Raw genomic sequence first — 57,437 nt, forward strand, 5'->3', positions numbered from 1 at the left:
GCTTCGAGTTCTTGTTGTTCAAATTTCATAAAGGCGAAATACTGCAAGGCATTAATCAACGAATTACGTTCTTGTAGTTTTGCAAAGATTTGACACGAACGAAGAATATAGGATTGCGCTCCTGCTTTATCTCCTTGACGAAAACAAGCTTCCCCAATAAGCACACTGAGCTCCCCCTCGCCCTTCGGGTAACCATAAAGATCACAAAGCTCCATCGCATACCCATAGGTTGCCTGAGCCTCTTTCCAGCGTTCTGCGGCTGAATAGACCTGACCTAAATCACTGTGTAGCATGGCTAGCCTAAGTTGGGGAGAGGTTGAGGGATAGACCTGAATCGCTCGTTTATACCAAACGATTGCGGTCTCGAGATTATTAGTCTCAACTGCAACGCTAGCCAATCCTGCATACGCTTCAGACATTCCCTTTAAGTTAGAAGCTTCTTCACAGATCCGTAAGGCCTCGCGGAATCCACGCTCTGCGGCTTCCGTTTTTCCTTGTTTGACTTGTGCAGTTGCTAATAGGCGTAGAGTAAAAGCCTTAATCACCGGGGCATCAAGTTGATTGGCTACGCGTAGACTCCTCCTAAAAAAGTCCTCTGCTCGTATATATTCTGCTTGTCCTAGATTAGCAGTTCCTTTCTCCATTAAAGTTCGCCAAATTTCCAAAGCATTTTCATTCATAGCATCCCCTCCGTGTCATATCCATCATATGCAGGAAGGGGTTTTTTGGCGCGAAAACAAGCTTGTACACGATTTAATACATAATCTAGACAGTTAAGTCGAAATATGCTAATCTGTTGTTGTAAGGAGGTGTTGGTGTTGAACACGTATCGACCTGCTCCATCTTCAAATTGGCTAACTGCGGTTAAAATCATCCTTTTGATTATTGCACTCTATCTTTCGGCGGTCATTTTAGGCCGTGTCTTCACCTGGATTTTTGCGATTGCTTTTATCTTAATTAAGATTGCCGTCATTTTTGTTACAAGCATCCTAGTCCTTCACTTCTTTATTAAACTTTTGTTTGGTTATGATCTACTGAGGTTAATTTTCGGTACACGCTTTAGTCGTTTCTAATACGATATACAATCTGACTCTAGTAATGATTTCCACTAAAATTTTACTAAGAGCTATAGCAATAGTTTTGTTCTCCTACACTGATAACCCTTATTAAAAAGGGCCCAAAATTGTAATAATTTTGGGCCCTTTTTGGGTTTATTTAATTTGGGTGAGACACGGGGACGGTTCTGTCGTCTTAGCTTTTTTAATATTTGTACAAACTTATTCCTCATGTTCAGGATGACTATTGAATATCCTTTAGGCGAGGGGGGATATTCATGCGTTTTGTTGTTTTTAAGAGACCATCCTGGCGTAATGTTATGCTATGGGCTATCTTACTCTTTGTCGTCATGGCTTACCGTGATAATGTCGCTTCTGTCTTCAGTAACAAACTCAAACCTATTTATTCTGCACAAGTGACTACTCAAGAAATTGGTCTTACCTTCGATATAAGCTGGGGTGAAACCACAGCAGAACCGATTCTGAACACCTTAAAAGAAAAAGGAATTCACGCTACTTTCTTCTTATCAAGTCCATGGGCTTCCAAGCACGAAGCCCTTGTAAAGCGAATCGTCGCTGAGGGGCATGAAATCGGTTCCCATGGTAATCGTCATGTCGACTTAAATACCTTGAGCCCAGGCGAGCTTGAACGTGAAATTCTCACTTCTCAGGAAGTCTTAGAGAAGATTTCGGGTCAAAAGATTTCTTTACTTAGGCCTCCCAACGGAGCCTATGATAATAAGGTGATCAGTGTATCCCAACGTCTCGGCTATAGGGTTATTCAATGGAGTGTTGATTCACTCGATTGGAAGCGCCCGGGGCCGGATGCTGTAATCAATAACGTATTAAATGGGATCCGCAATGGTCATGGAGCTAAGCCAGGAGATATCATACTCTTCCACGCTTCCGATTCCGCACCAGACACAATTAAAGCCCTCCCGATTGTTATCGATCGACTCAAAGCTAGGAATACGTCCTTGGTTCCTGTCGGACAATTATTGAAGAGTGCAACAGAGACTTGGCCTCCAGAAAGCAACTTGAATACGCTAGAAAAGGGAGAGCTAGCTCCTCATAAGTAAGCTCATCTCGTTTAAGCTTACCCATCACGACTGTTTCTTCGCTTGATTCAAAGCATTTTCCGCTTGAACACGCTCCTTAGCTTGGGCCAGTGCCTTTTCAGCATCTCGACGGATGGGGTTAGGCAAGCCACGATTCAAGGCGTTCTGAAAGTTCTTCTCCGCTTCCTTGAAATTCCCTTGCTCATAAAGTTCTGTCCCTGATAAATAATTCAAATAAGCTTCTCCGTCCTTCAAAGTCCCTAATTCTTCTATAGTCTCTTGGTAAATCTGGCGCTCCCCGACCGTAAGGGCAAGGAGCGCTTTTTTTATGAGCAATACTTGTAAACGGTTCGAATCCCCTGAAATCTCTTCAAGCTGAAGACTTAAATCCTTTGCTCTTCCCCACTGACCGCTTGCTAAGGCAAGATCGTACTCTGTTTCGACGACAAGAGGATAATCTGAAGATAATTCATTCGCTCTTTTCCAAGCCTCCTGTGCCCTATCCAGATCTCCAAGGGACATTTCTATTCTCGCTAAACTAATATACTTCAGAACCTTCTCCTCTTTATTCAGTTCGGAGTCCGTCGCAGTCCGAATCTTATCACTTGCTTTTTGGTCATTACCCTCTTTAACCAGAAGTAGACCCTCTGCCAAAGCACGTAGGGACGAAGACTGGAGTGTTTGTATATCCTGTTGAGCTTTGTTCTCCTGATCCATCAGCAGATGGGCCTGAAATAACCAAAATCGATGTTTATCATCCTCAAATTGAGCAAGTTCACCTTCTAAGTCTTCATACTCTCTCTGATTCAGCTTCAGCCAGATTTCCCCATCCCTAATCATGGGAACTTTCTTAAGCCAAGATGCATTGTCACCTATCCAAGCGAGTTCTCCCTTAACTCCTTCGATATCGTAACGGTCAAGTGAACTCCGAACTTCTTTTACATGTCCTATAACGGGAAAATTAATGATTAAACCTATGCAAAAAATGAGTGCAAACCCAACCCCAACGATTCTCTGGACTCTTACTCTCCGTTTTCTTACCGCGGAGGAAGGTCTTTTTTTCTTCGACATCAATCTTTCTCACTCTATTCTAACTTTCTTATGGCTACTAGAAGGCTTAATGCCCTTTCCAAGATGAAAATCCCTCTCCAACTACTTCGGGAACATCTGAGATGGCTAAGAACGCCCTTGGATCCTTCGTATGAATAATCTCCTTCACTTGGGAAATCTCCGTTCGATTGATTACACAATAGACAACCAGTTTATTCTCTCTCGAATAAGCCCCGACTGCATTAAAGAGAGTTACACCTCGATCAAGCTTGTCCATAATGGCTTGGGCTATAGCTTTCGGTTCAGAAGTCACTACAAGTACGCTCTTTGAGTGATTCAACCCTTCCTGGACTAAATCAATCACTTTTGTAGCGATGAACATATAGATCATGGCATACATCGCCATTTCTGGGCGCAGAAGAATGGCGGTTACGATAAAAATAATAGCGTCAATCCCCATAAGAATTTGGCCTACGCTAAAAGAAGTCGTTCTACTGAAAAAGACAGCGAGAATATCTGTACCACCCAAAGACCCCCTGCTACGAAAGATAATACCCATACCAATCCCAGATACAACTCCGCCAAAGATTGCAGCAAGCAGGGCATCGTTCGTTAAGCTCGGTGCAATGCTGCTTAAACTTAAAGCGATAGAAAAGGCACTAACCCCAAGCACACTGTATACGAGAAACGTACGTCCTACCATTTTCCAACCAATCACGAACAAGGGGAGATTCAATAATAAAACAGTCCAACTGATTGGCCAATTTAATAGATAATGAAGAATAATCGCTATCCCTGTAATGCCACCATCCGCTATCTTGTTCGGGATAATAAGCGTGTTAATACTTATGGCAACAATAATAGCTCCCAAAACAATCCCAATGATTCGTTTTAGATGGACCCAAGGCACCTTTGATATCATCTGCTTCAACTTCAAAAGAATCCCATCCATTCTGAAGGTCGACTCGAACCCTCGTGACTCGCCTCAAAAAATCGCATAAATCCCTTTTGATTATACTCCGTTCATCTTCTTCTTGACAACTTTAAAGTAGATCATAAAAGGGGTTAGTCCACAAGCATTGAATACTTTTCCTTTACTCTATCCACAAATTTCCTGAATATTCGTTACGTTTACGGGCAAATTAGTATTAGTGATTCGCGAATCAAGACTCAGAATCAAAAGCATCAGAATCAAATGTGCCTCAGTACTTAAACAAAAGACAACATTAGGAGGTAACTTATCATGGCGAAGTACAATTTACCAGTCGACAAAAACACGATTGCTTCCGAATTAGGTGTTCAACTTGGTGCAGAACGTACAGCTCGTCAAAATGGTTCTGTTGGTGGGGAAATGGTTCGTCGGACATTTGCAAGCTTCGGAAAAAGTTAATAGCATCAAACATACAGAAAAAGACCGGTTTAAAAACTGGTCTTTTTCTTTGGTCCTGTTGTCGTAAAAACAAAAACGCTACGATCTTGCAGCGTCTACATTCGTTATGGTGCGCCCGGCAGGATTTGAACCTGCGACCTGCGGCCTCGGAAACCGTCACTCTATCCCCTGAGCTACGAGCGCTTGAAATCAATTTGCTCTATTACTTTACTAAAACCTCTAGTGTTTGTCAAGCATAAAGACTTTAAATATCGTTGTTTTAGATATGCTGAGGTTTAATTAGAATGTTCTAACGTCAGCTTATAGGTCTATTTCACGCGAAAGTAATCTCTTACAGCCTGGTAAATCTCCTCATGAATTTCTTCGATGGACTTTAGCTTTTGTTCACTGGAAACACACGAGATATTAACCCAATTCTCACGAATCCGTACACGTTGTGCGTTTTCGTAGGATTGTCTTAAAAATTCCAGATTCGTTTCATGGATATCCTGCTCAGAAACTGAGGATTTACCCACCCTCGTAGCAATAAAACTAATGCTATACTCTGGTGGCATATTAAGGTAAAGGATTAAATCCGGCTGGGGCAGCCCCATCAGTCGATACTCAAAATCTTTTAACCAATCCAGGTAGCTCTCCCAATCGAGTGTTTCTTTAATTTTAACCGCTTGGTGAATCATGTTCGACGTTGTATAGCGATCCGCAAGGACAATTCCACCTTGACGGTAAAAGTCTTCCCAGAGCTCCTTGAACGAAGCAAAGCGATCAACCGCATAAAAAGTAGAAGCTGCATAAGGATTCACAGCATTGGGGTCCTTTCCAAACTCTCCACCGAGGTACATCTTCACAAGTGCCGAAGAAGGGCTCGAGTAATTTGGAAACTCTACTTTCTTTGCCTGAAATCCTTCTTGCGTCAGTCGATTCCAGAGTTTCTTCGTTTGTGTCGCTTTGCCGCTTCCATCTCCGCCCTCTATTATAATGAGTTTTCCCATGCTCACATTTCCTTCTTCCTGCTTAGCTTTGCTCATAAATATTTCACTATCTTTTCTGCAGCGTCCTGATTCTCGTCCAATTTTCGTGTCTTACCAAAACATTCTAACATATCCACCATATTTTACGGAAGATAACTGATTTAGATTTACGAAAGTTATCTGTTTTAGAAAAGAAAAAAAGCTAGCGTGCTTAGACGCTAGCTTTATGCTTATACAATATGACAGGCAACCAAGTGCCCATTTCCCATATCTCTTAACTGAGGCTCTACCTCGGCACACTCTGGCTTAGCATAACGGCAGCGTGTCCGGAGGCGACAACCGCTTGGAGGATTAATCGGACTTGGGACATCCCCCTCCAAGATGATGCGCTGCCGGGTTTCCTCGATGACTGGATCCGGAATAGGAATAGCTGATAGCAGCGCCTGGGTATAGGGATGGAGTGGGGTCTTATACAGCTCATTGCTCTCAGATAACTCCACAATCTTCCCTAGATACATGACCGCAATGCGACTACTAATATGCTTAACCATGGCCAAGTCATGGGCGATGAATAAATACGTCAATCCTAAATCCCTTTGCAAGTCTTCAAGAAGATTGACGACTTGAGCCTGAATCGAAACGTCAAGTGCAGAAATAGGTTCGTCTGCGATGACAAAATCAGGCTCAACAGCAAGAGCACGGGCAATCCCGATACGCTGTCTCTGTCCCCCAGAAAATTCGTGCGCGAAACGATTAGCATGTTCCTTACTCAATCCGACAAGATTCAGAAGCTCATAGATACGTTCCTGACGGGCTTTACCCGTTGCAAGCTTATGAATGTCAATCGCTTCCCCGATGACATCTCCACAAGTCATCCTAGGGTTGATGGAAGCATAGGGATCCTGGAAGATCATCTGCATTTGGCGACGCACATGCAGCATTTCCTTTTTATCCTTCTTAAAGATATTCTCTCCTTTAAAAAGGACCTCACCAGCAGTCGCTTCATAGAGACGGAGAATCGTGCGACCTGCCGTCGACTTACCACAACCGGACTCCCCAACGAAGCCAACGGTCTCCCCCTTAAAAATATCAAGACTGATATCATCCACTGCCTTAAGGACTTGATTTCCACCAACATGGAAATGTTTCTTAAGGTTTTTGACTTCTACTAATTTTTCTTTCGATGCCACTATGCTTTCCTCCTCACGGGTGCCTCGACTTTAGGAGCATCAGGATGCATTAGCCAGCACGCTGCATGATGTCCTTCACTCACCTGTTCCATAGAGGGCATATGCTCTACACACGCTTTCATTGCATAATCACAACGTGGAGCAAAGGGACATCCTACCGGTGGTTTAAACAAATCCGGGGGTTGTCCAAAAATAGGAATGAGCCGTTCCTTGTCATCATCATCGAGCCTCGGAACAGATTTCAACAATCCCCACGTGTAAGGATGCTTCGGAGCATAGAATATATCCTTAACGCTCCCTGACTCCACAATCTTTCCACCGTACATAACAATGACACGTTCAGCAAGGTCTGCTACTACGCCCAAATCATGTGTAATAAGAATAATCGCGGTATCCAGTTTCGTCTTAAGGTCCCGCATCAAATCAATAATCTGAGCTTGAATCGTCACATCGAGCGCCGTTGTTGGTTCGTCAGCGATTAACAACTTGGGATTCGCAGCTAACGCAATGGCGATCATGGCCCGTTGACGCATACCGCCACTAAATTCGTGAGGGTACTGAGCGTAACGATCTCCCGGATTAGGAATTCCTACAAGGGTTAACAGCTCAATGGCACGCGCCTTCGCCCGCTCATTGGACATTTTAAGGTGTTTGATTAGGCCCTCCGTTATTTGGCGGCCGATGGTCATCGTTGGATTTAAGGAAGTCATCGGATCTTGGAAGATCGTACCGATATCCCTACCACGAATAGTTTCCATTTCTCTTTCAGTTGCTTTCGTAAGATCCTTTCCCTCGAAAAGGACACGACCCGATTTAATCTTGCCCGGTGGGACAGGAATTAAACGCGTAATAGACTGAGCGGTAACCGATTTCCCACACCCAGATTCTCCAACAATTGCTAGCGCTTCTCCCTTATTCAGAAAGAAATTCACTCCGCGCACTGACTGGACTTCTCCTGCATAGGTAAAGAAGGAAACTTGTAAATCTTCTACTTTGAGTAATTCAGACATCTCTTGTCCCACCTCCTATTTCCGCATTCTTGGATCAAGAGCATCACGTAAGCCATCACCAAGGAAGTTAAATGCAAGCATCGTCAGACAGATAAAGAACGCCGGGAAAAATATTAACCAAGGATAGGAGCGGAACGCACCAATCCCGTCATTTGCAAGCACTCCCCAGCTTGCCATGGGAACACTAACCCCAAGGCCTAAGAAGCTCAAGAAGGATTCTGAGAAGATGGCTTCAGGAACAGCAAGCGTTACTTCTACAATAATCGGGCCCAGGGAATTTGGGATGAGATGGCGAGTTAAAATACGCCAGTTACTCGCTCCAAGAGCTCTTGCAGCCATGACGTATTCTTGGTTTTTCAACTGAAGAACCTGACCACGGACAATCCGAGCCATTCTTAACCAATAAACGGCACCAAGAGCAATAAAGATCGTCTTTAGACCACCATCGTTGAAATAGAGGGTTAGTAAGATAACATAGAGTAGAAATGGTATTCCCCAGAGGATCTCAACGATTCTCATCATAATAGTGTCAACTTTTCCGCCAACCAAGCCAGAGATTCCACCGTAGAAAACACCAATAACGAAAGTAATAATCGCAGTTCCAACACCAATGGAAAGCGAGATTCGAGCCCCATACCAAATTCGAGTAAATAAGTCTCTTCCTAAGGCATCTGATCCAAACCAATACTCACTCCCGGGTGCCATATAGGTTTTATCGAGGTGATTTTCTCTAAAATCAAAGCCACTCAGATAAGGGCCAAACATCGCCATCAGGATTAAGAACCCTATGATATACAATCCAGTCATCGCTAATTTATGCTGTTTTAAACGTCTCCAGGCATCTTGCCAGTAGGTCAAACTTGGACGGACAATCGCTTCCGCCTGTTTCAAGTCTTTATCAACTGGCGTGAACATCTCACTAGATAAACTCACTTTACTCCCCTCCACTCGCTAATTTAATTCGTGGGTCAATCACTGCATATAAAATATCCACTATAAGATTCATGATTAGCAAAAAGAGGCTGTAAAAGATGGTAACGCCTAGAATGACGGTATAGTCACGGTTAGTGATACTCATTACGAACCATTTTCCTAGACCAGGAATAGCAAAAATCTGTTCAACTACAAAACTTCCAGTAAATACCCCCGCGATCATGGGCCCGAGGTAAGTTACGACTGGCATCAATGCATTCCGCATTGCATGACGATATACGATAACACGCTGATTCAAGCCTTTTGACTTCGCAGTTTTAATATAATCTTGATTTAAGACATCAATCATACTCGCTCTGGTAAAACGGGCGATCGTCGCCATCGGTAAAAGGGATAGAGCAAAGGCCGGCATAATAATTTGCTTCCAAGATCCCCACATGGCCACGGGTAAAATCTTGAATTTGACCCCTAAGAAATACATCAAAAGAGGTGCCATTACAAAGCTTGGGACAGAAATACCAATGGTCGCAAAAATCATCGCGGTATAGTCCTGCCAACGGCTCTGCTTCAGAGCAGCAATGATACCGAGAAGTAAACCCAGAGCCAAAGCAGTAATTACTGCAATAGCACCTAAAGTCGCTGAGACCGGAAATCCCTGCTTAATGATATCGTTGACCGTTTGTGATTCATAGCGAAAAGAGGGTCCAAAATCTCCATGGAGTAGGTTTCCCCAATAATCTGCAAACTGTTTGGTCAATGGGTCATTCAAATGAAACTTTTCATTTAAATTATCCATAATAACCTGATTAACCTTTTTTTCCGAATCAAACGGCCCACCCGGAATGGTGTGCATGATGGTAAACGTAATTGAAACAATGACGAATAATGCCATAAGAGTTGCAACGATACGTTTCAGCACAAACCTTAACAATTTTCCCACCTCCAAAAAATTCCGTTTGGGCCTCGACAGAGTTGAGGTATATGTGCAGATGCACATATACCTCAGTAAGTGCCCATTCAGTCAATTAACATGCTGTCAATGAATTTTCCTTGAATTCTTAGTGTTTTTCTACAGACGCCCATTTAAACTCAACGTTCGGACCAAAAGAAGGAACGATATAACCCTTAAGATAGGACTTAGCATAGTAAGGATTCGTGTAGAAGTAAATCGGAAGAATGATTTGATCGTCCATCATGAGCTTCTCTGCCTTGTGCATCAGTTCAAAGCGTTTCTTTGTATCGCCTTCGGCATTAACAGCTGCAATGGTTTTGTCGAACTCAGCATTACTCCAGAACGTATCGTTGTTTCCACCGATATTTGCTGTAGTGTAGAGATCAACGAAGGTCATTGGATCGAGGTAGTCAGCTCCCCAACCTGCACGAGCGATTTGGAAATCTCCGCTCTTACGAGCTTTAAGATAGGATCCCCACTCCATGGTTTTAACAGAAATGTTCGAAATACCGAGGTTTGTCTTCCACATTTCCAAGATTGCTGACGCAATCTTTACGTGTGCTTCGTTGTCGTTGACCATAAGCTCTACTTTAGGGAAGTTCTTACCATCTGGATAGCCAGCTTCAGCTAAAAGTTTCTTAGCTTCTGCGACATCCTCTTTGAAGTAATCTCCACCTACTGTACGGAAATCTTTTGTAGTGTCAGCATCCGGGAACCCTGAGGGAACGAAGCCAAAAGCAGGTTTTTGATTAGCTTTAGTTACGTTCTTAACGATAGATTCACGGCTAATCGCCATAGCAAAGGCTTTACGAACTTTAGGATCATCGAAAGGCTTAGCTTTGGTGTTAAAGGTATAGTAGTAAGTGGTCAAATCTGGAGCAAGCGCAACAGTTTTGTCCTTAAGTAAACGCTCAATTTCTTCGGTCGGCGGATCATCACCAAAGTCGATTTGCCCAGTCTCAAACATATTGTACTCTGTAGAAGCTTTGGTTACAGAAGTAAAGACGAGTGTGTCTAACTTAACAGAACCTTTGTCCCAATAGTTATCATTCTTAGCGAATTCAAACTTTTGGTTTTTCTCCCACTTCGTCATTTTGAAAGGACCATTTCCTACGTAGCTATCCAATTTGGTAGCCCAATCCTTGTCAGCAGAAACGACCTTTTTATTAACAGGCATTAAGGTTCCAAAAGCAGTAAGACCTAGGAACTGAGGTGCAGGACCGCTCAGCTTAACTTCAAGAGTTTTCGCGTCAAGGGCTTTTACCCCAACCTTACTGAAATCCTTCTCTTTTCCTTCGTTATACGCTTGACCATTCTCCAAGTAGTATAATTGATAGGAATATGGAGAAGCTGTTGCAGGATTTAGGACACGTTCCCATGCGAAGACGAAGTCATCAGCAGTTACTGGATCACCATTGGACCATTTGCTATCTTTAAGTTTGAAGGTATAGGTCTTCTTATCATCGCTGATTTTCCATTCAGAAGCCATACCTGGTGTAACTTTAGCATCCTTGTCATACCGGACAAGACCTTCAAAGACCGCATTGATAACAGTAAGGTCAGGCGCACCTTGTGCTTTAGCTGGATCAATGGTCTCAGGTTCAGCAGCATTGTTGTAAGTAATTACTTGTGGGACTTTCTCCGCTGGAGCTGCTGCATTGCCGCCGCCTGTGCTGCCACAACCTGTGACGAGCAGCCCTAGTACGACGAGCATCGAAGTAAGGGTAGCTAATTTTTTACTTTTAAACATTCTTTCTTTCTTTCCTCCTTAGTTAAATAATCATAATACTTGCGAACTTTCTTTATTGCCTAGTTTCGACCACCTCCTCAAAGGTAATTCCTCTATGGTGGTTTATTTAGGCCTGTAAATTTACGAACTAGACTTCATCTTTTTTATCTACTTCGCAAGTTTCACTCTAACTACTTAAGTGTACAGGCCAAAAATAAATTTGTCTAATAAAATTTTTTTGAACAAGCAATTTAATTTTTTCCAATTTTTCAATATGGGTATTTTCTATTTTGGCAAATCAATTTGGCATCTATTTATTTAGCATCTAAAAGAAGCTCCCCATTTTCAATGAGAGGAATACCATCTACCCAAAGATCCAAATCTGTCATAACTAATGGCCAATGTATGGAAGCACTATTTTTCCCACCAAAGATGCTATTTTCGCCGAGCGCTAGGTGAATGCTCCCTAATTGCTTGGTATCACAAACTTGGTAGCCGATCATCTGTTTGATCCAGGGATTGAGGCCTATTCCCAATTCTCCAAGGACCCTTCTCCCCTCTTCACCCGATTCAAAAAATTGGTTAAGCTTATCTCCATTCTTACTAGCGGAAAATTCAACAACTTTACCCTTCGAAAATCTCAGGCGAATTCCCTCGATACGTTCACCCTGATAATAACCCAAGTCAAAGACTGCGCTTCCTTCTGCAGATCCCTCTATCGGTGCGAGATAAACTTCTCCACTGGGCAAATTTATAAACGTATCGTCCTTCTTCAAATCGTCATCAGTAATCATTCCATCATCGATCAAAGGATTTCGACCTTCGATAGAAAGCGACAAATCTGTACCTTTTGCAGATCGGATCTGAACCTTCTTACCCTGTCTCAGAATCTCAGCAAGCATACTTGCTGAATCTTCTAGTTGATGGTAATCGATATCGATGCTCTTCCAGAAGGTATCATGTAATTGAATGAAGTCAAGGTTCATATTGGCTGCTTGAGTATGCGTGGGATAACCAATAAAGGCCCATTTAACTTTTCTCTCATAAAGTTGATTGCGGACATTGGCCCATGCCTTGCGATAGGACTCAACTTGCTCATGGGGTATACCCTTGACCATAAAGGGGTCGACAATGTGTTCTAACATAATGAGTGTCGTTACTGGGCGAAAGGTCTCTGCTAATAGTCTAAAGTATTTCTCAAGATAGAGCGAGCTAGCTTCCTCGATTAGCTGCTCTTTAACTCTTGGCGTATTCAGAGTTAACAAGGGATACGCCCCGACCCTTTGTATTTCGACAGTAAGTGGCTCTATGAGATCCATCTGTTGCGTTCCTGCAATAATTGCGACCACTTCGCCCTGTTTAATTTGCAGACTTGTCTCTACGATCTTATGAGCTAAGGCTTGAACGTCAACCTTTAATCGATGAACTCTCCTCCATGATAGGATATCCTTCTTTACGAAATCAACGGACCGCGTTTCATTCTTCTCGAAATAATCCCCTAAGGATTGATCGATAAAATAGTTATTAGCGACAGCCCGGTAATACTTTTCTAAGATTCCACCCTTCTCCACGGTGTGAACCAATTCGATCAAACCTTGTTTTTCGAGTTCCTTAACATGGTAGTGTATCTTGGAGGACGATTGATGAACCTGACTTGCAAGTTGTTTAGCTGTCAAATTCTGGTGAATCAGTAATTTCAACAGTTTAATCCTTAAAGGATCACAGATCGCTTTTACTTTTTCTAAATCACTTAGTACGCTAATATCTTTCATGGTTCACCTTACTCATCTTTTTTTTTAGAATGCAGCTTGCTCTAGAAATCGATTAAACTGTACTGTCTTCCGAAACTTCGAAAGCCTAGCCTTACAAAAGGACACCATGAAAGTAGACTTTTTAGTACACGTTTCAACGAAACAAACTATTATAGAAAAAATATACTAGTTTTATTCGATATATGTCCGTCATTTCCTGCTTACGGTCAAATTTTTTTGAATGAATCAATTACTTTTAATGACCAAAAAACTAAAACGGGCTACTTAGCCCGTTTATGTTATATATGCTTTATATCATATTTACTTCTATATCTATCTATGTCTAACTCACTTTGCTCATCACTCTTAATTTATCGGCCAGAAGTGCTACAAACTCGGAATTTGTCGGTTTTTGCCTTTCAATATTCATTGAGTAACCAAAAATCCGTTTGAGTGTTTCCGTATGACCCCGTTCCCAAGCAAGCTCAATGGCATGCCGTATCCCCCGCTCTACTCGGCTTGGCGCTGTATCATATTTCTTTGCAATAGCAGGATACAGTTCCTTTGTAACCGCTCCTAAGAGAGAGACATCTTCAACAACCATCAGAATGGCGTCCCTTATGTATTGATACCCTTTGACATGGGCGGGAATTCCAATCTGATGCATCATTGAAGTTACCTCTGCACCTAGGTTAACACGACTTCCCGCATTTGTAACTGGGCTGACAGAGGAAGACATCATAGCCGGTACGGCTTGTGTATCCTGGGTCAGGCTCCGGATCCGTTTACCGAGAATTTCTAAATCAAAGGGCTTTAGGATAAAATAATCTACCCCTAATACCATAGCCTGATGTGTTAAAGATTCCTGTCCAAAAGCTGTCAGCATAATGATCTTAGGACGGGAGGCACTTGCCCGAGCATTAATTCTTTCAAGAACACCTAGCCCATCCAAGCTAGGCATAACCAAATCGATAATGACCAAATCAGGTTCTTGGGATTGAATCTGTTCCCAGGCCTCCACTCCATTATACGCGATACCTACGACCTGAAGATCTTCCTGGCTGTGAAGAAAGTCTTGCAACATTTGACATAGGCTACGGTTGTCATCTGCGACAACAATTTTGATTTTCTTACCCATTCCGCTATCATCCCGCCTTATGGTATTTTCCGGTCCTAATATCTCGTTATAATGTCATATCTCTCTTGTCTTGCCGGTGACCTTATTATACGTTAGCTTAGATGTCGAAATCGTAAAAAATAAGTAAGTATGTATTCCGAGGTTTGCAAGTTTACGCCTTGATATAACAACCATCTTGGATAAATGTGGTAATTATTCGTTCATCAAATATTTCCATTATTCTCCAGGTGGGATAATTCTAAGAAGAAAATCACGAATATAAAAGAACTTTCATCCAACTTAATGGCTATTCCTCAAATATCTTCTGGACAACGACGACATCTAAAAGTTGCCCGAACTTTCTCCCCACTTCACGATATCTTCCTGACTCAGAAAAACTGTGCTTTCTAGCAAGGCATAGACTTGCTTCATTCGTCGCCGTGATAAGTCCCAATAAAGTATGATATCCAAGGTGTTCTGCCATCGAACACAGTTCTTGCAGGAGAGCATCCCCCATTCGTTTACCCTTCCACTCCGGAGCAATATAGATGGAAAATTCCCCACTTTGCTTATATGCTGGACGAGGGTGAAAAGGAGACAAACTTCCCCAACCCGCTATCTCCCCATTAATCTCTACGACTAATAAAGGATAATAGGGGTCCTGATGCGAGTGATACCAACGTTCTGCTGCCTCTTTCGTGCGTTCTTCAAGGTCGAAGGTTGCGACGCTATTTTGAACAGCCCAATTATAAATTTCGTTGATGCGCTCTAAATCTCCAACTTCAGATTTGCGCAAAATAAAAGGTGTATTTGGGTTCATTTTTCATCCTCCTTAATTCTCCATAATCTTAACATAAAAATTAGATGTATAACCAGTTCCGTAAAGGAGAGAATAAAAAAGCGCAAATCTTAGTGGCGGTAGCCATCGGAGAAATTTGAGTTTTAAGGTTAAGGAGGTTTTTTCTAACATGAAGGCATCTGTAGATGAAAACTGTATCGGCTGTGGTGCGTGTCCTTCAATTTGCCCAGAGGTATTTAGAATGAACGATGAAGGGTTAGCCGAGGCATACGTAAATCCTGTTCCTAGCACAGCTGAAGAATCTGCTCAAGAAGCTGCGGATGGTTGCCCGGTCGATGCCATTCATATCGATTGACGATTAAGTAGCGACAGTTAAGGGAGCGTATCGAAATGTTCGATACGCTCCCTTTTTTTAATAAAACTATGAAAACCAGTTAACACCGACGTTTTTAGGCACCAATAGCCTGTTGCGCATGTGAACGAAGTTCCTCTAAGCCGATTCGATCGATCAAACGTCCAAGGCGTTCTTGGGGTTTACCTTTTTCCTTATAGTACTCAACCACTGAATCAATGACAGGGATGAGCTGATCCGCTTGAAGGTTCTCAAGCAACAAGTCTGCCATGCGAGGCTTTACGCCCCCATTTCCACCCACGTAAAGATGGTATCCCTTACTCGTTCCCATAATTCCTAAATCAACCGAAGCTGAGTCAGTACACTTATTGGGGCAACCCGCTATGCCAATCTTAAATTTCGAAGGTAGAGTCATCCCATGATATCGTTTGTCGATTTCCGTTCCTATGCCAAGAGTCTCTTGAAGGCCACGTTTACAGAAGGTCATACCTGGGCATACTTTGACGCTTCGAACGCAAAGCCCCACAGCATGTCCTGGGTCCATTCCGAGATCTTCCCAAGCTTTTGGAACATCCTCAGGCTGCAAGCCAACAATAGCGATCCGCTGTGCAGAGGTCACCTTGATCGCCGCTGCTTGATATTTCTCAGCGACGTCTGCGATCTTGCGAAGGATATCCGGGGTTGCAACTCCAGCCGGGATATGAGGAGCGATAGCAAAGGTCTTTTTATCCATTTGCAAAATTGCGCCTGCAGGCTGCGCTTTTGACTTAGCAGCCTCTGACATTTCACCTTGTTCTACCGAGTTTATCTTTTCCAAAAGTTCATTGGCATCGAGTTTATGCATTTGAGCTGCATTTAATAGGGTCTCATTCACTGAGAAAGGACAACCTAAACAGTGCAAGCCAAGTTCCTGCATCGCCTCAACCGTTTTGGGGTTTGCGGCCATGATGTCCTTGAGCTTCATATCCAACGTAAACTTCATCCGTTCCACCTCATCTATGAATTAACCGTGAATTAACATGGGGAGACAATGTACACAGACATGTTTCTCTTCACCTTGATGAACATAAGTGATAACAGGTGTGAGTTCACTTGTTGTTCCACAATGTGAGCACTCTAATTCGAGATTTTCCTTGTTTGTATCTACCATTTTCAGGACCTCCTTTAAAATCTATGACTAGTTTAACACGGTAAATAAGGTTGGGATGTGACCTACAGCACATCTGTGTGTGTTTTTTAGAACACTTTTTTCTATCTCTCATCAAGTTTGAACGTTAAAGAGCGGAAATATACTCCAAAACAACAAAAACGCGCATTGCGCGTTTTTGTTCGTCGTCATTCAAGGGAACTTGCGAGAGATTGTTCACTCACTTTCTTCATCTGAACGATCTTCCAGCCCTCTGGGGTAGACTGAGTCTCCATCACATAGGTTTCGGAGATCTTCTCATCTAAGGGGGAGGACCACTCGACCTTAACCATGATTACGTTGGGAATTGGAGAATCAACAAAGTCCAACTTTTTCAAGGTGATCAAAGGATTTTGTCCAACTTTAGCTTCCCATTGCTCCACCTCGTGTTTCCCGAGCGGATTCATCTGCTTAGAAACAAGAAGTTGTTCTGCCAAATCAAGCTGCCGAGAATCCAGATAACCCCAGAAGCGTTGTACAGCTACCCGGGGTGAATCTGCATATTGAGGCTCTGCCAATGCCACCATGACGACTTGAGGAGACTTCCAGGCTGTGATTCCAATTAAACACATTAAAGTAATACCCAGTATCCAGACATAACGACTATGACCCATATTTTCCCTCCTTGCTTGTCTTTACTATTATTTATAGGAGGAAAAATCCATTTCATGTCATGTCCTAAGTAAAATCTTCTTTTTATTAGCAGTTCATCTGCAATTACTCAAGCTAATTGAAGACTTTACGGAGAAAGTTGAGTACGAACTCAGGCAGACGAACATAATAAACCTTCATTCAAATCACCTCTTTCAACCACATTGTATGCAGCTAGCCCCCCCCTTGCGACGTCAAACGATCTGGTAGTTTTTTACAGCTTCTTCAAGTTGGGCAACCAGTTGCTTATCTTCCTCAGTATTAGCTGTAAAGTATAGTCTCCCGATAATTGAACTAATTATCTTTAAAACATCCTCAACGACTAAGGAATCTCTCATTGCTAATTGAGCACTGGTCTCGACAAGTGCGATCCCAAATTGGTGCCCGACGCCTTCTTTCATCGTCTTCATGCAGGTTTTCCCTAGTAACCGCATAACCAAAGAGGCTTCCTGAGCATCTAATTGGCGAATTGCATCAATCGTCGTAGTTAAACCTTGAACCATTCTTAATCCAACATTCGCCCAATTCACTTGTTGATTATCCATTTCTTTCCCCCCATGCAAGTGCTTCCGTGCCATACTATATGCCGCGTGACTTCGATGGGTGAAAAGAGACAAAAAAAGGTACAGAAACGTGAGAGTTTCTGTACCTTTTTGCTTCTGAGTAAACCCCGTTCTCGCTGTGAAGTACTCTAGTAATGAAAAAGATGGATGGGGTCGTGTAGCTTCTCGCACATCGGACCTTCGGGCGTGAATCTCCACCGGAGACTCACGTACTTAGCGCTCCAGGGCTGGCGAACTCACTTCCGTAGGAGCTTCGCCAAACCTCAGGGTAATACCTGAAGTGAACCAGGTGGCTACGCTAGCTAAGGCCGAAACCCTACGACGGGTTTCGCCTACAAAAGCTACGTTCGTTTTATCGCCCCTCCGCCGCAAATCGTTCACTCTTGTGCGAGAAGCTACGCTATGGGGGCATTATTTATCAACTACTTCCCTAACTTCGGAACTTTAAAGGTTGAGACCATGAGGAAAGCTAGAATCAACATTGAGATAGGGTAAATAAACCAGGGTAGTGTTTTGTGAAAGAGTACGAGAAGGGACATAAACCCTCCTGCAAAGGTAATGGGTACGCCTACAAAATGAGTCGTGATATTTAAGACATTAAAACGTGCTAGACGAACTGCACCGCAAAGCGCGAAGGCAGCGGCAATGAACATCCCCCAATAGCCAAGATGTCCTTCCAAAAAAACCTTATAGGTCAAAATCGCTGGAGCAACCCCGAAGGAAACAACATCACTTAAGGAATCCAATTCCTTACCAAAATCCGAACTAACCGACAGCTTGCGAGCGACCTTCCCATCCATACTATCCATGAGAACTGCTAAAATAATTAACCCCGCAGCAAACCGATAATTTCCATCGATCGTCCAAAGGATCGCTAAAAAGCCAAAGAATAAATTGGCTAACGTAAACAGACTAGGTATCATGCGGGCATTAATAGGACTACCGTTCATCAATTTTCACTCTCCCAATAATTGTCTCTCCGCCACGTACTTTATCCCTCGGGCTTACTGTAACTTCAACATCTGGCGGGAGAAAAATCTCTGTGCAGGACCCAAATTTAATCAATCCAAACCGCTCTCCACGTTCTACTTGGTCACCATCTTTGACCCAACACACGATTCGGCGTGTCATAAATCCGTTAACTTGTGTCACTAGAATTCTCACATATTCATTCTGTATACCCAAATAATTTTTTTCATTTCGTTCTGAAGTATGGTTTTTAAATATGGGAAGCATCTTACCCTCACGATAAGCGCGGTAAACAACTTTTCCTCTCATGGGGGTCCGATTGACATTTACATTGAATTGGCTTAAGTAGATTCGGATACGGATGCTTTCTCCTTTAAAAAATCTCTCTTCAAATACTCGCTCAACATCCAACACAACCCCATCGGCAGGTGATAAAAGTGTACCCTCGCCCTCTGGAATTTCTCTTTCGGGATTACGAAAAAAGAACAAGATGAGAAAGAAGAGAATTCCTGGCAAGAGTGCCAACCAAGACCTGAGCCAATAAGCCAGAATAGTTAACACCGCAAGCACCCAGAGGTACGACCAGCCGTCACGGGAAATGGGATACTGTTTCACCGAAGACTAGACCTCCTCATCCAATTTCCTCTAGTGTATCATCTTTCGCAAGATTAGAAAAGCGCTTCCTTCTGACATTCCACCTCAAGCCAAGAATCAATTTTATCGAGAATCTGAGATTTTTCTGCTCGTATATGCGTTCGTACAGGGAGGGAGGCTAGAAATACCCTTCCATAACGTTTTTCGATGGCTCGTGCATCACAAAGAATGACTAGGCCACGATCCGATTTTGACCGAATCAAACGCCCAAAGCCTTGCTTAAATCGCAATACTGCTTCCGGAAGAAGAAAATCACTAAAAGAATTTTTACCCCGGGCTTCTAGATATTCAGACCGTGCTGCAATCAAGGGCATACTAGGAGGCCAAAAAGGGAGTTTAATGAGAATGACACAGGATAGCTTATCTCCAGGGATATCAATTCCTTCCCAAAAGCTATTTGCCCCAAGCAATACAGACTTGGGATTCTTGAGGAATTCTTCCAGTATGGCGTTACGACTTCCATCCAGCCCTTGCGCTAATAACTCTAAACCGGCTTCCTCTAAACGCTGTTTTAAGGGTAGATGAATCTCTCTTAAAAAACGATGGGAGGTGAACAGGACAAGGGTTCTACCTTGCATTCGTCCTGTCACATCGGCGATAAACTCGACCACCTCTTCGATACGGAACAACTCGCTGTGCTTTGAATCTAATAGGTCTTTCACGATAAATAGGCGCATCTGACGCTCATAGTCAAAGGGGGACTCTACAAGGAGTGTAGGCGTATCTGGGCTCAACCCTACCTCCCCTAGAAAATGCCGGAAAGAACCGGCGATACTAACCGTCGCAGAAGTCAAGACCACTGAATCAAGTAAGGAAAAAAGTTTTTCCTTGAGTATTTCACTGACATCCACTGGAGAGGTCTTGAGGGTTAATCGATTGCTTCGTTCCAACCAGCTCACCCGAGTCGGCTCACCTACCTGAAGAGCTAAAGCGAAGCAGTCCCGAATCCCCTCCAATTCGCGGATTCGCCCAGAGATTTCAAATCCAAGCGCCTCACATTCTTCGATATCAAGACCTGCTAAAGAATTAAGCATAGAACGTAAGCGCTCAATCGTTCTCCCTAACCGCCCCTGAAGATTTTCAAATTGAATTTCAAGAGTCTCCCACCAGGATTCCTTGCGGCTCTGTGCCGTTAAGCGATAGGATAGATTCTCCCCCAAGATCTGGCTAAGAATCATGAATACCTCCTCGGCTTGTTCATAGATATCTCGGCAAGACCCAGGCAATTCTTCTAGGTGCCCAAGAAAACGATCCCATACCTCAACCGGCATCAACCGTGCCCAAAATCCTGTTTTGGCTTTGATATTTCCATAGAAACTCCCACCAACGGGGCGGTGTATTAAGTCTAAGGCACGCGATAACTGCTCGAGGCTGATTTCATGACCGAGTTGCTCTAGAGCGGATTGATGAAGATGGTGGGCTTCATCAATCACTAATTCATGATACTCGGGTAATACGTTATTCCCTGTTTTTATATCCGAAAAAAGTAGAGAATGATTAACGATGACGACATCCGCTTCCTCAGCCTTTTTCCTAGCTTGTAGCATAAAGCAGCGACTAGATTCCGCACATTTGCCAGGAATACAACTTTCAGAGTCTGCATTTAAATCACTCCAGATACTCGACAAGCTCGGTATCTGCGCAACCTCTTGCCAGTCTCCACTTTCTGTCTCTCTTAACCATACCATGATACCAAGCAAGGCGAGCTTCTCACTCAGGTTCAAATCGTGATAATAGCTTTGCAACCACAACCACTTTTTCAGACATAGATAATTTCCTTTTCCTTTGAGCAAGGCTCCCTTAAAGGAAAAAGGTAATACATTGGCCAGAATGGGTAAGTCCTTTTTGAAGAGTTGCTCTTGCAAAGGGATCGTATGGGTCGCTACAACAACTTTCTTCCCCGTTTTTTTAGCCCACCATAAACTCGGAATTAAATAAGCATAGGATTTACCCGTACCTGTCCCTGCTTCTGCTACAAGTTGGCCTGAAGTCTGTAAGGCTTTTGCTACAGCCTTAGCCATTCTAAACTGTCCTGGCCTGCTTTCGTAGCCCTTGAGATGATTCTCTAGAACGCCTCCCGGCTCGAAGCACTCTTCAATCCACTTAGAACTCCCTGGTAAGGTAGTGTCCGCATTGGATGCTTGAGAAAAAAGCCCCTCCTGGGGATTATAGAGGACAAGATCAGTCCGAATGAGTCGATCAGGAAATCTTCTTTTAATCGTAGCTTCAAGCTCCTTAAGAAAACCTGACACGCGAGAGTTTTCCACGAGTGGAAGTGCCCGTTGATAGAAGCTCAAATCGAATTCCATCCCTTTATCCCAACAGGCTTCAAGCAATTTCCAAGAAATCTCTGCCTGATCTAAGGCACGATGAACGTTCTCAGAGGTTTCTATCTCAAGTCTCTTCGCTAAATCGACAAGTCGATACTGATTCATGGATGGGAAAAAGATACGAGCTAATTCGAGTGTGTCCCAAACGGGATTTTCGAAGTGTACATTAAGTGATTTTTCAAGAATTCCCAAAGCAAAACCTATATTATGTCCGACAATGACTGCATTTTCAAGAAGACTCATTATTTCCATCAGATAACTTTCTATTGACGATGCTTGACGTAGTTCTTCTGAGGAGATTCTGATGAGACTTAATATTCGATCAGGAACTTGTTTCCTTGTTCGTACTAGAAAGCTCGTTGCCTCTGGCTCTTTTCCATCCTGAATACACCAGGCTGCGAATTCGATAATTTCATCCTGATAAATATCCAACCCAGAGGTTTCAAGATCGATGATTACAATCTTTCCTTTATACATGGTTAAGCCCCTTTCTGAGTGTCATTTTACACAGTTTTTTACTGCTAATCAATGACCGCTCTTTTTAAAGGGCCAAAAGAAGGATTTTGACAGAGAAGAGCGAATTAATAGCTTGTTTTGTCTACTGTTCTTATCTCTTCTTACGAATTTCCATCTTTTGTCTATTCTTATAATTCCCATTGGAAGAAGGTTGCTTTTTTGACAAACCTACGTAGACTATCCACTTGGGTAGGAATTCTCGTTTTACTCCTCTTGATGAGCGGCTGCACGAGTAGACCCTTTCTTACCAAAGACAATATCTATTCAATCGTCAAGGTGTCACCCGAAGGCGAGACTCAGAAAACCCCCATTCAATTAACGTGGAACTCCAATGCCGCCGTGCTTCAAAAACTCCTTCTGGAGGCTTCCTTTGTCCTTGGTGACCTTCATACCCATTTGAATCCAGACAAGGTAAGCTCAGAGGGTGAATTAGGTAAATTAACTAAAGAAACTCAACTGACTAGCGAAGCCTCAAGCCAAGAAATCAAGGATAACTCCCAAAAACAAGAAGTCCCCAAAAGCCAAGTACAAGTTAGTGAAGTAACTCCCCAAGAAATTACAAATCCTGTAGCCGAAACAGTTTTACTTGAGGCGAATTTTCCCCAAGCTAAACAGTTCAACCTCCTGATTGATGACGAACAATATACTTTAGATATATCTTCCATTCAAATTGAAGTCGAAGGTAAGAATCCAGGACGAGTCATCTTGAACCAGGTATTGGTCCTACAAGGAATTCCAAATTCTAACCTTCAATCCTCATTTAAAGAATTTATTGAGATGCTAAAAAAGTCAAATGAGAAGTAAAGCAAGGGAGTGTTGCTATCTACTTACTAGTAGTTTTGCAACACTCCCTTATAATTTAGGTTTTATGGGGGTAGAGTCTCGCACCTATCACTTGATGTTCAGCCTTGGCTCCAACACGTTTACTTTACTGGACTTGAGTAGTGCCGGCAGAACCGATTGAAGCCGAAGACGTATGCAGCAAATTTCTCTGGACGCAATTGACTCCAATCCTTCAAATTTGCCTCTTCCCCAAAGCGATTGCGGATTACCCCATCACTTTGAATCCAACCACTCGGTCCACCTTCACACAATTGAATCTCCCATAGAGTTTTATCCCCCTGTGTCTGAACGCTTTGAATATGCAAACCACAGCGGGCATGGAAAATCTCGACCAACTTTACGAGCAACGTATGAATCGGATCAATTTGATGCCCTTCCTTAGCAGAATCGATTTGAAGTTCCTCTTTAATCTGACGAGTCAATTCATCGATTCGATTATCCTGCTGATAACGTTGTACGAGCGGAATACTTAAGCTCCTCGTGCTTAGAGAACCCGAACGCAAATCAAAATGGAGGGGTTCATGAGAATCAAGGTCAAGAATTAAACGATTCCCATCCACATGAATTTGTCCCGATACACTCATGAGTAATTGATGGGCGATTTGATACGATAGTATGTGTGACGAAACTTCAAGTTCCTCACGATCTTCGCAACTTTGACATTCTTTCACTGGATTAAAGGTTGATAATGCTAACCTCATTCTAAACACCCCCAACTAAATCCTATCTAAAATCTTGATTACTCTTATTATACACAGATTTAATATTAAAATCATCTTAATATTTGTAATTTTCAAATATTTTTATTAGTCTATTAAATATCTATAATAAATACGAATAAAAAAGAATCCAGAAAAACTTTCCCTGGATTCCCCTTCAACTATGACAGAAGCTTTATGGTGTAACCCACCTAATATTTCTCTTCTAGGATTTCAAACATTTGAGGTGTTGCTTGTTTGAAAGCCTTATTTTCGCCGACCGTTGAAGCCCAATTCTCATAGGCATCCCGATTCTCCCACTTAGACATAACCATAATATCATTAGAATTCGTTTGCTCATTGATAGAGGCGAATTTAAAGCCTCCAACACGCTCAACCGTATCTAATCCGGTTCGAATATCTGCTAATAGACGATCCCGATCTGGGGCATCAAATGTATGAACAATTGTAAGCATGTAGGTAACCTCCCTGATAAGCGTTTCTCAAGGGTTAGTCTATCCCAGCATCACAGCTTCCATACGTGATATATCCCGTTCACGCACACTGACCTGATTCGTCACATAAGCTATAGTGCAAAGACTACGAAAAGGAATATCCAAATCATACAGCCTCGACATACGCCTTACAAACATTTTACTCGTCGTTTTTTTACTTGGCTCATGCTATACTTAGATTTGATCTACGAGTCGATTCATTGTATTGCAGAAGGAGGATTCTGATGAAGCTAGTTTATCTGCGAACAGACTTCCCAAGTGGTCGATCTCATATACTCATGAAGGAAACCGAATCTCCCAACCCAGAATTAAATCATTTTATTCTCGTACTTAGCACAAAAGGGACCCTTTGGGTTGATGTCTTTTGGCCTTATGACGAAGAGTCTGAACGATATACTCGCAGGATTTCTGAACAACAATTTTGGCAAGCATTTCGTGAATGGAGACTTAATGGAGTGACTTTAGGAGACAATGAACGAGTAGCCGCCGTTTTGGCAAAACGACAACTTTCTCTCAAACAGCAACGCCTCGATATTTAGATTTTCTAGAAGAATACTATGGTTACAAAAAGAAGCTTGGCTTTGGATAGCAAGCTTCTTTCTCTATGTTATAGGGTAGATGTTCACACTTCGGTGTAGCATAATCTGAAGATGAAGAAGATGGGGTCGTGTAGCTTCTCGCACATCGGACCTTCGGGCGTGAATCTCCACGCTAGGGCCGAAAGGCTACCACGCCTTTCGGGAGACTCACGTACTCAGCGCTCCGGGTCTCGAATGCGGCGGAGCATTCGGACGAAGGCGCGAACTCGCTTCCCGATAGTCCCAGTGGGACTATCGCACTTGTTTAGGAGCTTCGCCAAACCTCAGGGTAATACCTGAAGTGAACCAGGTGGCTACGCTAGCTAAGGCCGAAACCCTACGACGGATTTCGCCTACGAAAGCTTCGTTCGCTTTATCGCCCTTTCGCCGCAAATCGTTCACTATTGTGCGAGAAGCTACGCTATCTGGTCTTTTTAAGGGCATTCTTTTAGGGCTTAAGGGTAGCACCTTCAGGTTTCTCAAACTAGTACTTACTCAAAGTGATTTTCTTTCAAACCTAAAAGCTGCTTCAAATGATCATGCTCATCCGAAAAAATAGGGGCTAAGACTTCTCGTTCTGCATCGCTTAAGATGTCTTCTGAAAGTTGAACTGCACGAGCCAGTCCTTTGTCTTCGCCAGAGTATAGTTTCTCCAACATATCGAGAGGGTCATTCTCTTCCCCATTCATCATCTTAGCTGACCACTTAGTAGCTAGTCCTGCAAGACTAGTTCCCTCCTCAACCGTTCCTCCATTCGTCTGGATATAGTACGAGATGCGGGAGGCATGTGCTTTATGGTCGGTCATGATAGCCACTAGATGATTACGCAAATGACTATTAGGGAGGGAATCAATATAGGCTTGATAGGTTTCGATGGCCATGTGTTCACCTTTGAGTATCTGATTGAATACTTTAAACGCAGGATCCATACGGAAGCCCCCTTGACATTAGATTAAATCAATCCTTATAGTGTGACTCTCTTTCCTCCACCTTATGCTCCAATTTTTTTGCGCTTTGATCCAATCGATAAATTAAGGCCAAAAGTTCGGCTACCACTTGATAAAGCTGAGGGGGGATTTCCTCTCCTAGATTAACTTCGAGAAGGGTCTCGACAAGCATTTCATCCTTCTGAATCGGAATTCCATACTCCAGGGCATGTTCGATGATCTTATGAGCAATGTGCCCGGAACCTTTAGCTACAACCTTTGGGGCCCCTGCCTGATCATAAGCAAGTGCGACGGCTTTTTCCTTCATACTTGGAAATCCACCCCTTCTCTTAATTCCCCACGCAAAAAACGATGGAATTCTTCCGCCGTACGCAAAGAGTCCACACTCACTGGATGTAGATGAATACCCAATCGTTTAAACTGTTCATGTGCAGCTGAGAAATTTTCCTCGATCAAATTCGAGAGAAGTCCAGGATTTTCACTGAGGGCCTTAAGGGTAAGCTGTCCCTCATATAACCATCCTTCAATCCCGATCTCTCCCAGAGTAGGGGCTTGAGCATGAAGTGCCACGCGGCAATGACTCAGATCGACTTTTTTCCCCTTACGGGCTGCCTTTATGGCTAGCCGTTGAGCATAGACTTCACCCTCATGTCGGATAGGGAATTCTAAGAGGTAAAAGGGACTTTCAGGAGACGTGCCTTGTAGCCAGACTTGTTGCCCTGTCAAGCGCTCCAGAAGGTTGGTAAGAAGAGATTTACCCTCAGCTTCAGACTCGTTACTCAATGTGGAGAGTAAGATTCCCTTCAAGGTCTTGCTGAGATCGACCTGCTCCTTGATTTGCTCTTCTTGAGGTAAATTTCCTAAGTTTCTGATTCTACGTTCATAGTCAAAACCAAATCCCCTGATTAACTGAGCCAATAGCTTGTACCCATCTTTTTCTCCCAGTGTTGACCATTGAGGTACAATGTCTTGGAAAAAAGAGCCAACCCCATCATTTGTATTTTGATTTAAGCCTTTTTCCAAAACCTGCTTTAACATGGGGGTGAGTTCTAGCTCCTCGAATTCTCCTCTACTAACGTTTAATCGTTCCATTCCCTGTTGATCTATGGAGAGTTTAATGGGTTGGTTAAGCTCTTTTTCACGAACGAGTAGAACGCCACTTTCATCTATTTTCTGTACCCCAGCCCAAAACTTGTCTCCAGCTTCAACGGGAATTTCCAGTAATGCCGATATTTCTTGCCCTGCGATACGAATTTGAGCCTTACCACTCACATCACGACTCAAAACTTCGATGAGAATTTTTTGCCCTATCTGTATTCCAATATCCTTAAACGGAAATGACGAGGGTCCTATACCCTGTAATTCCATCCTTCCAACTCCCCCTACGAAAGTGAAGTCATTTCTTCCTCTGGGTATTCGGTGGATTAAGATTTTTCTGTAAGGCTCTCAAAGCCTGCCGTGTATTAGGATTAATTCTTTGTCCCAGACTTGGTAAATCCTTATCCTCCATATCCAGGTATTTCTTTTCTAACCCTTTTTCTGAACGAGTTTTACTCTTTGAACCTGATCTATGAGGTCGCTTCCTGGGTTGGGATCCGTCCTTTTCTGAATCGAGATTATCATGAGTTTGACTATAAGATTTTTTGAGGAGTTTCGGTCCGTTTCTTTTTTCAGCTTTCTCGGTTTTTTCGCTGGGTTGTTTATCGATAACTGTTGGGAAGCGGTTCTCCACCCATTGTCGAACGAGATCCGGACGTTTCGTGACGACAAAGGCCTCCTGAATTGAACCATTGCTTTTTAGGAGGATTTTACATCCCGTCTGAGTCTCATACTTATAGTTAATCCCTCGCTCAGGTGAGCGGCTGACCTCGATCACCCCAGGAATGATATCTGAAACTTCTGGACTTCGACTTAGCTCTTCTAGCCAGGTTAAAGCATCCTGAATGATTCCATGTTCCCTTTTTACTTTATTTCGCCGATGTTTCATGACTTCACCTTTTCTAGAAGAAAATATGCTGAGCTTCGAATTCCGAATCATGAACGTTAATCAAACCCATTGAAAATTTGGGTTCTCTACGTTTATCCGTAGGAGACCCTGGATTAAACAATACTACTTCGCCATGCCTTTCCATATAGGGCACATGGCTATGTCCAAAGACGATGAGATCCACCAAACTGGGTTCAAACGCGCGAAGTGCTCTTTCGGGCGTTGTCCTTCCAACTCCGTAAGCTCCATGGGTTAAGCCAATCCGAATTCCCTCACAGGTAATTATTTTGCGTTCGGGCAAACTGGCCAATTCCCACCCATCGCAATTCCCCCGCACGGCTTCGATTGGAGCAATGGCCTTAAGGTCCATTAAAATTCCCGGATTCAGAACATCCCCTGCATGTAGAATTAAATCTACCCCCTCCAAAGATTCCCAGACCTTCGTGGGTAAGGCTCGACCTTCACGCAAATGGGTATCAGATAGGACGGCGATCAGCACGTTTTTCCCTCCCTAGATAATATCTTCGCAAATAAAATATCCCGACCAAGAAGAGAATCGATAAAACACCACTAATAATAAAGGTGTTTCTTGCTCCCCACCAATGGGAGAGAGTCCCTGAATAGACACTTCCTAAGGGGGTCATCCCGCCAAAGACGAAAGAATATACGCTCATCACTCGACCCCGGAAACGCCCTTCAACGGTAAGTTGGATCAGAGAATTTGCGGAAGCAGAAAATACAATCATCGACCAACCCATCAAGGCCAGCATAAGTGATATATAGGCATACTGATTCTGAAATCCAGTCAAGATTGAAAAAACACTAAGACCCAGTGCACCCGTAAATAGCAAGCGGGGCTGTGGTCCATTTCCGCTTCGTATCGCCACTGTCAGGGCTCCAATCAGTGCACCAAATCCCAGCGTACTCATGAGCAAGCCAAAGCCTAAAGCTTCTTCCTGAAGCTCTAACTTAGCTAGAACTGGGACTAAGACATTAAAATTCATGGCCACTGTGCTTAAAAAGCCGACCATAAGCATGGTCACCAGTATCTGAGGAGTTCTTCGTATATAGCTAAGTCCTTCTTTAATTTCCGGCCAGAGCGCTCCCTGCTGCTTAGTTTTTGGTTCTACGCCCCGCGGTATAGCCTTAATAAAAATCAATATGATGAGAACACCAATGAAACTTACGCCATTGATTAAAAAACACCACATCGGTCCCCAAATTCCCATAATCATCCCGGCAATCGCCGGGCCGACTAAGCGAGCTGCATTAAAGATGGCCGAATTCAAGGCTATCGCATTGGTGAGATGTTCTCGACCTACTAATTCTATAACAAAGGATTGGCGAGCTGGCACGTCCACTGTATTGGCTACTCCCAGAATGAACGCCATCACGAGGAGCATCCAGTACTGAACTGTTCCTGTGCCAACTAAGAAAGATAACGTGAAAGCTAAGATCATAAAAGTGCCTTGTGTAGCAATAATGATGCGTCGTTTGGGTAATCGGTCGATCCAGGCCCCCGCATGGAGAGAAAACAAAAGCATAGGAGCAAATTGCATGGCAGAAACTAAGCCCAGTAAAAAGGGGGAATTGGTGAGTTGCAATACTAACCAGGCTTGCCCTATGTTCTGTGTCCAGGTTCCAATCAAGGATATCATTTGACCGCCCCAAAACCATCGAAAAGATGAATGAGTTAAGGCCGGGAATGCCTGAAAAATTTTAAGGTGCCTTCTAGTCATTCGCCCTTCTTACCTCCACTAAATTCGAAAAAAAGGTAGCACCCTTCCCCATATCAGACAAGCGATCAGGGGTTAAGGCATTTACTCCCGATCCCTTCTGATAGCTGTCTAACCACCATACTCCCGGAGCTACTACGACTCCAGGAAGAACGGATTCCATCACCTTTGCCCTTAAGACACACTTTCCTCGTGAATTATAAGCAATCACGATGTCCTCATCCTTAATCGAGCGTTTCTTAGCATCCTTGGGATGAATTTCTAGATAGGGTTCTCCTGAACGTTCTGAAATACTGGGTAGATTCCCAAAGGTTGAGTTGAGAATACCATGGTGTGGAGGGGATATCAACGTCAGGGGATACTCTCGATTTTCACATTCTGGTCCTTCAACTAACGGAATATGGACAGGTACAGGAGAAAGACTGAGCTTCAAAGAGCGCTCACTGTATAGCTCGATTTTGCCGCTTGGGGTGACCCGCTTACCCTGAGCATAAGGAAGTTCAGGGAGTTCCAAAGAAATATAGCGTTCGTTCTTCAAGCGATCAAGTGTAATTCCTTGATCTTTCCAAAAAGGAGTATCCAGAGCTTCCCTTGCGATATCCTCAGTCGAATCCTGGAAACTGGGTTCGGTAAAGCCCATGTGTCGAGCCAATTCTTGAAAGAGCTCAATATTTGACTTACTCTCGCCCAGAGGAGATATGATAGGGTCAGCCCACTGCAATACCCCATGCCAATAGCTCATATACAAGTCAGAATGCTCAAGATGTGTTGTCGCTGGCAATACAAGATCCGCGTAGCGTGCTGTGTCTGTCCACACTTGTTCATGGACCACGGTAAATAAATCATCCCGCTTAAGCCCGTCAAGCACTTTACTTTGCTCCGGTGCGACTGCAGCAGGATTACTATTATAGACGAAAAGTGAATAGACCGGAGGTTGAGCTTCCGTTAGAGCCTTGCCTAACTGATTCATGTTCACCATTCGTGGTGTTCCCGTTAATAACTCTGGTCTTTCTATTCGATTACGGTCAAATTGAAAGTAACCGCTATTAAATTTAATAAGCCCTCCGCCCTTGTCCTGCCAAGCTCCCGTTAATCCAGGGAGGCAGGCAATCGCCCAGGTCGACATTCCTCCATTATCATGATGCTGAAGTCCGTTCCCGATACGAATCAGGCTTGGTCGTGTTGCTGCATAGTCATAGGCTAGCTTTTCGATATCTGCAGGATTTAATCCTGTAATTTGGGCTACTCGTTCTGGCGAATAATTGAGAACGGATTCCTTGAACGCTTCAAATCCATGTATGTTTTCTTTCACCCAATTAGAGTCTTCAAGACCGTCTCTCAAAATGACATGTGCTAATCCTAAGGCAAGAGCACCATCCGAACCGGGTAAGATTTGATAAAATTCGTCTGCCCATTGAGCTGTCTTATTACGATGGACATCAATGACAACGATTTTTGCTCCCTCTTTCCGTGCCTGAGCAGCAAATAAGGCTTGATGAAGGTTTGTCTCAAGGGCATTAATTCCCCAAAAGATGATGAGTTGTGCTTCTTCGGTTTGAAGAGGGTTAACTCCTTTAGCTTCCCCATACGCGAGCTGGTAGCCTAAGCTGCCGGCGGCTGAACAGATCGTTCTTTCTAACTGACTAGTCCCTAATCGGTTAAAGAAACGTCGATCCATGCTTGCTTTGTTGATCATTCCCTCAGTCCCAGCGTAGGAGTAGGGAAGGATACACTCTGGACCATGGTCTGCGATCAGGGATTTCCATCGGCTCGTTATTTCTTCAAAGGCTTCTTCCCAGCTTATCCGTCGAAATTCTCCACTGCCCTTTGGGCCTGAGCGTTTCATTGGATAGAGTACACGATCCTTTCCATATACACGTTCCGGATAGTACCTAGCCTTCTCACAAATTACCCCTTGGGTTATTGGATGCTCTGAATCTCCCGCAATGCGAAGGATTTTCCCTTCCTCTAGCTCTACGCGCCATGCACATGTATCAGGGCAATCATGTGGGCACACTGAATATTTGACGTCCATTGTCTTTGTCCTCCCCCCAAAAAATTATAGGAAAACGCACCACCTATTTGCGATGCGCTCAAGATACTTAAGGCTTATACGTCTTTAACACATTATAATATGTATCACGCTCCACTGCAGTTAGCCCTAATTCATTAATCAGCCGAATAAGTTCCTGCTCGGTTTGCATCTGAGGAGTCGATGCTCCTGCCGTATGATATATTTTTTCTTCCCGAACCACCCCATCAAGATCATTGGCTCCAAAGGTTAAGGCCATTTGAGCAACTTGAGGGCTTGAGGCAATCCAATAGGCTTTAATATAGTTGAAGTTATCAAGAATAAGTCTGGACACAGCAATAATCTTAAGTATACGTACTGCACTCGCCGGAACTATATTTTCGAATTTCGTATTTTTAGGATGAAAAGCAGTGGGTATCAAGGCATAAAACCCACCTGTTTCATCTTGTAACTCCCTTAAAGCTAGAAGATGATCGATAATCTCTTCATCTGTTTCAATGATTCCAAAGAGCATATTGGCATTTGAGGGAATCCCCAGTTGATGAGCCTTACGATGGATTTCAAGCCACCGTTCTCCACTCAGCTTTCCTGGACAGATAATTTCTCGAACACGAGGGCTGAAATTCTCAGCTCCTCCACCGGGAATAAAGCTCACACCTGCTTCTTTCATACGGGTTAAAATTTCTTCGACCGGTACTCCTTCAAGCTCGGCATAATAATCATATTCCGCTGCTGTAAATGCTTTCAAACTCACATGGGGAACCCTTTCCTTAATCTTACGGATTGCATCAATATAATAAGAAAAAGGTAGCTCTGGATGAATTCCACCCACGATATGAATTTCAGTTGCCCCGAGTGAAGCAAAATGTTCTGCTCGACCCACGACATCCTCTACATCCATTGTATAGGATCCTTTCTCCTCGGGATCCTTTCCAAAAGCACAAAAACCACATTTTACCTTACAGACATTGGAGTAATTTATATGGGCATTGTTATTAAAATAAACGAAATCGCCGTTTTTCTTTCTTCGCGCCTCATGGGCAAGATAACCCAGGCCAAGCATATTGGTCGTTTGGAGAAGCTTTAGACCCTCTTCACGATTTAGCCGGATACCCTGGTCTAACATTTCCTGAATAGGCTCAAGCCCACTTACAATCGTCATATTTAAACCCTTCTTCCCTTGAAGTAAAAACATTGAAGATAAAGGAACCTACTTCTGGTGTGGTAAGCCGCGGCCGTCTCCTCAATAAAAGCCCTTTTGAAATTATAACATAATTTAGGGTATAGAAGAAAAGAATAAAGAATGAAAAGGGAAAAGGCGTTGCCTTTTTGCCCCGCCTCAAAAGAGAGTGTGCCTCAGTGAAAGTGATGATTGAGAACTGCCCGTTGCTGTTTGATTGCTTTTCTCACCTCGTTAGCTACCCTCCACGTTTCCTGATATTGTGGAGTAACTAAGCTGAGTTTTCCAGAATTTTTGTCAATGAGAATGTCCACACCTGGCTTTCTTCCCTCTACTTTCTCTCCTGGGTGAAGAATATCAATGCCGATTTTATTCTCATCGTACTCAGGAGGAACTAAGTAATTTAACACCTCTTCTGTAGCGTCAATCAATTCGTCAACCTGATCATTAGGATACCCTTCGCGTAGTAGAATATCTCGGACTTGTGTGAGTGGGTGATCAAGAGTAAGTAGCATCTGGGCCCGCTGCACTAGATTGTAGTCGATTTCCACGACGCCACCTCTTTTCTCTTTTTTTATATCTTTACATCATCATTTTCCCCTTCTGATGAAAATCGAATACGAACTACTTCTTGACGAACTTGGAGAACTTGTCCATTTCAATCAAAATTTATATAGGAGGTTTACATGAGCAAATTTTTATCAATGCCTTCTTTAATTGCTGCCATATCGGGAATTACGATGGCCGTTCAGGGAACGCTCAATTCCGGGCTTTATCAAAAAACCTCGTTGTTGGCAGCTACCTTAGTAGTTCATCTTATCGGCACGGTGGTCGCCTTGTTGGCTGTAGTCGTTGCACGAGTCCCTGTGTTTAACGTTCACTGGCTCACCATTCCGTGGTATCTCTATCTAGGTGGAATTCTCAGTGTAGTCATCGTTGGTCTGGTCGCCTTGAGTATTCCAAAGATCGGTGTGTGCAATGCCACTACAGCCATTATCATTGGCCAAGTAGGTGCCGCACTGATCATTGATCATCTCGGCTTATTCGGAGCAGAAAAGCTTTCCTGGAATCCATGGCAGATTCTTGGTCTGCTTCTTTTTGCCGCTGGAGCTAAACTATTATTTGACTAATCAACTTGTCTTTGACCTTGTATCAATACTTGCCATACTGGTAATAATGGTATAGATCTCTTCTGTAACGACATACTTTCGAATTTGACCGTTCGACACTAGAATTACAGAATTTTTTGCTTCCCCACTTTTATCCTTCTCGATGAGGCGTAAAAGAAAAGTGTAGGATTCACTCGTTACTGAGAGTTGCTTGAATGCTCCATCCGCTACAAAAATCACCCAGTATCCTGTGGATACCTCATTTCCCAAATTATACAGTGATGAAGTCGTTGAATTCGAATTAGAATATCCGGAGGGGAATAGGATTCCAGACGAGTTTCCGGTATCATACGTTCCCGTGTTATACGTGTTATAGGTACTCTGGTTTAGATTAGGATCATAGGAGCCTGACGTTGAATCGACCATCTGAGCGGTGGGGTCTGTCAATCGCGTATAGACATCACTAAAGAAATTCGGAAATAGGATAAAGCCAGCAACCCCAATGATAAGTACCCAAAAAGCTAACGCCTGGAAATCTTGCCATATATCGTTCCGTGGAGGCCGCCCCCATGAATTCGGCATAATTAACCCTCCTTTAAGATCAATGTCTTAGATTAATATACGAGTCAATAAGGCCTGATATGTTATAAAGTAAACTTACTTCAGTGGGAGTTTTGAAACTCCAATCATCAAGCGACTTGCATCTAAGCTTCACAGCAACTAGAATAATACCGAGGTGTGCATTAATGGAGATACTTCGGCAAAAATTAAGCCTATTACCTGAGAAACCGGGAGTCTATCTCATGAAAGATGCTTCCGGACGGATTATCTATGTCGGGAAAGCAAAGATTCTTAAGAACCGAGTTCGGTCCTATTTTACAGGTTCTCATGATGGTAAAACCCAAGTGATGATTAGTCAGATCTGCGACTTCGAAACGATTCTTACAGACTCCGAGGTCGAAGCTTTAGTCCTAGAGTGTAATTTAATCAAAAAATACGATCCAAAATATAATATCTTGCTTCGCGATGATAAATCCTATCCTTATATTACAATCACGGAAGAATCCCATCCTCGAATACTCGTTACCCGTCAAGTGAAAAAAGGCTCAGGAAAGTTTTTTGGTCCTTACCCTAATGCGACAGCGGCTAAAGAAACAGCTCGACTACTCAATCGATTATTTCCTTTCCGAAAATGCCGACAAATTCCTTCCAAGCCCTGTCTTTATTATCATCTTCACCAGTGCTTAGGCCCTTGTATCGAGGATGTCCCAACACATTCCTATGAACAAATTCGCAAAGAGGTTACATCCTTCCTCAAGGGTGATCAAGGGAGCATTCTAAAACAACTCGAAAAAAAGATGCAGCAAGCGGCTGAGGGTTTGGAATTTGAGCGGGCTAAAGAATATCGGGATTTAATCGAAGATCTCAAAAAAGTCGGAGAAAAACAAAATATTACCCTCAATGACTTTGTGGATCGAGATGTTGTCGGATATTCCACGACCCGAGATCAAATCTGCATTCAGATTTTCTATCTTCGCCAAGGGAAACTGCTCTCACGTGATAACTTCATTTTTCCCTATTATGAAGAACCCGAAGAAGCCTTCATCTCCTTCCTGGCCCAATTCTATACTGAGAAAAACACCCTCCCGCAGGAAATCCTTCTTCCTCCCATCGATATTACAGTACTCGCCAAATTATTCCCGATGATCATTCCGCAAAAGGGACAAAAAAGGGATCTGGTAGAGATGGCGATGGGAAATGCCCAAACGACCTTGCATGAACAAATCACTATTGAAGCGCGGGAACTTGAGGAGAGTTCAAAGGCCCTCAACGCATTGGGAGAAAGCCTAAAGATTTCTTTTCCAAGAATCATCGAATCCTTTGATATTTCAAATATTGCAGGCACTCATATCGTAGCGGGTATGATCCAATTTCTTGATGGAAAACCCAACCGGAGTAATTATCGTAAATTCAAAGTTCAACCTATGCCTAATATGGACGATACCGCTTCGATGCATCAAGTCATTGAGCGGCGCTATAGTCGCCTCCTCCGTGAAGAATTGCCACTACCTGACCTCATCTTGGTCGATGGCGGCAAAGGGCAGATCAATGCAGCTAAAGCGGCCTTACGAACCTTAAACCTCACTCTGCCTGTCGCTGGAATGGTCAAGAATGATAGACACCAAACTTCAGGGCTCCTTAACGAGGAGGGAAAAACCCTATTTTTCGAACGAAGTTCTCCGAGCTTTCGTTTACTGGAGCGGATACAAAATGAAGTCCACCGTTTTGCGATTACCTTCCATCGTCAACAACGTTCCAAAGATATGACGCTTTCTGAATTGGATGGAATACCTGGTGTGGGTCCCAAGAGACGCCAACAGCTTTTACGCCATTTCAAAGCGACTGAGACCATCTGCAAGGCGAGTTTGGAAGAACTTCAGAGTGCAGGACTCCCTATCCATATCGCAGAAGCCGTTTATCAGCACTTTCGAAATAAATAAATTCTCTCGTGTTTATCCCCTTCGATAGATAACAATATTAAGGAGCAGAATCACCATGATTCTAAATTACCGTGTAGAGCTTTGCCGGGAATGCTATCACAAGAGAACACGGCACTGCCAAAAGACAGATTTATATATCCACAATATGACAACGGCTGAACCTGGAGGAGAATGTTCGAACTATAGACCCGTTCCTTGGTTCCCTTGCTAGATATCGCTAAGCAGCACCAATATGAATGATTGGGGTCGTGTAGCTTTCGGGTCTCTATTCGTCTTCTAAATAGCTTTAAGTAAATGCCCCATACTAAAAAAAGGGAGTAGCGTAAACGCTACTCCTTCTTTTCCAATGTCCGGTCAAACACTTCAATTACTGAACTCTTCTTGCTCCTACATAACGAGCCGAATAATAACTATCCGATAAGCTCGTTGTCCTTACTCCACTATTAGAAGCATGGACGAAACTTCCACCGCCGATATAAATTCCGACATGAGAAGCTCCTTTGGCATACGTCGAAAAAAATACTAAGTCTCCTTGTTGAAGCTGGTCCTTCTTTACTGCAGTTCCTGCATCAAACTGAGAGTATGAATCCCGTGGCAAATTAATTCCTGATCCTTTGAATACATACTGTGTAAACCCAGAGCAATCAAACCCATTACGAGACGTTCCCCCAAAAACGTAAGGAATACCCTGTAAACTCTGAGCATTTTTTACGATTCCCGAGGAATCTCCACCACGCGAGACCTGAGAGGTTGTAGAGATGCTAGCTACCTGAGCAGGCGCTTGTGAAGATTTCGCAGTCTCTGTAGGTTTAACAACGGCCTTTGTTTCAGTTATTGCCTGAGACTTCACTTCAGTAGTCTTCACCTCTGCAGTCACTTCTGTCTCTGCTAATGCTGCAACAACTTGTGTCGATGGGCTGGACTTTTCTTGTATTACTGGAACTACACTTGCTGAAGTAATCAGCTTATTGCGTACCGTTAGTGCTGTAAACCCGGACGAGTCTTTAAGGAGTACTGACTCCAAGTCAGTAGGGTGCTCAGCAGCACTCACAGGCATATGTACACCTGGAAGACTACTCAGTAGTAATACGCCTGACAGCGCTACACTACCCATCCACACCCTCCTTGAGGATGAAACCATGAAATTTCCACCTTTCACTGCTTACGAGGTTAGTTGACGGATTCGGGCAAGAAGGTGTTAAGCCCTACACATAAATGTGATTCACCCCAATAAAGGATCCCCCGCTCTAAGCAAAGAAGCTAAGCTTAGATTCAGCATTTCTCACTTACTTAAATACTATTCGCTAAAGATCTATAATTTCCTTTTTCAAATATTGGAATTTAAATTATTTTCAAAATAGGTCCTTAAAATAAATAAACACCTCTCAATTGAGAGGTGTAATATCCTTTAAGCCTTAGGATACCAACGAATAAATATTGCGGCTTAGGTCAAGTAGGTTTTCCCACTGGGTTCCTTCGGTTTCCCGGTAATAGGCGGTTTCCCTTTTCTCCCAGCCTGAGCTGTCACCAGTTCTCAACACTTGATCACCACTGAGACCGCACTTTAATCCTCGTTGGTTTTCGCTCTAGAAGTTTTCCTTAACGCTCCACGATAGTCTAGCCTCTTTTGCAGAAAAGAATTTCAGGCAAACTTGAAGTGCATCGGCCAACACACTCTAGTCCCTTTAGCCCTCCCAAATTCCCCACCTCAAGGCAGGCTACACTGCACTAAGTTCCTTCCTAATGCAGGTTCATCCCCCAAGCCGTAGCTCTATAAAAAAGCCACGCACTTGGGCCTCCACGGACAAGGGTATCGCCCGCATGCCATTGCGGATCCCCCTAATCCTTAACTCCCAGCAGCAACCCTCGACTGGGCGTCGAAAGCCACCACCAGGAACTTCATCGGTATGCCCTCGGCGGATTCTTAGGCCCGCCTTCGACTATCATTTCATGCACTAGAATAACGCTCCGTAGCTCAAAGGAAGAATAAACTATATATAGTGTACACTGATTCATGTTTTTTGCAAAATGCTCTCTGAGTATTCATATACTCGCATTGATTTGATAAAGAACGCATTAAGGAAAGAAGTGAATACCTTTTCACCCCAATGCTATAAAACGCTGGATTTAATCCAATTGAATTAAATCCAAATTTTTTTCATAAAAACATAAAAAAGAGAACCCTAAAAGCTCTCTTTTTACAATCAGAAGATTAGGATCCACATCCACCGGATCCACAACTTGAACCACAATCACTTGCATTCGCCGTCTTAATCTCAAATCCGCCACCATAAGTAGATTCTACATAATCAACGACTGCGCCTTCTAAGTATTGAGAAATTTTCTTTTCGCTTACAATCGTAATACCGAATCCTTCATCTACGATGTCTTCTTCATTCTTAGACTCATCCAGAGTCATGCCGAAATTCGGCCCACCTCAGCCAAAGCCGGCTACATAAAGGCGCAGAAAAGAATTTTCTTTATTCTGACCTACCATAACCTCTTTAACTTTCTGGGCAGCGGTTTCTGTAATTTCTACCATAATCGCCACTCCTTTTTATCAGCCATGAAGGCCCGTTTTCATACACTTAGATAATAGCATCGTCATCTAACCAGTGTCAAACAAGCAAATATTTATCAATTTCATAATTAATGAGTTATGAGAAGGAATGGTTTTCAATATGTAGTGCTCAGACTGATTTTGCTTCAATATGTGGCTTCACATCACGAAACAATCGGCGAATGACGACTTCAATGCTAGCCGGTAAATCTTGGGCAGCTCTCTGGATTTGGTTTGCTTGCCACTCTATCCGCTGTGCCCAAGACCTTGTTTCAGGTAAAGCGATATAAGCTTGAGGTTCTGATATCAGGACCCCTTTGAGCAAATAGACTAAAATAAGAACGACAAGAATTCGCCATAAAAAACGCAATGGATATACCATCCTTTCAGAACAAGATATATCCATAGTCTAACCTTCTTATTATATTTTAAGCCTTGCTCTCTCTAATTCAGACCAAAAGTCCTCAGAAAATCTGAAAAGGGGTTCAAAAAAATCACGTGCAGTCTGGGTATATAAGTATTCATGATAATGGCACACTCGCTCATGGTAGAATTCTTCGGCGGAGTGAGGACCAAAAAAAGCCTTTCCTTCTTTGCCTGCCCATGCAAAGAGTCGTGCCATCCCCATGGGTCCGACGAAATCAAGCTTATCGGCATCATATAAAATTCTAGCTTCAAGAGTCCCTGGCTCATATCCCTCACGAGAATGGGAAAGTATAGCCTCTTTCACCCGTTCGATGACTGAATTAGAATAACCACCCTTTTGCAAGATTCCACTTGCAAGTGCGGAGCTACTTTCAGCATGCGTCCTAGCCACCGTTCCCGATCGACCAATATCGTGAAGAATAGCTGCTAGTTCAACAATCAAAGAATCTGCCCCTTCTTTTGCAGAGATTTGTTTACCCCATTCTCTCACTCGAAGTGCATGCCCTAAATCATGGGCAGGATCTTTACGGGCATATATTCCTTGCACGGCCTGTATTACTGTTCCTAACGGATCCTGATTAATCTCAATCACTAATTTCACCCCCGGCTTGAGTCCGGCTTAGTATATAAAATGCTTTCAAATTGAAGGATTGAACTCTTAGGGAGATTCTTTCCATACCTTGCCATGAGCATGTTCGCTGGATGTGCAAGAATCTCCTCCTCATCGGTATCCTTTACTACCATTCCCACAGGAGACATTATGCGACGCATTAGCTCTCGGTATTCCCACACACGGAGTCCTGTCTTTTCCAAATCCCAATGCCAGTAGTACTCAGTAGCTATCACTAAGTAGTTCTCCATGATCGGATCAGAAAAGGCAACCTCCAGAAGTCGTCGGCCCACACCGTACTGTCTAACTCGCGGGGACACTTCGATAGCACCTAATTCTAAGACTTCTCGTGGGCCTCTTGACCATCTCTCAAAGGAGTCAGGAGGATGAAAGGTTACATAGCCCATTATCCGCGATGCAACATGAGCGAGAATAACTCGACCGTCCGGTAGCTTACAAATCTCTTCTAAGGCTTCCTTCTGCCTTTTAGGGGGGCGAAATGTACGCAATCCATCATCCATAGCAAGCTGAGCGACTACTTCTGCCTTCACAGGCCCTACTATGGTCAATTCTCCATCTGATGTGGAAATGAACTGACTTTTCACGGCCTGATCCCTATCGACCTGCTCCACGATGAGTCCCCCTAACGGAAAACCTTAAAGATTATTCATTAAGATTATAACGTTTGACTTTATTGTAGAGTGTAGCTAAAGAAATATTCAACGCCCTAGCCGCTCTTTTCTTCCCTTCAAGGGAAAAACCATAACGCTCCAAAGCACCTCGCAGGAGTATTTCTTCCATGCGTTCGAGAGGCATTACTCCGTGAGTGAATGCTCCCTCCGTATCAGATGAAATGAGATTTTCCGCGAGATGACGTTGTGTAATATGCGATTCATTCGATACTATTATAGCACGAGTAATAACCTGTTCCAATTCTTCCACGTTGCCCGGCCAACGATAGGACAGAAGAATCTGTTCAGCCTGAGGCGTTAGACCTTGAACGGACTTCCTTAACTTTAAATTCAAAACGTGTATATAGTGTTTTACTAAGGGCAGAATATCTTCTTTTCTTTGACGCAAAGGAGGAATGGCGATTTCCCACTGACTTGCATAGCGATACAACCCCTTATCAAACGCTTTATCCACCATTAACAGATGGACATTGAGCGATGAACTGAGAAAGATACGAATGTTTTTAGATTCTAACGCTTGGATAATATCAAAAAGCTGTGCCTGCTCGTCGAGACTTAGACTTGTGACCTCACGAAAGTATATGCACCCCCCAGTCAGAGTATTAAATGAGTCTAGATCAAAGTTTGGGCTAATCATCTTGTGGATCATTCCATTCCCCTCGGCGCAATCCACAATGAAGAAGGGTTTGGCTGAGCGCTGGCTTTCAAGATGGAGATAGCATGCCAATAAAAGCTTACCCGTGCTGGTTTCCCCTTGAAACATTACGGGGTCACTTTCTCTTGCAGCTTTCTTACACCCCTCTAAAGCTTGGCGTATTCCCTTACTTTCCCCGATAATGTTAGGCTGCTGTGTCAATGATTGAATCAGGTACGTCGGCATATCTATCCCCCTCAAAAAGATGTCTCTCTATAATGGATTTCTGCTTCTAATACATTTAATTATTTCTATTGTATACTATAACAGGTAATAACTAAAGAACATTTTATAATTTACTTGAAAATGCTTGCAGAATGCTTCTAAAATCAAAGGCCACGGAATGGCGTTATTAAAACTTCCATTCCGTGGCCTTTACATAACATTGATTTGAAATCATTCGAACATGGATTAACTATGTTGCCAACTTTGGAGATACCGCTCTTGTTCGTTTGTAAGCGTATCGATGCTTAACCCCAGAGTATCAAGTTTAAGTTGCGCAACTTTTCGATCCATCACGTCAGGAACCGAATAAACCTTCGGTTCGAGGTTCCCCTGTAAGGTAGCCAAGTAGTGTAGTGCAAGTGCTTGTAAGGCGAAGGTCATGTCCATAACTTCGGCAGGATGCCCATCACCAGCCGCTAGATTAACGAGCCTTCCTTCAGCCAAGAGATAAATCTTTCTTCCATCTTGGAGAAGGAACTCTTCGATGTTATTACGAACTTGACGACGACTTTGAGCCATGGACTCTAACTGTGTTTTATTGACTTCGACATCAAAATGACCTGCGTTAGAGAGTATCGCACCGTCCTTCATCACTTTAAAATGCTCTTCAGTAATTACATTTTTGTTTCCGGTTACGGTAATGAAGAAATCACCCTGACGAGCCGCGTCAACCATGGGCATAACTTCATACCCGTCCATCCAGGCCTCATTGGCTCTAATCGGATTCACTTCACAAACGATCACACGGGCGCCGAGACCTTTAGCCCGAAGTGCAACTCCTTTACCACACCATCCGTAGCCAGCAACACACACCGTCTTTCCTGCAACAACAAGATTCGTTGTGCGCATAATCCCATCCCACACGGATTGTCCAGTACCATAACGATTATCGAATAAATATTTCATCTCTGCATCATTCACAGCAATCATGGGGAAGGACAATTCTCCATTCTTCTCCATAGCGCGCAATCTAAGGATTCCCGTGGTTGTTTCCTCAGCTCCGCCGAGCACCTTACCCAAGAGTTCACGTCTTTCTTTATGAATCGTGGAGACTAAATCTCCACCATCATCAATGATATAATCAGGCCTAAAGTCAAGGGCTTTATGGATATGCTGATGATACTCCTCATCTGTTGCACCGTGCCAAGCATGGGCATGAACCCCGCTCGCTACTAGAGCTGCCACTACATCATCTTGTGTGGATAGAGGATTGCTTGCCACTACGGTCACTTCTGCTCCGCCCGCTTGAATCACTTTTGCCAAGTAAGCGGTTTTTGCTTCCAAATGTAAGCAGATAGTTACCCTTTTTCCTTTAAACGGGAGTTCGCGCTCAAATTCCTTCCTTAAGGTGTTCAAAACAGGCATATGAGCTTGAACCCATTCAATTTTCAGTTGACCTTGGGGAGCAAGTTGAATATCTCTTATCGTTGATTCCATATCATCCCGGCAGAAGCCAGAACACCACCTATCCTACTATTTTTTCTCTTCTGCCTTCTTAATTTCTTCAGTCAACCGTTCAGCGATCTTATCAAAATTCTCGGATTGATAGTCCTCGATTTTACCTAGATCAGATAGACTTGATAAGACGGGATCAAGAGGCAATTGCCCTAAGTAGGGGATTTCACTGTCTTGGGCTTCCTCTTCCCCTTTAGGTTTCCCGAAAACTTCAATCCGTTGATCACAATCTGGGCACGAAACATAGGCCATATTTTCAACCAGTCCGTAGATTGTAGCTTCATATCTTCTTACCATCTTAATCGCTTTCCGCACAATCATTCCAGCCAATTGTTGTGGACTTGATACAATGACCACCCCTGCAATCGGCATCGTTTGGAAGACCGTAATGGGCACATCTCCCGTCCCAGGTGGCATATCGATGAGTAGATAATCCAGTTCTCCCCATACAACATCCTTCCAGAATTGTTGAATAAGTTGTGTAATAATCGAGCCTCTCCAAATCACTGGATCATCTTCATTTTCAAGCATTAGATTCAAGGACATAATCTTAATGCCGTTTCTGGTTTCCGGAACTATAACGCCCACGTTGTTCACGTTGGCCTTTTCTGTTACTCCGAAAATTTTGGGAATGCTCGGGCCAGTGACATCGGCATCTAAAATGCCGACTTTATATCCCTGTCTCATCAGGCTAACAGCTAACATTCCAGTGACGGAGGATTTACCAACTCCACCTTTGCCGCTCATTACAGCAATGACTTTGCCGATATGACTAGCCTTTTGAGCTTCAGTTAACTCAGGTTCTGTCGAACAGCTCCCAGTCGTACATGTACCTGCAGCAGAGCAAGATCCACACGCTTCACCCATTGATATCCACCCTTTCTTCAAAGAACAAGCTATTCCCCTATGGGGTATATACCTCAATTTTGTCCTTTAGTATCTTCTTTGTCAAGAGACTCTTCAAGAGACTCTTTTAATCGTTTTAAGAACACCCTTGCCCCCACGAACAAGGATGATGACTACAATAGTTCTTCTAGCCTATCTACAAGCCCCTTAAAGACTTGGAGAGCTTCCCTAACAGGAACTGGGGTTTCCATATCTACTCCCGCTTTTCGCAAAAGTTCTATAGGGTAGTCCGAGCTTCCGCTGGATAAGAAGGTGATATATCGTTCAACAGCCGGTTCGCCTTCATCTAGAATCTTACGTGCTAAAGCGGTTGCCGCCGAAAAGCCCGTCGCATATTTATAGACATAGAAGGCATTGTAAAAGTGAGGTATCCTCGCCCACTCGATAGCAATCTGTGGATCCATAACAACCTCAGGACCATAATAATCTGAATTGAGCTTCAGATATTCGCTTGATAATAATTCCGAAGTAAGGGATTCACCCTGTTCTACTAAAGCGTGAGTCCTCTTCTCAAACTCAGCAAACATCGTCTGACGGAATATCGTACCTCTGAATTGCTCGAGGTAGTGATTCAATAAATACGCTAACAATTTCGGATCTTCCGTGGTCTTCAGCAAATGCTCCATGACGAGAGCCTCATTGAGTGTGGAAGCAACTTCAGCTACAAAGATGGTGTACCCAGCATAAAGGTGGGGCTGGGTATGGTTTGAAAAATAGGAATGTAGAGAGTGTCCCATTTCATGGGCAATTGTAAACATGGAATCCAGAGTGTCTTGGTGATTCAAAAGGACAAAAGGATGAGAACGGTAGGTCCCCCAGGAATATGCTCCACTCGTTTTTCCCTGATTCTCATAGACATCTATCCAGTGGGAATCAAATCCCTCCTTCAAGATTCGAAGATATTCTTCCCCTAAGGGCTTGAGGCCCTCAGTACACATTTCGAGCGCTTCCTGATAGGGAATTTCCATCTTTACCTCGGGAACGATCGGTACGTAGATATCATACATATGAATTTCGTCAAGCCCTAAGACCTTTTTCCTTAAGCTTACATAACGATGCATCTCAGGAAGAAACTCCCGTACGGTCTCAATCATAGAATCATAAACCGCCAGTGGGACGCGATCATCATTCAGTGAGGACTCAATTGCGGAAGGATAATGACGTGCTTTCGCGAAGAAGACATCTCCCTTTACATTCGAATTATAAGTCGCAGCCCAGGTATTGATTTGTTTTTGGTAGGTTTCATAAAGCGTCTGAAAAGCATCTTTACGAACGCGTTGATCTGCACTTTCCATAAACTGTATGAAATTCCCTTTGGTAAGTTCGACGTCTTGGTTCTTTTCATCTTTGATGCTTGGGAATTTTAAATCCGCATTATTGGCCATTCCAAAAATTGTACTCGGGGCTTCTGCTAGCTCTCCAATTTCCGCGAGCAATTTCTCTTCCGCGGGGCTTAGGACATGCTCCCGTTTACGCACGATGTCATCTAAAGCGTGATCGTACAGTTCCATCTTGGAATTCGCTTTTCGGAATTCCTGCAACGTTCCCTCTGGCAAGGCAAGCATTTCCGGAATGATGAAAGCAAGCGCACTCCCTACTTTAACAGAGAGAGCCCCTGCTCGATCGGTCATGGCTTGATAACGCGACACCCGATTGTCTTCATCACGATGCATTCGTGCATAGGTATAGACTTCTCCCATGCTTTGACCGATTTGATCCATCCACTCAAAACAGGCAACGAGGGTCTCAGCGTTATCACCCAAATGACCTTTAAATTCTCCTGCACGACCTAGAAGTTTCTCCACATGAGCAAACTCCTCTTCCCAGGCTTGATCACTGGGGAAAATATCCTCGAGACGCCATTTATACTGTTCGGGGACATCCGAACGAGATTTTAATTTTGCTTGTTCCACTTTATTCCCTCCTGTGCGAGCTCATACTTTACCTGATTATTATACACAGCAGAAGGAAAAATTACCAAATTCCATACGACTTTTAAGAATCAAAAAAAAGTCGCGTCGATTCAGTTTTTCAGACTGACTCGACACCACTTCTTTACTCATTCTATTTTACCTTTTACTTAACCCATTTTGAATAAGGAAATCGGCCCAAATTTGAATTAAAATAGTTTGGATGGGTTGTGATCTCGGATTCCGAGTCGATCCACTCAGGAAATTCTATCGGGTAATCCAAACGAGGGAGTTCCACATCTGCCGTTATTAGCCCTAGATTTTCTCCTTGGTAAACATCCACTTCCCAAGTGAGGTCGGAATAGGGAATTCGATAACGAACTTTCTCGATTACAGGATAAAGAGCAAGTGATTTCATCGTCACTTGTTCCTCAAGAGATACAGGCTCTTTCTCCGTTTCAAGCTCAAAGCGGCTTCCATCACTGTTCAGACGTTTGATGGTCAAAATTATTTTGCTATTCACGATTCGGAATCGAATGGACGGCTCCTCAGATAAGTATCCCTGAATCATTCGCAGCCCAGATCCCATATCGGGTAAATATTCAGGGCGAACCAAGAATTTACGTTCAATTTCTAGAGCCACACGTGCGCACTCCCATCAGATAAAAAGTGAAACAGACAGCGTACGTACCACTGCCTGTTTCTGCCACCTCGTCCACCTATCTCCCAGGAAGGTTCCCCAACCTTCCATTCCTTATTCTAACGTTCTTAAAACGTTTCCGCAAGTTCTAACCTTGAAATTTTCGATTCTACTTAGACTAATATTTTAGTTCACAAAACATTTTACTCTAATTCTTGGAAAATGCTTTTCATCTCTGTTGGTTCCTGTTATAATTGTAAAAATTATGATTTATAAAATAAGCAAAGACGATGAAAGAGAGCATACGTTGAACCAGACCTTCAGGGAACTAAAGCCACCGACTGAAAGCTTTAGTGGTTACTGGAAACGGACCTTCACTCTGGAGTTGCGTTCTTGAATAGAGTAGGGAACGCCGGATGCTTCCGTTATAAAGCTTGGTTCTATTATGGACCAATGAAGAGGCTGTTTAACAGCAAAAAGGGTGGTACCGCGAGGCTTATCTCGTCCCTTACCAGGGATGAGTAAGCCTTTTTTTATTACCCTAAATAGCCCTAAGACCCGGAAGCGGAGCTTCTCGCACAGGACGAAAGCCGTCATAGGGTTTCGGCCTTAGCTAGCGTAGCCACCCGGTTCACTTCAGGTATTACCCTAAGGTTTGGCGAAGCTCCTACAGAAGCGAGTTTGCCAGCCCTGGAGCGCTGAGTGAACGGATGTGCGAGAAGCTACACGACCTAAGCTTCACATCAATTAAAGGAGGTAACATTCTATGTATAAGATTGGTTATCTAGGCCCCAAGGGCAGCTTTTCCGAAGAGGCACTCCAACTTTTCCTTGCTACACATGCTGAAATCTCTCAACCCCCCATTGATCTCCTTCCTTTTAACACTATTCCCAAACTTCTCTTAGCCTGTAATAACCAGGACATCGATTCTGCTTTTGTTCCACTTGAGAATTCCACCGAGGGGCAAGTCGGTGTTACGATGGATATGCTCGGACAAACAGATAACATCTATATCACTCGGGAATTCATCCACCCTGTTGATCAGTGCTTAATTACTCCCGAACCGTTGGAACTACATCAGATTCAGCGTGTTTATTCTCATGAGCAAGCTCTTGGACAATGTCGAGACTTCCTTGAAACACATCTTCCCCAAGCCGAGCAGCTCGTCTGTCTGAGCACTGCGGAAGCGGCTCGAAAGATTTCAAGTGTACGCGAAAACTGGGCAGCCATAGGCCCACGTCGGGCTGCAGAGCTTTATCATTTGCATTGCCAGGTTGAAAAGATTCAAGATATCATGCTCAACGCCACCCGTTTTATTTTTGTCGGGCATAGTCTATCCGAGATGAGCGGGGAAGATAAAACCTCTCTTTTGGTCATTACCGATAATTCTCCTGGATCCTTATATCGCATCCTTCAAGAATTTGCCTTGCGCAAAATTAATTTAAGCCGAATTGAATCCCGACCCTCAAAAAAAAAGCTGGGAGAATACGTTTTCTTCATCGATGTCGATGGCTACGTCTTTTCTCCCGCTATTCAGGAAGCTCTCTGGGCTTTAAGGGACAAGAATGTGAGTACAAAGCTTCTGGGGTCTTATCCGAAGGCTAAGACGAATGAGACGGTGTTCTAGAGCCAAGGGGCTACACTTAACGTTAATTATTGGAACAGATGAATTATTAGCAAACAAGACCTTAAAACTACAAGGGGTTTCATTTAGAGTTAAAAACCTCTAAATGAAACCCCTTGTAACTTTATTGATCAAATCCATAGTGCCATCACACGTATGCATTGTAGATTGCATTAGCCCAGATAAACCTTCTGGATCAACTCTGGGATATCCTCAGGAGTCGTTTTCTCCAACCCATAAACTGGCTTATTCTCAAGCCCTTGTAAACCCTTCGGAATTCCCCAGCCTGTGAGCTCGCTGAGCTTCGCCAAGTTATCCCATTCATTTTCCGTGACCTGGGAGGGATCAATCCCTTCCAAAACAGTTCGAGCGAACTTAAACGGGCTTGCCGTTGAGGCGATAATAGTATACGTACTATCTCCGGTCTTCTTCAGGTAATCTTGATAGACCTTGACAGCAACTGCAGTATGAGGGTCAAGCACGTAGGAATGCTCCTGGTAGGTATTCCTGATGACTTCAAGCACCTCTTCCTCGCCTGACCATCCTGCCTTAACGTAATGTCTTGCCTTAGCTAAGGTTTCGGGATCCACAGTGAATTTTCCCTTCTCCTGGAGCTCACTAAACCACTGTAGAATTTTTTCCGTATCCCTACCCGAGATGTCATAGAGAAAGCGTTCGAAATTACTGGAGATGAGAATATCCATAGAAGGTGAGGAGGTTAAATAAAACGACCGATTTCGGTCATATACTCCGTTCTCGAAGAAATCCGTTAAAACGTTATTTTCATTGGAGGCACAGATAAGGTCTTTAATCGGTACACCCATCTCTTTTGCATAATAAGCTGCTAGGATATTTCCAAAGTTACCCGTCGGTACCACGACGTTCATCGGTTGGCCGGATACAACACTACCCACCTCTACGGCCTGACTATAGGCCCAAACATAGTAAACAATTTGAGGTAAAAGTCTTCCCCAATTTATTGAATTCGCCGAGGAAAAAGCAATATGTTGGTTCTCAAATTTCGTTCTTAGACTTTGACTCGCAAAAATCTCTTTCACTGCGGATTGACACTGATCAAAGTTCCCATAAACAGGTACAACCCGCGTATTCACCCCATCCGTGCTCGTCATCTGCCGTTCTTGAACGACACTCACTCCGCTTTCAGGATAGAAGACCATGATTTCAGTTCCTGTAACGTTTTTAAACCCTTCAAGTGCTGCTTTGCCAGTATCCCCAGAAGTCGCAACAAGGATGAGCACTTTCTCTGTTCCACTTAAGGCTTTAATGCTTTCGCCAAGTAAATAAGGCAAAACTTGTAAAGCCATATCCTTAAAGGCTGAGGTTGGACCATGCCATAATTCTAAAATGCCCATCTTCCCCACCTTCACGAGTGGAGCTGGATTATCAGAATCAAACACTTGATCATTATAGATCGAAGCCGCTTGATCTAATACCTCTTCAGGAAAATCCGGAAGATATAATTGGAAAATACGTTTGGCCAGCTGTGGATAGGTTAAACTCTTTAACTCTTCCCAATCTATCTTCGGTTTATCTTTTGGAACAAAAAGCCCTCCTGTCGGTACCATACCGAGCGAGATAGCTTGCATTCCTGTCTGATCTGAATAATTTCCTCTCGTGCTTTCGTACACACGCTTCCCTCCCAAGACGTTATTCCGAATTTATTCGCCAACAAAGGACAAATTTCCTTCTCCCGTATACATTTTGTACTGTATACATATTCTCTACGTATTATCCTTCGTAATTCGGCAGGAAACATCTGTACTCTGTTGGAATTAATCAGGATGGAGATGCTAAAATATAAGTAAACGATTAATGGGCAAGGAGAGAGTAGACATGGGCATCGAAGAAACTACACATCGTCAATATCGCCAGACCCTCATTTTAGGCTTGATTAAGTTGGTCGAAGATTTGTTCCCTACCGAGAAGCTAAAAATACCTTATTCTATCTTAGACGGGATTTACTGCGAATTAGAAAACTCTCCACTTTCCTCTAGAGAAGTTGCCCAGATTGAAATACAACTCCAGCAATGGGTTGACTCGAATCCATCCTTTACTTTTTCCTTAGAAGACGATGGTTTTTTTTACTGCAAGGTATGCGATGTCCAGATCAAATCCCTTTATCCCCCCATACAACCGAACGGGCACTTTCTTCCCTATACCTTGATTTACTATCCACCAGGATTTATCCTCCTTTTTTCAAATCCAGATCATCCCAATGAACTTCCTCCTTTTATTCCGCCGGAAAAACTCGCTGCGACTTTCTTAGAGTCCAAGCGTTGGGTAGAAAACCTACATCTGGATGAAGTTTCAGATGTCAACCAGATTGTCAAAGAAGGTCATTTTAACGAATTGATTAGTCTAGCGGAAGCGTTACACGAAAAGAAAGTTTCGATGATAGCAGACCGCATTCTTCAGCAACGCAAGAATGTCCGAATCATATTAATCTCAGGGCCTTCTTCCTCGGGAAAGACTACGTTTGCTCAACGTTTATCGACTCAACTTCGGGTCAATGGCCTTAGACCTGTCGCTTTATCCCTCGATGATTACTTTTGTGCACGAGAAGATACTCCATTGGATGCTTTCGGTCAGCACGATTTTGAAGCTTTAGAAGCGCTTGATCTCCCTTTACTCAACGAACACGTCAAAGCACTTATCCATGGTGAAGAAATAGAATGCCCTATCTATGATTTCGTGAGTGGACACCGTAAGCTCAAGGGGAAAAAAATGAAACTAGAGTCCGACGAAATTCTGGTCATGGAAGGAATTCATGGGCTTAACCCCCGCCTCCTTCCCTTACTTGAACGTAATCAACTCTTTAAAATTTATGTCAGTGCTCTATTCCAACTTAACATCGACTCTTATAATCGGGTTCCAACGACAGATGTTCGCCTGATCCGTCGCTTAGTCAGAGATGATAAATTCCGTGGAATCGCCCCCGAAAAAACCCTCAATCAATGGGCAAGTGTTCGCCGTGGAGAGAATGCAAATATCTTCCCCTATCAAGAAGAAGCCGATGTCATGTTCAACTCAAGTCTTCTTTATGAGCTCAATGCGCTTCGGGCCTATGCTGAGCCACTGCTCGTTTCTATCCCCATCGATCACCCACACCATTCAACGGTAGCCCATCTGTTAAGGCTCCTCCATCACTTTGACCCACTAGATATCTCTAAAGTCCCCTTCAACTCAATCCTGAGAGAATTCATTGGTGGTGGGATTTACACCCTCTAGCCTTTATCTGGGTCTAAACGATTACCTGCTCATGAATAGATTATTGTAAGGGACTAAACGGAAGAGGGGCTGACGATTGCCACATAAGTGCAAAGGTCAGCCCCTCAGCTTTTGGTTATTTCTTTTCGCTCGCAAGGACTCCTGCAGTTGCATAATTTTCTTTCGCCATATCACGAATGATGATTGTGACGTTTTCTGGCTTAGCACCCGCTGATTCAACAATAGCTTGTGTCACCTTTTCTACCATAAGCTTTTTTTGTTCAAGCGTACGTCCTTCGAGAAGTTCAATCTGCACGATTGGCATGTAGGTCACCTCTTCTTTCTTTGTCAATTTATCTGATGGCTAAGGCCATCAACCAAACATTAACTGGAATGAACTCCACCTAATGTAAGTCTCTTTAAAGAGTATTGCTTCTTGCATTTACCTCAATGCTAAACGGATATCCCTTCTCCTTAGCTCTGATAAGAAGAAGGTTCGGTTCAGCTATAAAACGTTCTTTTTCCTTTTTCGCGAAACGCTTCAAGAAGGCTTCCACCTGAAGGGCTTGACTCTTATTTTCCACCGTCCAGGCCTGCATAAGGGCGACTGGCCTACGTCCTCGAGTATATTTTGCACCTTTTCCTTCGTTATGTTCTACTATTCTTCGTTCAAGCCGGGGGGTTGAGCCCGAATACAAGGTATTATCTGCGCAACGAACGATATAGACCCAGTACACGTACGACTCCTAGTCCGTTGCTGGCCAGAGTTCTAGTTCTGGTTTCTCAGGCAATAACCCTTCCTCATAGCAAAGCGAAAAATAGCGATTCAACCCTTCTTGTAAATCAGGTCCAAACTCATACTTAAATTGTGCAAAATAATCAAACCAGAACTCGGTCGTTCCTCCAAGCATTGAAACGCAAGTCTCAACCACGGTGTCCATATTCTTTAAGGCGTGTTTTTTCGATTCCTGAAGAAGTAAGTGAACTTCACGAAGCTCTTTATCTTTTTCCAAAATCAATCGTTTGGGAAAAGCCCAAACTGAATAGGTCATAGAACATCCCGTGTGATTGAACCATTCCTGCCCCAAGTCAAAGATATGAAGCTTTGGACGACTAGCTGCTGCGCGAATCGCACGATCAGCAATCAATAGTCCTGCATCAGCTTCCTGTAGCATTTCCTCAAGCCCAGCATCCATGGTAATATAGTGTGGAGAAACCTCATGAAATCGATGTAAAAGAATTTTTAACAGATTGACCGAGGTGGCGGACTGACTCGTAAGAGCTATATTCTTCCCGTTCAACTCGTCAAGCGGGTATTTCGAAAATAGGAGAATTGAACCCACACGTCCCCTTGTCGAGACCGATAAATTCGGTAGAATATAGTAATCACGCCAATGCTGACCATATGAGAAGGCGCTAATAGGAGCCGCATCGATACGACCCTCCGCCAGCATTTCATTATGCCCCGTGGGTTCCGCCGTTACCCAATCAAGCAACTTATGCTGGCGGGGGAGGTAATAAAACATGGGAAGCATATTAGTATTTGGGTTATGTCCAATACGTATCAAGGATAGGACCTCCTAGCGGACTGTATTATGTAGCTCACCGATGCCTTTGATTTGAATACTGATATTATCTCCAGAGCTCATAGGACCAACGCCTTCAGGAGTTCCAGTCATTATTATGTCCCCAGGATAGAGCGTCATAATCTGAGAGATATAGCTCACAAGCTTTGGAACGGAGCTAATAAAATACTCGGTATTCGAAGATTGTTTGACATCGCCATTTAACACGGAGCAAATTTCCAAGTTGCTAGGGTCAAGGTCTGTAACAATGCAGGGGCCGATCGGGCAGAATGTATCGAAGCCTTTACTGCGAGTCCATTGTCCATCTTTACGTTGTAGATCACGAGCGGTAACATCATTTCCACATGTGTATCCAAAGATTGAATCTAAGACTTGATCCTCTGAAACGTCCTTCAAGGTTTTGCCGACAACGACAACAAGCTCTGCTTCATATTCGACTTGGTGACTCATTTTGGGTAGGATGATCTCCTCTTCGGGTCCAATCAATGTCGTGAGCGGTTTGAGAAAGATTACAGGATCTTCGTGAAGTGTATGCCCTAATTCTTCGATATGTTTTGCATAATTCAAGCCGATACAGATAATTTTACTCGGCTGGACCGGAGTTAATAATTTTACTTCCTTCAGCTTTACCGCTTCTTCTGTTCGCTTATAACCCTCGTCTAAAAAAGAGCGATCGAGAATAAACACGTTTTCGCCCTCGACCTCTCCAAAGCACACCTCTTCGTTCCATAAAAACCGGACAAACTTCACATGTATTTCTCCTTTCAACTTATGATTCTAAAGATCTTCAAGGTAAGTTAAATGTCTATTCGACTCTTTTTAACTAACTCCTTCTCAGGATCGGCAAAGGCATACCAATAAAATATACTTGCCACGAGATAAAGAAATGCCGTCACGAAATAGGGTACACTATATCCCATTGTACCCATAAGCCATCCTCCTATGCTCACACTCATCGCCCGGCTCAAATTTTGAGCCACTCCCATCAGACTCGAGACCGTTGCCCTTAAGGGAATCGGTGTAATTTCCATGATAAAACTTCCACTGATGGGATTATTCATATTCATTAAAATATTTCTGAGTATATAAGATAGGATAACGATTTCGATCGATTGCGGAATAGCGATCATAAGGAGCAAGGGAATTGAAACCAGTTGAAAAAAGACAACTGAACGTACTTTTCCCATAGAAAGCATGAGAAAGGGAGCAAGAAGCCCTGAAAGAGCCATCCCCATTTGAGAGACAGACATCACCGTTCCGACCAAAGTAATAGAGGCATTTAACTTTTGAGAAAGAAAAATATTAAAAAAAGGAATAACTAACCCTGCACCTAAACCAATTAAAAAGTTATAGATAAAGACATTCTTGGCAATTTTTGAATGCTGCAAGGCACTTATAAATTCCTTGGGGTGCATCGCTTTACCGTATCCCACTTCTTTTTGCTCGACAAGTGAAAAGGCAAGTAAAAAGGCGATAAAAGGCAATAAGGCAAAGCTAAGTAAACTCCAATGTGATGTTAGCCAATCAGGAAATTGCCCTGCCATAAGGCTTCCTATGACCTGAGCAGCCATCGTAAGTGAATAGTTTAGACTAAATAAATAAGCCTGCTCTCCTGCAGGACTATTCTCAGCGAGTATAGGCATTGTTACGGTAGCAAGCATTCCTTGACCGCTTCCGAAAAGAAAAGAAAAACCTACAGTCATCGAACCGATTGGAGAGATTGCTTGTCCTATAAGCCCTACGCTTGTCAGGGCAAGGGCAAGGAGCAAAACCTTTTTTCTCCCCCATAAATCCGCTAAAAGTCCAGCAGGCAAAGAAAATATTCCTGTTCCTAATAAGCCAATTGCTAGAATGTTGCCTAGAAACTGCTCACTATGGCCGGCTTGGATAACAGTTATACCAAAGAGGACGCTAAACGCTCCAGTCCCGAGAGCTGTAAAAAAGGAAGCCAAAAGAAATCGTTGTGCATTTCGTGAATCAATTCTAAATAGACGGCTAAACGCCATAACTTCACCTTCTTCGTGATCCGAAAATTATTCTAGCACGTGAAGGAGGAAAAGAATAGCATTTTCTTCTAACCTAAGGGAGGGTATTATGAATAACACGAATGAAAACCCGGATTACAAACAAAGCTTGGAAACGTCTAAAAGCATGCTACGGCTTCTAGAAGACACCTACCCTGACGCCCATTGCGAACTCAATTTTTCAAATCCTTTTGAACTTCTCATTGCAACCATTCTTAGTGCTCAAGCCACCGACAAAAAAGTGAACCAGATTACGGAACGGCTTTTTAGATATTACAAAACACCCGAAGATTTCTTGACATTAAGTCTATCGGAGATGGAGAAGGCTATAAAAGAGATTGGGCTCTATCACAATAAAGCAAAGAATATCTTAGCGACCTGCCGCATCTTAGTTGAAAAATTCGCAGGTGAGGTTCCTCACGATTTTCAAGCGCTCACTGAGTTGCCGGGAGTCGGTAGAAAAACCGCGAATGTCGTTTTAAGCAATGCTTTTGGAGTTCCTGCACTTGCGGTAGACACACATGTCTTACGTGTATCCAATCGCTTAGGCCTGGCGATAGGAACGAATCCTGACTCTATCGAAAAACAATTGATGAGCCTTATTCCCCGTGAAAAATGGAGTCATGCTCATCATTTGCTCATATGGCACGGACGAAGAACGTGTGCCGCCCGAAATCCTAGATGCCAGGATTGTACACTATTATGCTTATGTCCAAGCGCTAACTTAGAACCTCAGTGATGAAAAGTGTACGACAATCTACCATATTATATTCTTTGCCATGAGCGCCATTAAAATCAGCATCCTCATATACACGAACCACAGGGCGAGCGGGGATACTGGGATTTTGATCCACTACGACACCGATTTCTCCCGTGTTCAAACGAACAGTAATCCCGGTTGGGTAAGCAGCGATATTTCTTAAAAACATGCGGATCGGTTCGAGAGGAAAAACTTTCCCCACCAGACCCATAAGTACTTCGCAGGCTTCGTGGGGCATAACCCTCTTGAGCTCGCTATGATCCGATGTGAGTTTGTCGTACAAATCGGCGATGGCTACGATCTGGGCTAAAGGATGAATCTCCCCTTCCTTTAGCTGACGTGGATAGCCGGTTCCATTGATGTACTCGTGGTGCTGAAAGGCAATATGAGCCACAACTAAACTGAACTCTTTACGTTTTCGAAGATCTTCAAAGCCTAAAGTCGTATGTGTTTTTACTTGTTCTTGTTCGGAAGGGGTTAATTCTTCGATATTATTGAGTAAGTTTGGCGGGAGATGAACCATACCTATATCATGAAGTAAGGCGCCAGTGGCCAGAGTTTCTAGCTTCTCTGAATCCAGATGCATCACCTTGCCAAGGACTGTAGAGAGAACGCATACATTCACCGAATGAGCAAATGTATGATTATCACGGCTTCGGATATCCATCATGTTGACAAGTATATCTTTTTTAAACATTAGTTCTTCGACAATCTTGTTAATGACATTTTTTAACTGGAAGCCATCCATGTCTTTCCCGAGGCGAACCGCTTGTGTGCTCTGTTCGAGGACTTCCATCGCCTCTCGACGATGTTCTTCACTTATTACGTCTTCGACAACTACATCATTAAAGCGCTGGTCTTCGATATAGACGATAGAAATTCCCATATCACGAAGCTTGCTGATAAAAAGAGGCGTGAGTTTAACCCCTTTTCCAAGCAGAGTTCTTCCGTTACTTGAGTATATTGTTTTGCCTAAAACATCTCCTATTTTAAGCGAGTTCACACCCACTTGACGCACATGGTAATCCCCTTCCTGCTTGCATACTTGTTGTTTTCATCCTACACTATTTCGAAGGAAATTTAAATCCTTCGCGGAGATTTTGAACGAATGACTATTCTTCTTATTACGGCCTGCCCGATCATTAACCACTTTACGAAATCATCAGATGACAAAAGCAAGCTCTATCAGACAAGTAAATCTTCCATCTGACATAAGTTTCCTTTATACTGAGTAAAGCAGTAATAGAAAAGAGGAAACGCCATGGTTGAAGAACTAATTATAATATGTAGTTTAGGCTTTCTAGCAGCTATGATTGATGCAATTGCTGGCGGTGGAGGCTTAATAAGCCTACCCGCCCTACTTTTAGTCGGTGTCCCTCCACATTTTGCCTTAGGAACGAATAAATTTGCCTCAACCATGGGCTCCTTGGCCAGTTCTATAACCTTTGCGCGTTCAGGGAAGATATCCTTTTCTGTCGTTAAGTGGCAAATTCCCTTTACTCTCATTGGAACATGTTTGGGTGTATGGTCTGTCCTGCATATCAGTTCCGTCTTTTTGAATAAAGCTGTTCCCATTCTTATCTTACTCGTTGGGGTCTACACCTTATTTCAAAAGAACCTGGGATTAGAAGAAAATTTCAAGGGTCTTACTCCCTTGAACAGAGTTTTGGGGTTTGTATTCGCCTTTGCTCTAGGTTTCTATGATGGATTTTTCGGTCCTGGCACTGGCTCTTTTCTCATTTTCGCTT

Annotated in this window: 61 protein-coding genes, 1 tRNA gene, 1 riboswitch and 1 other annotated feature (2 of these 64 running past the window's edge); of the genes, 12 read left to right on the forward strand and 50 right to left on the reverse strand. The window is 43.3% G+C overall.

Annotation, left to right across the window (positions count from 1 at the left end; all coding sequences use genetic code 11):
• Positions 1-680, reverse strand: the 5' portion of a protein-coding gene (locus ACZ42W_RS14250) for a tetratricopeptide repeat protein (protein ID WP_464166006.1). Its footprint begins 586 nt before the window's first position; 680 of the gene's 1,266 nt are visible here — the first part of the coding sequence; it begins with the start codon at positions 678-680; the stop codon falls past the left edge of the window.
• Positions 681-818: 138 nt separating this feature from the next.
• On the opposite strand from ACZ42W_RS14250, the gene ACZ42W_RS14255 reads away from it, so the two are divergent.
• The gene (locus tag ACZ42W_RS14255; protein ID WP_464166007.1) at positions 819-1,073 is read left to right on the forward strand and encodes a hypothetical protein; all 255 of its coding nucleotides are present in this window, start codon (positions 819-821) and stop codon (positions 1,071-1,073) included.
• Between the two features lie 260 nt (positions 1,074-1,333).
• The gene (locus ACZ42W_RS14260; protein WP_464166008.1) at positions 1,334-2,134 is read left to right on the forward strand and encodes a polysaccharide deacetylase family protein; all 801 of its coding nucleotides are present in this window, start codon (positions 1,334-1,336) and stop codon (positions 2,132-2,134) included.
• Positions 2,135-2,158: 24 nt separating this feature from the next.
• On the opposite strand, the gene ACZ42W_RS14265 is transcribed toward ACZ42W_RS14260, so the two are convergent.
• On the reverse strand, positions 2,159-3,184 hold the full coding sequence (locus ACZ42W_RS14265; protein ID WP_464166009.1) for a tetratricopeptide repeat protein: 1,026 nt from the start codon (positions 3,182-3,184) through the stop codon (positions 2,159-2,161).
• A 46-nt stretch (positions 3,185-3,230) separates the two neighbouring features.
• On the reverse strand, positions 3,231-4,115 hold the full coding sequence (locus tag ACZ42W_RS14270) for a YitT family protein (protein WP_464166010.1): 885 nt from the start codon (positions 4,113-4,115) through the stop codon (positions 3,231-3,233).
• Between the two features lie 291 nt (positions 4,116-4,406).
• Here ACZ42W_RS14270 and ACZ42W_RS14275 point away from each other — a divergent pair, with 291 nt between their 5' ends.
• A complete protein-coding gene (locus tag ACZ42W_RS14275) occupies positions 4,407-4,553 on the forward strand; it encodes a small, acid-soluble spore protein, alpha/beta type (RefSeq protein WP_464166011.1) in 147 nt (48 codons plus the stop codon).
• A 107-nt stretch (positions 4,554-4,660) separates the two neighbouring features.
• Here the strand turns inward: ACZ42W_RS14275 and ACZ42W_RS14280 are convergent.
• The 10 genes from ACZ42W_RS14280 to ACZ42W_RS14325 all read right to left on the reverse strand — a co-directional run bounded on the left by ACZ42W_RS14280 (position 4,661) and on the right by ACZ42W_RS14325 (position 15,023).
• Positions 4,661-4,736: transfer RNA gene (locus ACZ42W_RS14280), tRNA-Arg, on the reverse strand.
• Between the two features lie 125 nt (positions 4,737-4,861).
• The gene (locus ACZ42W_RS14285; RefSeq protein WP_464166012.1) at positions 4,862-5,542 is read right to left on the reverse strand and encodes a dTMP kinase; all 681 of its coding nucleotides are present in this window, start codon (positions 5,540-5,542) and stop codon (positions 4,862-4,864) included.
• 209 nt (positions 5,543-5,751) lie between these two features.
• A complete protein-coding gene (locus tag ACZ42W_RS14290; protein ID WP_464166013.1) occupies positions 5,752-6,711 on the reverse strand; it encodes an ABC transporter ATP-binding protein in 960 nt (319 codons plus the stop codon).
• Positions 6,711-7,721: an ABC transporter ATP-binding protein gene (locus ACZ42W_RS14295; protein ID WP_464166014.1), complete on the reverse strand. Its 1,011-nt coding sequence runs from the start codon at positions 7,719-7,721 to the stop codon at positions 6,711-6,713. The genes ACZ42W_RS14290 and ACZ42W_RS14295 overlap by 1 nt, the downstream gene beginning before the upstream one ends.
• A 15-nt stretch (positions 7,722-7,736) precedes the next feature.
• Positions 7,737-8,654 carry an ABC transporter permease gene (locus tag ACZ42W_RS14300; RefSeq protein WP_464166015.1) on the reverse strand — a complete coding sequence of 306 codons (918 nt, stop codon included), beginning with the start codon at positions 8,652-8,654 and terminating at the stop codon, positions 7,737-7,739.
• Position 8,655: 1 nt separating this feature from the next.
• Positions 8,656-9,585 (reverse strand): ABC transporter permease, encoded by a 930-nt coding sequence (locus ACZ42W_RS14305; protein WP_464166016.1) that lies wholly within the window; start codon positions 9,583-9,585, stop codon positions 8,656-8,658.
• A 127-nt stretch (positions 9,586-9,712) separates the two neighbouring features.
• Complete coding sequence (locus ACZ42W_RS14310; RefSeq protein WP_464166017.1) at positions 9,713-11,356, reverse strand: peptide ABC transporter substrate-binding protein; 1,644 nt, start codon at positions 11,354-11,356, stop codon at positions 9,713-9,715.
• A 293-nt stretch (positions 11,357-11,649) separates the two neighbouring features.
• Positions 11,650-13,107, reverse strand: coding sequence for an aminopeptidase (locus ACZ42W_RS14315; protein WP_464166018.1), 1,458 nt, complete (start codon positions 13,105-13,107; stop codon positions 11,650-11,652).
• Positions 13,108-13,429: 322 nt separating this feature from the next.
• Positions 13,430-14,224 carry a sporulation transcription factor Spo0A gene (gene spo0A, locus ACZ42W_RS14320; protein WP_464166019.1) on the reverse strand — a complete coding sequence of 265 codons (795 nt, stop codon included), beginning with the start codon at positions 14,222-14,224 and terminating at the stop codon, positions 13,430-13,432.
• A 286-nt stretch (positions 14,225-14,510) separates the two neighbouring features.
• On the reverse strand, positions 14,511-15,023 hold the full coding sequence (locus ACZ42W_RS14325; protein ID WP_464166020.1) for an N-acetyltransferase family protein: 513 nt from the start codon (positions 15,021-15,023) through the stop codon (positions 14,511-14,513).
• 148 nt (positions 15,024-15,171) lie between these two features.
• On the opposite strand from ACZ42W_RS14325, the gene ACZ42W_RS14330 reads away from it, so the two are divergent.
• Positions 15,172-15,357 carry a ferredoxin gene (locus tag ACZ42W_RS14330; protein ID WP_464166021.1) on the forward strand — a complete coding sequence of 62 codons (186 nt, stop codon included), beginning with the start codon at positions 15,172-15,174 and terminating at the stop codon, positions 15,355-15,357.
• A 94-nt stretch (positions 15,358-15,451) separates the two neighbouring features.
• On the opposite strand, the gene ACZ42W_RS14335 is transcribed toward ACZ42W_RS14330, so the two are convergent.
• From ACZ42W_RS14335 to ACZ42W_RS14370, 8 genes are all read right to left on the reverse strand, one after another.
• Entirely contained in the window at positions 15,452-16,336 is an 885-nt protein-coding gene (locus ACZ42W_RS14335; RefSeq protein ID WP_464166022.1) for a DUF1858 domain-containing protein, read from the reverse strand.
• A 21-nt stretch (positions 16,337-16,357) separates the two neighbouring features.
• Positions 16,358-16,504 carry a hypothetical protein gene (locus ACZ42W_RS14340; RefSeq protein WP_464166023.1) on the reverse strand — a complete coding sequence of 49 codons (147 nt, stop codon included), beginning with the start codon at positions 16,502-16,504 and terminating at the stop codon, positions 16,358-16,360.
• Positions 16,505-16,689: 185 nt separating this feature from the next.
• Positions 16,690-17,154, reverse strand: a complete 465-nt coding sequence (locus tag ACZ42W_RS14345; protein ID WP_464166024.1) for a hypothetical protein — start codon at positions 17,152-17,154, stop codon at positions 16,690-16,692.
• Between the two features lie 231 nt (positions 17,155-17,385).
• Entirely contained in the window at positions 17,386-17,736 is a 351-nt protein-coding gene (locus ACZ42W_RS14350; RefSeq protein WP_464166025.1) for a recombinase, read from the reverse strand.
• A gap of 231 nt (positions 17,737-17,967) precedes the next feature.
• The gene (locus ACZ42W_RS14355) at positions 17,968-18,126 is read right to left on the reverse strand and encodes a hypothetical protein (RefSeq protein ID WP_464166026.1); all 159 of its coding nucleotides are present in this window, start codon (positions 18,124-18,126) and stop codon (positions 17,968-17,970) included.
• 50 nt (positions 18,127-18,176) lie between these two features.
• Positions 18,177-18,704 (reverse strand): CDP-diacylglycerol--serine O-phosphatidyltransferase, encoded by a 528-nt coding sequence (gene pssA, locus ACZ42W_RS14360; protein ID WP_464166027.1) that lies wholly within the window; start codon positions 18,702-18,704, stop codon positions 18,177-18,179.
• Complete coding sequence (locus tag ACZ42W_RS14365; RefSeq protein ID WP_464166028.1) at positions 18,694-19,338, reverse strand: phosphatidylserine decarboxylase family protein; 645 nt, start codon at positions 19,336-19,338, stop codon at positions 18,694-18,696. The genes pssA and ACZ42W_RS14365 overlap by 11 nt, the downstream gene beginning before the upstream one ends.
• Positions 19,339-19,391: 53 nt before the next feature.
• Positions 19,392-22,184 (reverse strand): helicase C-terminal domain-containing protein, encoded by a 2,793-nt coding sequence (locus tag ACZ42W_RS14370; RefSeq protein ID WP_464166029.1) that lies wholly within the window; start codon positions 22,182-22,184, stop codon positions 19,392-19,394.
• Between the two features lie 198 nt (positions 22,185-22,382).
• On the opposite strand from ACZ42W_RS14370, the gene ACZ42W_RS14375 reads away from it, so the two are divergent.
• Positions 22,383-23,027 (forward strand): hypothetical protein, encoded by a 645-nt coding sequence (locus tag ACZ42W_RS14375; protein WP_464166030.1) that lies wholly within the window; start codon positions 22,383-22,385, stop codon positions 23,025-23,027.
• A gap of 119 nt (positions 23,028-23,146) precedes the next feature.
• On the opposite strand, the gene ACZ42W_RS14380 is transcribed toward ACZ42W_RS14375, so the two are convergent.
• Positions 23,147-23,767, reverse strand: a complete 621-nt coding sequence (locus ACZ42W_RS14380) for a hypothetical protein (protein ID WP_464166031.1) — start codon at positions 23,765-23,767, stop codon at positions 23,147-23,149.
• 209 nt (positions 23,768-23,976) lie between these two features.
• A complete protein-coding gene (locus ACZ42W_RS14385; protein ID WP_464166032.1) occupies positions 23,977-24,240 on the reverse strand; it encodes an antibiotic biosynthesis monooxygenase in 264 nt (87 codons plus the stop codon).
• 263 nt (positions 24,241-24,503) lie between these two features.
• Here ACZ42W_RS14385 and ACZ42W_RS14390 point away from each other — a divergent pair, with 263 nt between their 5' ends.
• Positions 24,504-24,818: a hypothetical protein gene (locus ACZ42W_RS14390; RefSeq protein ID WP_464166033.1), complete on the forward strand. Its 315-nt coding sequence runs from the start codon at positions 24,504-24,506 to the stop codon at positions 24,816-24,818.
• 530 nt (positions 24,819-25,348) lie between these two features.
• On the opposite strand, the gene ACZ42W_RS14395 is transcribed toward ACZ42W_RS14390, so the two are convergent.
• The 9 genes from ACZ42W_RS14395 to ACZ42W_RS14435 form a co-directional block, all read right to left on the reverse strand.
• Positions 25,349-25,786, reverse strand: a complete 438-nt coding sequence (locus tag ACZ42W_RS14395; protein WP_464166034.1) for a DUF2383 domain-containing protein — start codon at positions 25,784-25,786, stop codon at positions 25,349-25,351.
• Between the two features lie 28 nt (positions 25,787-25,814).
• Positions 25,815-26,111, reverse strand: coding sequence for an EscU/YscU/HrcU family type III secretion system export apparatus switch protein (locus ACZ42W_RS14400; RefSeq protein WP_464166035.1), 297 nt, complete (start codon positions 26,109-26,111; stop codon positions 25,815-25,817).
• Positions 26,108-27,172 (reverse strand): hypothetical protein, encoded by a 1,065-nt coding sequence (locus ACZ42W_RS14405; protein WP_464166036.1) that lies wholly within the window; start codon positions 27,170-27,172, stop codon positions 26,108-26,110. The genes ACZ42W_RS14400 and ACZ42W_RS14405 overlap by 4 nt, the downstream gene beginning before the upstream one ends.
• Positions 27,173-27,200: 28 nt before the next feature.
• Complete coding sequence (locus ACZ42W_RS14410) at positions 27,201-27,791, reverse strand: DUF2103 domain-containing protein (protein WP_464166037.1); 591 nt, start codon at positions 27,789-27,791, stop codon at positions 27,201-27,203.
• Positions 27,792-27,804: 13 nt separating this feature from the next.
• Positions 27,805-28,290 carry a metallophosphoesterase family protein gene (locus tag ACZ42W_RS14415; RefSeq protein ID WP_464166038.1) on the reverse strand — a complete coding sequence of 162 codons (486 nt, stop codon included), beginning with the start codon at positions 28,288-28,290 and terminating at the stop codon, positions 27,805-27,807.
• Positions 28,268-29,530, reverse strand: a complete 1,263-nt coding sequence (locus ACZ42W_RS14420) for an MFS transporter (protein ID WP_464166039.1) — start codon at positions 29,528-29,530, stop codon at positions 28,268-28,270. The genes ACZ42W_RS14415 and ACZ42W_RS14420 overlap by 23 nt, the downstream gene beginning before the upstream one ends.
• Positions 29,523-31,562 (reverse strand): molybdopterin-containing oxidoreductase family protein, encoded by a 2,040-nt coding sequence (locus ACZ42W_RS14425; RefSeq protein WP_464166040.1) that lies wholly within the window; start codon positions 31,560-31,562, stop codon positions 29,523-29,525. Before ACZ42W_RS14425 ends, ACZ42W_RS14420 begins: the two co-directional genes overlap by 8 nt.
• Positions 31,563-31,629: 67 nt before the next feature.
• Positions 31,630-32,721: an aminofutalosine synthase MqnE gene (mqnE, locus tag ACZ42W_RS14430; protein WP_464166041.1), complete on the reverse strand. Its 1,092-nt coding sequence runs from the start codon at positions 32,719-32,721 to the stop codon at positions 31,630-31,632.
• 194 nt (positions 32,722-32,915) lie between these two features.
• Entirely contained in the window at positions 32,916-33,290 is a 375-nt protein-coding gene (locus ACZ42W_RS14435) for a hypothetical protein (protein WP_464166042.1), read from the reverse strand.
• A gap of 135 nt (positions 33,291-33,425) precedes the next feature.
• Between ACZ42W_RS14435 and ACZ42W_RS14440 the strand changes: the two genes are divergently transcribed.
• Entirely contained in the window at positions 33,426-33,869 is a 444-nt protein-coding gene (locus tag ACZ42W_RS14440) for a DMT family transporter (protein WP_464166043.1), read from the forward strand.
• Here the strand turns inward: ACZ42W_RS14440 and ACZ42W_RS14445 are convergent, their stop codons facing one another.
• The gene (locus ACZ42W_RS14445; protein ID WP_464166044.1) at positions 33,870-34,430 is read right to left on the reverse strand and encodes a hypothetical protein; all 561 of its coding nucleotides are present in this window, start codon (positions 34,428-34,430) and stop codon (positions 33,870-33,872) included. It abuts the gene before it with no gap.
• A gap of 164 nt (positions 34,431-34,594) precedes the next feature.
• On the opposite strand from ACZ42W_RS14445, the gene uvrC reads away from it, so the two are divergent.
• On the forward strand, positions 34,595-36,349 hold the full coding sequence (gene uvrC / locus ACZ42W_RS14450; protein WP_464166045.1) for an excinuclease ABC subunit UvrC: 1,755 nt from the start codon (positions 34,595-34,597) through the stop codon (positions 36,347-36,349).
• A gap of 367 nt (positions 36,350-36,716) precedes the next feature.
• Here uvrC and ACZ42W_RS14455 read toward each other — a convergent pair whose 3' ends face one another.
• From ACZ42W_RS14455 to ACZ42W_RS14500, 10 genes are all read right to left on the reverse strand, one after another.
• Positions 36,717-37,490 carry a C40 family peptidase gene (locus tag ACZ42W_RS14455; RefSeq protein WP_464166046.1) on the reverse strand — a complete coding sequence of 258 codons (774 nt, stop codon included), beginning with the start codon at positions 37,488-37,490 and terminating at the stop codon, positions 36,717-36,719.
• 3 nt (positions 37,491-37,493) lie between these two features.
• Positions 37,494-37,637, reverse strand: a riboswitch (cyclic di-AMP (ydaO/yuaA leader).
• 924 nt (positions 37,638-38,561) lie between these two features.
• Positions 38,562-38,891: a HesB/IscA family protein gene (locus ACZ42W_RS14460; protein ID WP_464166047.1), complete on the reverse strand. Its 330-nt coding sequence runs from the start codon at positions 38,889-38,891 to the stop codon at positions 38,562-38,564.
• Positions 38,892-39,039: 148 nt separating this feature from the next.
• The gene (locus tag ACZ42W_RS14465; RefSeq protein WP_464166048.1) at positions 39,040-39,315 is read right to left on the reverse strand and encodes a hypothetical protein; all 276 of its coding nucleotides are present in this window, start codon (positions 39,313-39,315) and stop codon (positions 39,040-39,042) included.
• 15 nt (positions 39,316-39,330) lie between these two features.
• Positions 39,331-39,927 (reverse strand): HD domain-containing protein, encoded by a 597-nt coding sequence (locus tag ACZ42W_RS14470; RefSeq protein ID WP_464166049.1) that lies wholly within the window; start codon positions 39,925-39,927, stop codon positions 39,331-39,333.
• Between the two features lie 5 nt (positions 39,928-39,932).
• Positions 39,933-40,577, reverse strand: a complete 645-nt coding sequence (locus ACZ42W_RS14475) for a GNAT family N-acetyltransferase (RefSeq protein ID WP_464166050.1) — start codon at positions 40,575-40,577, stop codon at positions 39,933-39,935.
• Positions 40,578-40,608: 31 nt separating this feature from the next.
• Positions 40,609-41,517 carry an AAA-type ATPase lid domain-containing protein gene (locus tag ACZ42W_RS14480; protein WP_464166051.1) on the reverse strand — a complete coding sequence of 303 codons (909 nt, stop codon included), beginning with the start codon at positions 41,515-41,517 and terminating at the stop codon, positions 40,609-40,611.
• A gap of 225 nt (positions 41,518-41,742) precedes the next feature.
• Positions 41,743-42,993: an adenosylhomocysteinase gene (locus ACZ42W_RS14485; RefSeq protein WP_464166052.1), complete on the reverse strand. Its 1,251-nt coding sequence runs from the start codon at positions 42,991-42,993 to the stop codon at positions 41,743-41,745.
• Positions 42,994-43,029: 36 nt separating this feature from the next.
• Entirely contained in the window at positions 43,030-43,878 is an 849-nt protein-coding gene (locus ACZ42W_RS14490) for an Mrp/NBP35 family ATP-binding protein (RefSeq protein WP_464166053.1), read from the reverse strand.
• 152 nt (positions 43,879-44,030) lie between these two features.
• Positions 44,031-45,830 carry an oligoendopeptidase F gene (gene pepF / locus ACZ42W_RS14495; RefSeq protein WP_464166054.1) on the reverse strand — a complete coding sequence of 600 codons (1,800 nt, stop codon included), beginning with the start codon at positions 45,828-45,830 and terminating at the stop codon, positions 44,031-44,033.
• A gap of 163 nt (positions 45,831-45,993) precedes the next feature.
• On the reverse strand, positions 45,994-46,470 hold the full coding sequence (locus ACZ42W_RS14500; RefSeq protein WP_464166055.1) for a CYTH domain-containing protein: 477 nt from the start codon (positions 46,468-46,470) through the stop codon (positions 45,994-45,996).
• Between the two features lie 278 nt (positions 46,471-46,748).
• Positions 46,749-46,979, forward strand: a binding site (T-box leader).
• A 254-nt stretch (positions 46,980-47,233) separates the two neighbouring features.
• Between ACZ42W_RS14500 and pheA the strand changes: the two genes are divergently transcribed.
• The gene (gene pheA / locus ACZ42W_RS14505; protein WP_464166056.1) at positions 47,234-48,094 is read left to right on the forward strand and encodes a prephenate dehydratase; all 861 of its coding nucleotides are present in this window, start codon (positions 47,234-47,236) and stop codon (positions 48,092-48,094) included.
• A 170-nt stretch (positions 48,095-48,264) separates the two neighbouring features.
• Here pheA and thrC read toward each other — a convergent pair whose 3' ends face one another.
• Positions 48,265-49,740, reverse strand: coding sequence for a threonine synthase (gene thrC, locus ACZ42W_RS14510; protein WP_464166057.1), 1,476 nt, complete (start codon positions 49,738-49,740; stop codon positions 48,265-48,267).
• A gap of 205 nt (positions 49,741-49,945) precedes the next feature.
• Between thrC and ACZ42W_RS14515 the strand changes: the two genes are divergently transcribed.
• Positions 49,946-51,340, forward strand: a complete 1,395-nt coding sequence (locus ACZ42W_RS14515; protein WP_464166058.1) for a uridine kinase family protein — start codon at positions 49,946-49,948, stop codon at positions 51,338-51,340.
• 115 nt (positions 51,341-51,455) lie between these two features.
• Here the strand turns inward: ACZ42W_RS14515 and ACZ42W_RS14520 are convergent, their stop codons facing one another.
• The 5 genes from ACZ42W_RS14520 to ACZ42W_RS14540 form a co-directional block, all read right to left on the reverse strand.
• Positions 51,456-51,644, reverse strand: coding sequence for a 4-oxalocrotonate tautomerase (locus ACZ42W_RS14520; RefSeq protein WP_464166059.1), 189 nt, complete (start codon positions 51,642-51,644; stop codon positions 51,456-51,458).
• A 94-nt stretch (positions 51,645-51,738) separates the two neighbouring features.
• A complete protein-coding gene (locus ACZ42W_RS14525; protein ID WP_464166060.1) occupies positions 51,739-52,056 on the reverse strand; it encodes a GIY-YIG nuclease family protein in 318 nt (105 codons plus the stop codon).
• A gap of 9 nt (positions 52,057-52,065) precedes the next feature.
• Complete coding sequence (locus ACZ42W_RS14530; RefSeq protein ID WP_464166061.1) at positions 52,066-52,887, reverse strand: menaquinone biosynthetic enzyme MqnA/MqnD family protein; 822 nt, start codon at positions 52,885-52,887, stop codon at positions 52,066-52,068.
• A 12-nt stretch (positions 52,888-52,899) separates the two neighbouring features.
• Positions 52,900-53,655, reverse strand: coding sequence for a fumarylacetoacetate hydrolase family protein (locus ACZ42W_RS14535; RefSeq protein ID WP_464166062.1), 756 nt, complete (start codon positions 53,653-53,655; stop codon positions 52,900-52,902).
• A 47-nt stretch (positions 53,656-53,702) separates the two neighbouring features.
• Positions 53,703-54,911, reverse strand: a complete 1,209-nt coding sequence (locus ACZ42W_RS14540) for an MFS transporter (RefSeq protein WP_464166063.1) — start codon at positions 54,909-54,911, stop codon at positions 53,703-53,705.
• A 145-nt stretch (positions 54,912-55,056) separates the two neighbouring features.
• Here ACZ42W_RS14540 and nth point away from each other — a divergent pair, with 145 nt between their 5' ends.
• Positions 55,057-55,668, forward strand: coding sequence for an endonuclease III (gene nth / locus ACZ42W_RS14545; RefSeq protein ID WP_464171022.1), 612 nt, complete (start codon positions 55,057-55,059; stop codon positions 55,666-55,668).
• On the opposite strand, the gene ACZ42W_RS14550 is transcribed toward nth, so the two are convergent.
• Positions 55,649-56,707: an HD-GYP domain-containing protein gene (locus ACZ42W_RS14550; protein WP_464166064.1), complete on the reverse strand. Its 1,059-nt coding sequence runs from the start codon at positions 56,705-56,707 to the stop codon at positions 55,649-55,651. The two genes, nth and ACZ42W_RS14550, sit on opposite strands and share 20 nt — an antisense overlap.
• 243 nt (positions 56,708-56,950) lie before the next feature.
• Between ACZ42W_RS14550 and ACZ42W_RS14555 the strand changes: the two genes are divergently transcribed.
• Positions 56,951-57,437, forward strand: the 5' portion of a protein-coding gene (locus ACZ42W_RS14555) for a TSUP family transporter (protein WP_464166065.1). It continues 266 nt past the right edge of the window; only the first 487 of its 753 coding nucleotides appear in the window; its start codon is at positions 56,951-56,953; its stop codon lies beyond the right edge, outside the window.

Source organism: Desulfitobacterium elongatum, assembly GCF_055378975.1.

What these genes read in the sequence shown, in the direction of transcription:
- ACZ42W_RS14335 (WP_464166022.1), bottom strand. Translation starts at nt 16,336, where the DNA reads ATGAAGTTTACGTTGGATATGAAGCTCAAGGACATCATGGCCGCAAAC.
- ACZ42W_RS14520 (WP_464166059.1), bottom strand. Translation starts at nt 51,644, where the DNA reads ATGCCAATCGTGCAGATTGAACTTCTCGAAGGACGTACGCTTGAACAA.
- spo0A (WP_464166019.1), bottom strand. Translation starts at nt 14,224, where the DNA reads ATGGGTAAGAAAATCAAAATTGTTGTCGCAGATGACAACCGTAGCCTA.
- pssA (WP_464166027.1), bottom strand. Translation starts at nt 18,704, where the DNA reads ATGAACGGTAGTCCTATTAATGCCCGCATGATACCTAGTCTGTTTACG.
- ACZ42W_RS14380 (WP_464166031.1), bottom strand. Translation starts at nt 23,767, where the DNA reads ATGAGGTTAGCATTATCAACCTTTAATCCAGTGAAAGAATGTCAAAGT.
- ACZ42W_RS14295 (WP_464166014.1), bottom strand. Translation starts at nt 7,721, where the DNA reads ATGTCTGAATTACTCAAAGTAGAAGATTTACAAGTTTCCTTCTTTACC.
- mqnE (WP_464166041.1), bottom strand. Translation starts at nt 32,721, where the DNA reads ATGACGATTGTAAGTGGGCTTGAGCCTATTCAGGAAATGTTAGACCAG.
- ACZ42W_RS14345 (WP_464166024.1), bottom strand. Translation starts at nt 17,154, where the DNA reads ATGGGTCATAGTCGTTATGTCTGGATACTGGGTATTACTTTAATGTGT.
- pheA (WP_464166056.1), top strand. Translation starts at nt 47,234, where the DNA reads ATGTATAAGATTGGTTATCTAGGCCCCAAGGGCAGCTTTTCCGAAGAG.
- ACZ42W_RS14395 (WP_464166034.1), bottom strand. Translation starts at nt 25,786, where the DNA reads ATGGATCCTGCGTTTAAAGTATTCAATCAGATACTCAAAGGTGAACAC.
- ACZ42W_RS14285 (WP_464166012.1), bottom strand. Translation starts at nt 5,542, where the DNA reads ATGGGAAAACTCATTATAATAGAGGGCGGAGATGGAAGCGGCAAAGCG.
- ACZ42W_RS14445 (WP_464166044.1), bottom strand. Translation starts at nt 34,430, where the DNA reads ATGCCGAATTCATGGGGGCGGCCTCCACGGAACGATATATGGCAAGAT.
- ACZ42W_RS14400 (WP_464166035.1), bottom strand. Translation starts at nt 26,111, where the DNA reads ATGAAGGAAAAAGCCGTCGCACTTGCTTATGATCAGGCAGGGGCCCCA.
- ACZ42W_RS14260 (WP_464166008.1), top strand. Translation starts at nt 1,334, where the DNA reads ATGCGTTTTGTTGTTTTTAAGAGACCATCCTGGCGTAATGTTATGCTA.
- uvrC (WP_464166045.1), top strand. Translation starts at nt 34,595, where the DNA reads ATGGAGATACTTCGGCAAAAATTAAGCCTATTACCTGAGAAACCGGGA.
- ACZ42W_RS14325 (WP_464166020.1), bottom strand. Translation starts at nt 15,023, where the DNA reads ATGAACCCAAATACACCTTTTATTTTGCGCAAATCTGAAGTTGGAGAT.
- ACZ42W_RS14455 (WP_464166046.1), bottom strand. Translation starts at nt 37,490, where the DNA reads ATGGTTTCATCCTCAAGGAGGGTGTGGATGGGTAGTGTAGCGCTGTCA.
- ACZ42W_RS14465 (WP_464166048.1), bottom strand. Translation starts at nt 39,315, where the DNA reads ATGGATATATCTTGTTCTGAAAGGATGGTATATCCATTGCGTTTTTTA.
- ACZ42W_RS14310 (WP_464166017.1), bottom strand. Translation starts at nt 11,356, where the DNA reads ATGTTTAAAAGTAAAAAATTAGCTACCCTTACTTCGATGCTCGTCGTA.
- nth (WP_464171022.1), top strand. Translation starts at nt 55,057, where the DNA reads ATGCTACGGCTTCTAGAAGACACCTACCCTGACGCCCATTGCGAACTC.
- ACZ42W_RS14540 (WP_464166063.1), bottom strand. Translation starts at nt 54,911, where the DNA reads ATGGCGTTTAGCCGTCTATTTAGAATTGATTCACGAAATGCACAACGA.
- ACZ42W_RS14275 (WP_464166011.1), top strand. Translation starts at nt 4,407, where the DNA reads ATGGCGAAGTACAATTTACCAGTCGACAAAAACACGATTGCTTCCGAA.
- ACZ42W_RS14390 (WP_464166033.1), top strand. Translation starts at nt 24,504, where the DNA reads ATGAAGCTAGTTTATCTGCGAACAGACTTCCCAAGTGGTCGATCTCAT.
- ACZ42W_RS14385 (WP_464166032.1), bottom strand. Translation starts at nt 24,240, where the DNA reads ATGCTTACAATTGTTCATACATTTGATGCCCCAGATCGGGATCGTCTA.
- ACZ42W_RS14425 (WP_464166040.1), bottom strand. Translation starts at nt 31,562, where the DNA reads ATGGACGTCAAATATTCAGTGTGCCCACATGATTGCCCTGATACATGT.
- ACZ42W_RS14405 (WP_464166036.1), bottom strand. Translation starts at nt 27,172, where the DNA reads ATGGAATTACAGGGTATAGGACCCTCGTCATTTCCGTTTAAGGATATT.
- ACZ42W_RS14370 (WP_464166029.1), bottom strand. Translation starts at nt 22,184, where the DNA reads ATGTATAAAGGAAAGATTGTAATCATCGATCTTGAAACCTCTGGGTTG.
- ACZ42W_RS14330 (WP_464166021.1), top strand. Translation starts at nt 15,172, where the DNA reads ATGAAGGCATCTGTAGATGAAAACTGTATCGGCTGTGGTGCGTGTCCT.
- ACZ42W_RS14480 (WP_464166051.1), bottom strand. Translation starts at nt 41,517, where the DNA reads ATGCCGACGTACCTGATTCAATCATTGACACAGCAGCCTAACATTATC.
- ACZ42W_RS14270 (WP_464166010.1), bottom strand. Translation starts at nt 4,115, where the DNA reads ATGGATGGGATTCTTTTGAAGTTGAAGCAGATGATATCAAAGGTGCCT.
- ACZ42W_RS14265 (WP_464166009.1), bottom strand. Translation starts at nt 3,184, where the DNA reads ATGTCGAAGAAAAAAAGACCTTCCTCCGCGGTAAGAAAACGGAGAGTA.
- ACZ42W_RS14315 (WP_464166018.1), bottom strand. Translation starts at nt 13,107, where the DNA reads ATGAAAGATATTAGCGTACTAAGTGATTTAGAAAAAGTAAAAGCGATC.
- ACZ42W_RS14485 (WP_464166052.1), bottom strand. Translation starts at nt 42,993, where the DNA reads ATGGAATCAACGATAAGAGATATTCAACTTGCTCCCCAAGGTCAACTG.
- ACZ42W_RS14410 (WP_464166037.1), bottom strand. Translation starts at nt 27,791, where the DNA reads ATGAAACATCGGCGAAATAAAGTAAAAAGGGAACATGGAATCATTCAG.
- ACZ42W_RS14350 (WP_464166025.1), bottom strand. Translation starts at nt 17,736, where the DNA reads ATGGATAATCAACAAGTGAATTGGGCGAATGTTGGATTAAGAATGGTT.
- ACZ42W_RS14490 (WP_464166053.1), bottom strand. Translation starts at nt 43,878, where the DNA reads ATGGGTGAAGCGTGTGGATCTTGCTCTGCTGCAGGTACATGTACGACT.
- ACZ42W_RS14440 (WP_464166043.1), top strand. Translation starts at nt 33,426, where the DNA reads ATGAGCAAATTTTTATCAATGCCTTCTTTAATTGCTGCCATATCGGGA.
- ACZ42W_RS14420 (WP_464166039.1), bottom strand. Translation starts at nt 29,530, where the DNA reads ATGACTAGAAGGCACCTTAAAATTTTTCAGGCATTCCCGGCCTTAACT.
- ACZ42W_RS14340 (WP_464166023.1), bottom strand. Translation starts at nt 16,504, where the DNA reads ATGGTAGATACAAACAAGGAAAATCTCGAATTAGAGTGCTCACATTGT.
- ACZ42W_RS14515 (WP_464166058.1), top strand. Translation starts at nt 49,946, where the DNA reads ATGGGCATCGAAGAAACTACACATCGTCAATATCGCCAGACCCTCATT.